Origin of the sequence: Parvibaculum sp., assembly GCF_035325945.1 — a bacterium.
Taxonomy (GTDB): Bacteria; Pseudomonadota; Alphaproteobacteria; order Parvibaculales; family Parvibaculaceae; genus Parvibaculum.
Genome location: NZ_DAOKYX010000020.1, coordinates 1 through 43,754 on the forward strand (window position 1 = coordinate 1; position 43,754 = coordinate 43,754).

Annotated in this window: 39 protein-coding genes and 1 riboswitch; of the genes, 17 read left to right on the forward strand and 22 right to left on the reverse strand. The window is 64.9% G+C overall.

Features of this window, described 5'->3' with window-relative positions; all coding sequences use genetic code 11:
* Positions 1-96 precede the first annotated feature (96 nt).
* Positions 97-1,116, reverse strand: coding sequence for a DUF2804 domain-containing protein (locus PKA57_RS10425; RefSeq protein ID WP_324300263.1), 1,020 nt, complete (start codon positions 1,114-1,116; stop codon positions 97-99).
* 100 nt (positions 1,117-1,216) lie between these two features.
* Here PKA57_RS10425 and PKA57_RS10430 point away from each other — a divergent pair, with 100 nt between their 5' ends.
* Together PKA57_RS10430 and PKA57_RS10435 are read left to right on the forward strand one after the other, a co-directional pair.
* The gene (locus PKA57_RS10430) at positions 1,217-2,164 is read left to right on the forward strand and encodes a radical SAM protein (protein WP_324300265.1); all 948 of its coding nucleotides are present in this window, start codon (positions 1,217-1,219) and stop codon (positions 2,162-2,164) included.
* Positions 2,165-2,293: 129 nt separating this feature from the next.
* Positions 2,294-2,710: a hypothetical protein gene (locus PKA57_RS10435; protein ID WP_324300267.1), complete on the forward strand. Its 417-nt coding sequence runs from the start codon at positions 2,294-2,296 to the stop codon at positions 2,708-2,710.
* 73 nt (positions 2,711-2,783) lie between these two features.
* On the opposite strand, the gene PKA57_RS10440 is transcribed toward PKA57_RS10435, so the two are convergent.
* Genes PKA57_RS10440 through PKA57_RS10450 form a run of 3 tightly spaced genes read right to left on the reverse strand, consistent with a single transcriptional unit; the run spans position 2,784 to position 5,039 of the window.
* On the reverse strand, positions 2,784-3,494 hold the full coding sequence (locus PKA57_RS10440; protein ID WP_324300270.1) for an LrgB family protein: 711 nt from the start codon (positions 3,492-3,494) through the stop codon (positions 2,784-2,786).
* The gene (locus PKA57_RS10445; RefSeq protein ID WP_324300272.1) at positions 3,491-3,874 is read right to left on the reverse strand and encodes a CidA/LrgA family protein; all 384 of its coding nucleotides are present in this window, start codon (positions 3,872-3,874) and stop codon (positions 3,491-3,493) included. The genes PKA57_RS10440 and PKA57_RS10445 overlap by 4 nt, the downstream gene beginning before the upstream one ends.
* 4 nt (positions 3,875-3,878) lie before the next feature.
* Positions 3,879-5,039: a 2'-deoxycytidine 5'-triphosphate deaminase gene (locus tag PKA57_RS10450; protein ID WP_324300274.1), complete on the reverse strand. Its 1,161-nt coding sequence runs from the start codon at positions 5,037-5,039 to the stop codon at positions 3,879-3,881.
* Positions 5,040-5,299: 260 nt separating this feature from the next.
* Positions 5,300-5,379, forward strand: a riboswitch (SAM riboswitch).
* Positions 5,380-5,454: 75 nt separating this feature from the next.
* Here PKA57_RS10450 and metZ point away from each other — a divergent pair.
* From metZ to argE, 4 genes are all read left to right on the forward strand, one after another.
* The gene (gene metZ / locus PKA57_RS10455; protein WP_324300276.1) at positions 5,455-6,633 is read left to right on the forward strand and encodes an O-succinylhomoserine sulfhydrylase; all 1,179 of its coding nucleotides are present in this window, start codon (positions 5,455-5,457) and stop codon (positions 6,631-6,633) included.
* A gap of 200 nt (positions 6,634-6,833) precedes the next feature.
* Positions 6,834-7,226 (forward strand): Co2+/Mg2+ efflux protein ApaG, encoded by a 393-nt coding sequence (gene apaG, locus PKA57_RS10460; RefSeq protein WP_324300278.1) that lies wholly within the window; start codon positions 6,834-6,836, stop codon positions 7,224-7,226.
* 152 nt (positions 7,227-7,378) lie between these two features.
* The gene (locus PKA57_RS10465) at positions 7,379-9,370 is read left to right on the forward strand and encodes an SDR family oxidoreductase (RefSeq protein WP_324300280.1); all 1,992 of its coding nucleotides are present in this window, start codon (positions 7,379-7,381) and stop codon (positions 9,368-9,370) included.
* 69 nt (positions 9,371-9,439) lie between these two features.
* Complete coding sequence (gene argE, locus PKA57_RS10470; protein WP_324300282.1) at positions 9,440-10,609, forward strand: acetylornithine deacetylase; 1,170 nt, start codon at positions 9,440-9,442, stop codon at positions 10,607-10,609.
* 21 nt (positions 10,610-10,630) lie between these two features.
* Here the strand turns inward: argE and PKA57_RS10475 are convergent, their stop codons facing one another.
* The 5 genes from PKA57_RS10475 to PKA57_RS10495 form a co-directional block, all read right to left on the reverse strand.
* Positions 10,631-11,245, reverse strand: coding sequence for a hypothetical protein (locus PKA57_RS10475; RefSeq protein WP_324300284.1), 615 nt, complete (start codon positions 11,243-11,245; stop codon positions 10,631-10,633).
* Entirely contained in the window at positions 11,242-12,243 is a 1,002-nt protein-coding gene (locus tag PKA57_RS10480; RefSeq protein WP_324300286.1) for an Hsp33 family molecular chaperone, read from the reverse strand. The genes PKA57_RS10475 and PKA57_RS10480 overlap by 4 nt, the downstream gene beginning before the upstream one ends.
* A gap of 9 nt (positions 12,244-12,252) precedes the next feature.
* Positions 12,253-13,212, reverse strand: coding sequence for an ornithine carbamoyltransferase (gene argF / locus PKA57_RS10485; protein ID WP_324300288.1), 960 nt, complete (start codon positions 13,210-13,212; stop codon positions 12,253-12,255).
* Entirely contained in the window at positions 13,209-14,420 is a 1,212-nt protein-coding gene (locus tag PKA57_RS10490; protein WP_324300290.1) for an aspartate aminotransferase family protein, read from the reverse strand. The genes argF and PKA57_RS10490 overlap by 4 nt, the downstream gene beginning before the upstream one ends.
* Positions 14,421-14,773: 353 nt before the next feature.
* Entirely contained in the window at positions 14,774-15,604 is an 831-nt protein-coding gene (locus tag PKA57_RS10495; RefSeq protein WP_324300292.1) for an ABC transporter permease, read from the reverse strand.
* A 320-nt stretch (positions 15,605-15,924) separates the two neighbouring features.
* Here PKA57_RS10495 and PKA57_RS10500 point away from each other — a divergent pair, with 320 nt between their 5' ends.
* Both PKA57_RS10500 and PKA57_RS10505 read left to right on the forward strand, forming a co-directional pair.
* A complete protein-coding gene (locus PKA57_RS10500; RefSeq protein WP_324300294.1) occupies positions 15,925-16,446 on the forward strand; it encodes a GcrA family cell cycle regulator in 522 nt (173 codons plus the stop codon).
* A 143-nt stretch (positions 16,447-16,589) separates the two neighbouring features.
* Positions 16,590-17,693 (forward strand): NADH:flavin oxidoreductase/NADH oxidase, encoded by a 1,104-nt coding sequence (locus tag PKA57_RS10505; RefSeq protein ID WP_324300296.1) that lies wholly within the window; start codon positions 16,590-16,592, stop codon positions 17,691-17,693.
* Between the two features lie 7 nt (positions 17,694-17,700).
* Here PKA57_RS10505 and phoB read toward each other — a convergent pair whose 3' ends face one another.
* The 4 genes from phoB to PKA57_RS10525 form a co-directional block, all read right to left on the reverse strand.
* Positions 17,701-18,396 (reverse strand): phosphate regulon transcriptional regulator PhoB, encoded by a 696-nt coding sequence (gene phoB / locus PKA57_RS10510; protein WP_324300355.1) that lies wholly within the window; start codon positions 18,394-18,396, stop codon positions 17,701-17,703.
* Between the two features lie 86 nt (positions 18,397-18,482).
* The gene (gene phoU, locus PKA57_RS10515; protein ID WP_324300298.1) at positions 18,483-19,193 is read right to left on the reverse strand and encodes a phosphate signaling complex protein PhoU; all 711 of its coding nucleotides are present in this window, start codon (positions 19,191-19,193) and stop codon (positions 18,483-18,485) included.
* 250 nt (positions 19,194-19,443) lie between these two features.
* Complete coding sequence (locus PKA57_RS10520) at positions 19,444-20,751, reverse strand: ATP-binding protein (protein WP_324300300.1); 1,308 nt, start codon at positions 20,749-20,751, stop codon at positions 19,444-19,446.
* An 88-nt stretch (positions 20,752-20,839) separates the two neighbouring features.
* Entirely contained in the window at positions 20,840-22,057 is a 1,218-nt protein-coding gene (locus PKA57_RS10525) for an acyl-CoA dehydrogenase family protein (RefSeq protein ID WP_324300302.1), read from the reverse strand.
* Between the two features lie 190 nt (positions 22,058-22,247).
* Here PKA57_RS10525 and PKA57_RS10530 point away from each other — a divergent pair, with 190 nt between their 5' ends.
* The 4 genes from PKA57_RS10530 to PKA57_RS10545 all read left to right on the forward strand — a co-directional run bounded on the left by PKA57_RS10530 (position 22,248) and on the right by PKA57_RS10545 (position 26,991).
* A complete protein-coding gene (locus tag PKA57_RS10530; RefSeq protein WP_324300304.1) occupies positions 22,248-23,096 on the forward strand; it encodes an SDR family NAD(P)-dependent oxidoreductase in 849 nt (282 codons plus the stop codon).
* A 177-nt stretch (positions 23,097-23,273) separates the two neighbouring features.
* A complete protein-coding gene (locus PKA57_RS10535) occupies positions 23,274-24,164 on the forward strand; it encodes an alpha/beta hydrolase (protein WP_324300306.1) in 891 nt (296 codons plus the stop codon).
* A 135-nt stretch (positions 24,165-24,299) separates the two neighbouring features.
* Positions 24,300-25,970, forward strand: a complete 1,671-nt coding sequence (locus tag PKA57_RS10540; RefSeq protein ID WP_324300308.1) for a sulfatase-like hydrolase/transferase — start codon at positions 24,300-24,302, stop codon at positions 25,968-25,970.
* A gap of 34 nt (positions 25,971-26,004) precedes the next feature.
* Complete coding sequence (locus tag PKA57_RS10545; protein ID WP_324300310.1) at positions 26,005-26,991, forward strand: formylglycine-generating enzyme family protein; 987 nt, start codon at positions 26,005-26,007, stop codon at positions 26,989-26,991.
* A 9-nt stretch (positions 26,992-27,000) separates the two neighbouring features.
* On the opposite strand, the gene PKA57_RS10550 is transcribed toward PKA57_RS10545, so the two are convergent.
* The gene (locus tag PKA57_RS10550) at positions 27,001-27,702 is read right to left on the reverse strand and encodes a helix-turn-helix domain-containing protein (protein ID WP_324300312.1); all 702 of its coding nucleotides are present in this window, start codon (positions 27,700-27,702) and stop codon (positions 27,001-27,003) included.
* A 142-nt stretch (positions 27,703-27,844) separates the two neighbouring features.
* Here PKA57_RS10550 and PKA57_RS10555 point away from each other — a divergent pair, with 142 nt between their 5' ends.
* Entirely contained in the window at positions 27,845-29,749 is a 1,905-nt protein-coding gene (locus PKA57_RS10555; protein ID WP_324300314.1) for an autotransporter assembly complex family protein, read from the forward strand.
* A complete protein-coding gene (locus PKA57_RS10560) occupies positions 29,749-33,954 on the forward strand; it encodes a translocation/assembly module TamB domain-containing protein (RefSeq protein ID WP_324300316.1) in 4,206 nt (1,401 codons plus the stop codon). The genes PKA57_RS10555 and PKA57_RS10560 overlap by 1 nt, the downstream gene beginning before the upstream one ends.
* Positions 33,955-34,015: 61 nt before the next feature.
* Here the strand turns inward: PKA57_RS10560 and PKA57_RS10565 are convergent, their stop codons facing one another.
* Positions 34,016-34,387, reverse strand: coding sequence for a hypothetical protein (locus PKA57_RS10565; RefSeq protein WP_324300318.1), 372 nt, complete (start codon positions 34,385-34,387; stop codon positions 34,016-34,018).
* A 483-nt stretch (positions 34,388-34,870) separates the two neighbouring features.
* On the opposite strand from PKA57_RS10565, the gene PKA57_RS10570 reads away from it, so the two are divergent.
* From PKA57_RS10570 to PKA57_RS10580, 3 genes are all read left to right on the forward strand, one after another.
* Entirely contained in the window at positions 34,871-35,191 is a 321-nt protein-coding gene (locus tag PKA57_RS10570; RefSeq protein ID WP_324300320.1) for a 2Fe-2S iron-sulfur cluster-binding protein, read from the forward strand.
* 92 nt (positions 35,192-35,283) lie between these two features.
* Positions 35,284-36,387 (forward strand): ferritin-like domain-containing protein, encoded by a 1,104-nt coding sequence (locus PKA57_RS10575; RefSeq protein ID WP_324300322.1) that lies wholly within the window; start codon positions 35,284-35,286, stop codon positions 36,385-36,387.
* Positions 36,388-36,452: 65 nt separating this feature from the next.
* The gene (locus tag PKA57_RS10580; protein ID WP_324300324.1) at positions 36,453-37,640 is read left to right on the forward strand and encodes a PAS domain S-box protein; all 1,188 of its coding nucleotides are present in this window, start codon (positions 36,453-36,455) and stop codon (positions 37,638-37,640) included.
* A 21-nt stretch (positions 37,641-37,661) separates the two neighbouring features.
* On the opposite strand, the gene PKA57_RS10585 is transcribed toward PKA57_RS10580, so the two are convergent.
* The 7 genes from PKA57_RS10585 to PKA57_RS10615 form a co-directional block, all read right to left on the reverse strand.
* Positions 37,662-38,687: an NADP-dependent oxidoreductase gene (locus tag PKA57_RS10585; protein ID WP_324300326.1), complete on the reverse strand. Its 1,026-nt coding sequence runs from the start codon at positions 38,685-38,687 to the stop codon at positions 37,662-37,664.
* Between the two features lie 14 nt (positions 38,688-38,701).
* Complete coding sequence (locus PKA57_RS10590) at positions 38,702-40,603, reverse strand: alkyl sulfatase dimerization domain-containing protein (RefSeq protein ID WP_324300328.1); 1,902 nt, start codon at positions 40,601-40,603, stop codon at positions 38,702-38,704.
* A gap of 163 nt (positions 40,604-40,766) precedes the next feature.
* The gene (locus PKA57_RS10595) at positions 40,767-41,402 is read right to left on the reverse strand and encodes a peroxiredoxin (RefSeq protein WP_324300330.1); all 636 of its coding nucleotides are present in this window, start codon (positions 41,400-41,402) and stop codon (positions 40,767-40,769) included.
* Positions 41,403-41,545: 143 nt separating this feature from the next.
* On the reverse strand, positions 41,546-41,965 hold the full coding sequence (locus PKA57_RS10600; RefSeq protein WP_324300332.1) for a biopolymer transporter ExbD: 420 nt from the start codon (positions 41,963-41,965) through the stop codon (positions 41,546-41,548).
* Positions 41,965-42,408 (reverse strand): biopolymer transporter ExbD, encoded by a 444-nt coding sequence (locus PKA57_RS10605; RefSeq protein WP_324300334.1) that lies wholly within the window; start codon positions 42,406-42,408, stop codon positions 41,965-41,967. Before PKA57_RS10605 ends, PKA57_RS10600 begins: the two co-directional genes overlap by 1 nt.
* Positions 42,409-42,435: 27 nt before the next feature.
* Positions 42,436-43,236, reverse strand: coding sequence for a MotA/TolQ/ExbB proton channel family protein (locus PKA57_RS10610; RefSeq protein WP_324300336.1), 801 nt, complete (start codon positions 43,234-43,236; stop codon positions 42,436-42,438).
* 116 nt (positions 43,237-43,352) lie between these two features.
* On the reverse strand, positions 43,353-43,754 hold a 402-nt coding region (locus tag PKA57_RS10615), incomplete at its 5' end, for an energy transducer TonB (RefSeq protein ID WP_324300339.1).

Sequence of the window (43,754 nt, forward strand, 5' to 3'; positions counted from 1 at the left end):
GAACCCTCGTCGTAAGCTTGGGAAGCTTCTGCTCTACCATTGAGCTACACCCGCGTTCGCCTTTAGTAGCGCGGGGCCAGCGCCCGGCGCAAGAGGCTACCAGCGGTTCCGCACCTCCTCGGCAAAGCCGAGGAGCCGGTTCACCTCGAGCCTGCTGCCATCGTCCAGCACCACCTGCCCCGTGAAGCGGCCGAAGACCTGATGCTGGATGGAGCGCAGGAGCTTCAGGTCGAAATTCGCGCTGCGGTCGATGATGGGCTCGAACTCCATTTCGAAGCGCCCGTCGCTGCTCGTGAAGCGCCAGGGCGCGCCGTCATAGGTTCCTTGCGGGATGTGGAAGGCCACATCGGCGAGCTTGTGCGCGCGCCCGTCGACGAAGAGCATGTTCTCGCTCGCCGCCGAGGTGTCGCCGAAACCATAGCCGATGTTGAAACCGAAAGGCCGCCCGCCGACGAGCCCCGAGGCCGAACCCCAATACCAGGTGTTGTCATAGGTCCAGACGCCGCGCCCCCAATCGAGCACGCCGAAGGCCGAGCGCGGCTCGAAGGCAAAGCGCCGGCCGTCGAAAACGATCTCGCCCTCGGCCGGCAGGCAATTGATCTTCTGGTTGTAATAGAAAGCGCGCGGCGCTCCGGCGAAAGGCGTCGCGATGACCATGCGGTCCATGGGAGGCTGGGCGAGCCACAACTCCCCCTCTAGCCCCCTGCCGCCCGCAAAGCCTGGATAATCGATGCTGAGCCGCCTCCCGCCCGGCTCGTGGCGGAAGGCGAGCGACACCTTCGAGTGGCGCTGAACGATGTCGCCCGTATCGGCGCTTTCGGGAAGCCCCATTCGCCCGCGCGGGAAGGCGAGCATGACGCTGTCGTTGAGCGCCACGGGCGCGCTGAAGTCGAGCCATGAAGCCGCGAGCAGGCCCATATAGGAATTGTCCGCGACGGTAAGGGCGAGGCCGTAATCCCCGGCGAGGATGCAGTAATAGTCCCATTCCTTGATGCGGTACCAGGGCGCGCGAATGGCGCCGCGGCGATAGCGCTTCACCTCGGCGCGCACCCAGCCGCGTTCGGCGAGCATGCCCGCCCCGTCCAGAAGATCGCCGCCCGTCAATTCATGCTGCATGCCCCTGCCCCCCTCGCGCTATGCCGGCAGTCTAGCGGGCCTCGCCGTTTTGTGAACAGCGCCCCTCCCCCGAAATGCTATACCTGCCGGCATGACCGACATGTCCCGAACCATCCTGCCGCTCGAAAAATTCTCCGACCCAGACATCACGGCGAAGGGGGAACGACGCGCATCGGTCGCTTTCCGCTCTCTCGAAACGCTCTGGATCAATACCGGCACGCTCTGCAACATCGAGTGCGCGAACTGCTACATCCATTCAAGCCCGACCGAGGACCGACTGTCCTACATCACGGCCGCGGAGGTCGGGTTCTTCCTCGACGAGATCGAGCGCGAACAGCTCGGGACCCGCGAGATCGGCTTCACGGGCGGCGAGCCTTTCATGAACCCCGACCTCATCGCCATGGCCGGAGATGCGCTGGGGCGCGGCCATGAGGTGCTGATCCTCACCAATGCGATGCAGCCCATGATGCGGCCTGCGCCGCGCGCGGGGCTCCTCCGCCTCAAGGACGCCCATGGCACAAGGCTCCGGCTCAGGGTCAGCCTCGATCATTATACGGATGAACTGCACGACCGGGAGCGGGGACCGGACAGTTTCGCGCGGACGATGGCGGGCTTGCGCTTTCTCGCGCGGGAGGGGTTCGCGCTCGCGGTGGCGGGCCGCACCATATCTGGCGAGAACGAGGCGGCGGAGCGCGCGGGCTTCGCGGCGCTCTTTGCGCGCGAGAACATCCCCGTCGATGCGAACGACCCCGGCGCTCTCGTGCTCTTCCCGGAGATGGACGAGAAGGCGGATGTGCCGGAGATCACGACCGCCTGCTGGGGCATCCTCCATGTCGACCCCGCGACCATCATGTGCGCGACGAGCCGCATGGTGGTGAAGCGGAAGGGCGCGGCCCGCCCCCGCGTCGTCGCCTGCACGCTCATTCCCGACGATCCGCAATTCGATCTCGGAGAGACGCTTGCCGAAAGTTTCCGACCCGTGAAGCTCAATCACCGGCATTGCGCGAAATTCTGCGTTCTGGGCGGCGGGAGCTGCTCCGCCGGCTGACATCCCCGGGCGGGGGTGCCCCCCGCTTTGACCTCGATCAATGAACGCCCGCAGCGCCTGATCCAAGCTTGCCTCCTGTCGAGGGTGGCGCGCCGCATGGGCGCGCCCTCGAAGCGAGGAGAACGGACAATGACAGCGAAATCTCTGATTTTGGCGGGTGTTGCAGTGGCCGGACTCTTCGCCGGCGCGGCATTCGCCGATGTGTACATGAAGGGCGAAGACGTGGCCAAACTCATCGTCGGCAAGACGATCGAGGGGCAGTACCGGGAGTGCGGCGCGGGCCGAAACGACTTTCAGGAGTACTACGAGAAGAACGGCACCATTCGCGGCCGCGAGCGCCCCTGCAACATTCAGGGCTCATGGACCAAGTATGGCGGCACATGGGCGGTCAAGGAAGGCAAGTTCTGCATCACGCTCGGGCCCAATCGTCCGAACGGCTGCTACGACTACCAGATCGACAAGTCCGGCACGCTGCGCCGCGTGAACGAGGCCGGCGTCACGGACCTCACCTTCAAGATCTATGACGGAAACCCGGATCATCTCTGATTTCCGTCGGACGTTGCGCGGCCGGCCTGTTTTCCCCTGACCCCCCGGGGCCGGCCGTCGCAACCCTCCACACTCAATGCGCAAAGGCGATCCAGAGAAGCGGCAGCACGATCGCCGTGACGATGCCGTTCAGCGCCATGGCGACGCCCGAGAATGTGCCCGCCCGCCAGCTCACCTGAAAGGCGCGCGCCGTGCCCATGCCATGCGCGGCTATGCCCATGGCAAAGCCGCGGGCACGCTCGTCGCGGACGCGAACCATGTTGAAAAGCGCGCTGCCGAAGATCGCCCCGATGCCGCCCGTGATGATGACGAAGGCCGCCGTGAGCGCCGGTATGCCGCCGATCTCGGAGGCGATGCCCATGGCGATCGGCGTCGTCACCGATTTGGGCGCAAGGGAGCGGATCGTCTCGATATCGGCGCCCATCGCATAGCCGATGAGGACGGCGGAGAGCACCGCCGCCGACGAGCCGATGACGAGCGCCACCACCATCGGCACGAGCGCGCTCCTGACCTCGGCGAAGTTGAGATAGAGCGGAACGGCAAGCCCAACAGTCGCCGGCCCGAGCAGCCAGAGCAGGATCGCCCCGCCGCGCGAATAATCCGCATAAGACACATCGGAAAAGACGAGCAGGGCGATGATGGGAGCGGCGGCGATGAAGACCGGGTTGGCGGCCGGGTGCCCTTTGAGCTTCTCCTGCACCCAGCGCGCGCCCAGATAGGCCGCGAGCGTCACGCAGAGCCACAGCATTCCCTCTCCGGCGAACCAGACATGCTGCGCCGTCATTCGTCGCTTCTCCCTTGCCCGGTGAGCCGCGCGGTCCAGTGAAAGGCAAGCACGCCCGCGATGAGGGCGATGAAGGTGCCGCCCGTCAGCGCCGCGACGATCGGAAGGAGATCCTGGCGCACCAGCGCCGCATAGGCCATCACGCCCACACCCGCCGGAATATAAAAAAGATTGAGATGCCGGAGCAGGAATTCGGCCATGCGGCGCAAGGGCTGCGGTACGCGGCCAAGAAAGGCGAACACGCCAAGAAGGATCAATATGCCGATCACCGTTCCCGGCACGGGAAGATGCAGCAGGGCGGCCACGCGCCCGCCCGCCCAGTTGCAGAGCACGAGCACGAGAAAGGCCGCCGCATAGGGAATGACGCCGCGCGCCCGCATGTCGTCAGAGCGGCTTGAAGTGTTTCGAGAGCTTCAGCCCCTGACGCTGATAGTTCGAGCCCATGCGCTCGCCGTAAAGCACGGCTGGCCGATCCGTCAGGCGCTCATAGACGAGGCGGCCGATGGTCTGGCCATGCTCCAGGATGAAGGGCACATCATGGCTGCGCACCTCGAGAACGGCACGGCTTCCGAGGCCGCCTGCCTCCTTCGCGCCGAAACCCGGATCGAAGAAACCGGCATAGTGCACGCGGAACTCGCCCACCAGCGGATTGTAGGGCACCATTTCGGCGGCATGGCTCGCCGGCACATGGACCGCCTCGCGGGAGGCGAGAATGTAGAATTCATCCGGGTCGAGAATGAGCCCCTTGCCCGGGCGCACATGAAGCGGATCCCAGAAATCGAGAACGTCATAGGCCGCGCGGCGGTCCACATCGATCACGCCGGAATGACGCTTGGCGCGAAAGCCGATGATGCCCCCTTCCCGCTCGGGCTGAAGATTGACGGTGAGGCCGAGGCCGCCATCGATATCGGCGTCGCCATCCACAAGCCCGACCTCCTCGTGGAGGCGGCGCATCTCCGCGTCTGAATGCGTCGCCGTTCCGCGGCGGAAGCGGATCTGCGCGAGGCGCGAACCCGGGCGCACGAGAATGGGAAAGCTGCGCGGCGAGATTTCGAGATAGAGATGCCCCTTGTAGCCCGCCGCCACCTGATCGAACTCGGTCGAGAAATCCGTGATGACGCGCGTGAAGACATCGAGCCGGCCGGTCGAGCTTTTCGGGTTGGCGGCGGCCGAGGTGCGCTCGGAAAGCGCCAGCGCCTCGACGAGCGGCACGAGATAGACGCAGCCCGTCTCGAGCACCGCCCCTTCGGAAAGGTCGATCCTGTGCAGCGTCAGTTCCTCGACCCGCTCCATCACACCGCGATCGGGGCCGGGGAGGAAACTCGCACGCAGCCGGTAGGCTTGCGTTCCGAGCCGCAGGTCGAGACTTGCCGGCTGAATCTGCTCGCGCTCGATCTCGCGCGTTGCCCAGATCTCGCGTTCACGGATCATCGCCTGAATGGCGTGTGCCGGCAGAATGCCGGTCGCAAATGCCTGACCCGGCCCGACGCGACGGGGCTCGGCATCTTCATAGTTCGGAAAAAGATCGTCCACCGCACTGGTCATCGACATACCCTGCCTCAGGATCGGCCATCGGGCCGCCCGCTGTTATAGGTCGAGGCGCCGCCAGCGGGAAGCACCGAGGCAGATGTGCAGGCCGAACGACGATTGTTCCCCGTTTGTACCAATTTTCCATGATACTCAGCAGGCGCAGCGCCGTTTCGGGCCTCGCCTCACGCGCTCGCTGTTCCCGCCCGCAGCCGCAGGAAACGCGCAGACGCGGCGAGTGCCGCGCTTGACGCATCCCGGCAATGGGAATTAAATGCGCGCCGATCCGTGGTGATTTTAGCCGACCGGCTTGCGGCCACGTAAAACAACCCGCTAAACAGGTCGGGTTCCGCGAAGCCCCGACCCCCTGCCGGTCGGGTTTTTCGTTTCCGGCGACCCTCGGGCCGGCCGACATTCAGGCAGGCAAGTCATCATGACCAAAACCTATCGTCCCCGTACCGCCCTCGTTCATGGCGGTGCGCGCAGGAGCCAGTTCGGCGAGACCAGCGAAGCGCTCTTCCTCACCTCCGGCTACACCTACGAATCCATGGAAGCGGCAGAGAAGCGCTTCACCGGCGAGGAGCCGGGCTTCGTCTATAGCCGCTTCGCGAACCCGACGGTCCGCATGTTCGAGGAACGCATGGCGCTGCTGGAAGGGGCGGAGGATGCGCGGGCAACGGCGAGCGGCATGGCGGCCGTCACCGCGGCGATCCTTTGTTCGCTCAAGGCGGGCGATCACATCCTTTCGTCGCAGGCGGTTTTCGGCTCCTGCCGCTTCATCGTCGAGACGCTGGCCCCGCGCTTCGGCATTTCCTCCACGCTCGTCGACGGGCGAGATCTCGACCAGTGGAAGAAGGCCATCAGGCCCAACACGCGGATCGTCTTCCTCGAATCGCCCTCCAACCCGACGCTCGAAGTGATCGACATCAGGGCCGTCGCCGAGATCGCGCATGCGGCCGGGGCACTGCTCATCGTGGACAATGTGTTCGCGACGCCCGTTCTGCAGCGTCCGCTCGAACTCGGCGCCGATATCGTCGTCTATTCGGCGACCAAGCATATTGACGGACAGGGACGCTGTCTCGGCGGCGTGGTGCTCTCCTCCAAACAGTGGATCGCCGACCATCTGGCCAATTTCCTGCGTCAGACTGGCCCCGCCATCAGCCCCTTCAATGCCTGGGTGATGCTCAAGAGCCTCGAGACGCTCGATCTGCGCGTGCGCGAACATGCGCGCAATGGCGAGGCGGTCGCCCGCTTCCTCGAAGACCATCCCAAGGTCACGCGCGTTCTCCATCCCGCGCTCAAGAGCCATCCGCAGCACGAGCTGGCCATGAGCCAGATGGAGATGGGCGGCAACGTCATGGCCTTCGACGTGAAGGGTGGAAAGGAAGGCGCTTTCCGCTTCGCCAATGCGCTCGACATCATCAAGATTTCGAACAATCTCGGCGACGCCAAAAGCCTCATCACCCATCCCGCGACGACCACGCATCAGCGCCTTACGCCCGAGCAGCGGGCGGCGAGCGGCATCAGCGAGGGCATGTTGCGGCTTTCCATCGGGCTCGAAGATCCGCAGGACCTGATGGAAGACCTCGACGCGGCGCTGGCGGGGATCTGAGATCCCTGCTGCTGCGCGATGCTGGCGCCCGGACACACGGCGTTAATGCAACCTTAGCGGATTGTCTTTAATGTGAACGATCGGAGGCCCATGGCGGGCGAGTCCAGGTTTTCGCAAGTAGAGGCCGCATTTCCTGTAGCGCCCGCAAGGTCGCCTTCGCTCAACGTCAGCGGATGATGCATTCGCGCAAGGACAGCACGATGTACAGTTCCCAGACCAACTCCATCCACATCAAGGTCGAGCCGACCTATCTCGAGGATCAGTCCGAGCCCGACCAGGACTACTATGTCTGGGCCTATCACGTCGTGATCGAGAACCGGGGCGAGAAGACCGTGCAGCTTCGCTCGCGCTACTGGAAGATCACCGATGCGAGCGGCCATGTGCACGAAGTGCGCGGTCCGGGCGTCGTCGGCGAACAGCCCGTTCTGAAGCCGGGCGAACGCTTCGAATATACGAGCGGCACCCCCCTCGCCACGCCCTTCGGCATCATGTTCGGCAACTACCAGATGGAAACGGACAGGGGCGAAACCTTCATCGTCGACATTCCGGCCTTCTCGCTCGACTGCCCGCATGTGACGGCCCTGCCGAACTGACGTAGCGTCCCCCTTCACCAAACTGGCGTTTTTTCCCCGATCTCGCGTAGCATGACTGCGGGAGGCGGGGGGGCCTTCCTGTCTCCTGGGCCGGACTTTGTCCTCCCGCAGAAAACGCCCGGAACCGCAAGGGTCCGGCGAGGGGAGGAGCCATGAACTATCTTGTGACCGGGGGGACCGGCTTTCTCGGCCGTCATCTCATCGACGAACTCGTGAAGCGCAAGGGCACGATCTATGTGCTTGTGCGGCCGGGCTCGAAGGAAAAGCTGAAGCGCCTGAGCGAGCGCTGGGGCGCCGAGGCCGCGCGCGTCGTGGCCGTGACGGGCGATATCGAGAAGAAGCGCATGGGCGTCGCCCCTGCCGAGATCGCAAAGCTCAAGGGCAAGGTCGATCACGTCTTCCACCTCGCCGCGATCTACGACATCGCCAATGAGGACGAAGCCGCGCAGATGGCCGCCAATGTGGACGGCACGCGGCATGCACTCGAACTCGCCGAGGCGGTCGGCGCCAAATGCTTCCATCACGTCAGCTCGATCGCGGCGGCGGGGCTTTTCTCCGGCTGGTGGCGCGAAGACATGTTCGAGGAATGGGAGAACGGCAGGCACCCCTATTTCTCGACCAAGCATGCCTCCGAAGCCGTGGTGCGGAACGAGGCGAAGATGCCCTGGCGCATCTACCGGCCCGGGATCGTCGTGGGGCACTCGAAGACGGGCGAGATCGACAAGATCGACGGGCCTTACGTCTTCTTCCGCATGCTCAAGAAACTGCGCCGCATGCTGCCGCCCTGGGTGCCGCTCGTCGGCATAGAAGGCGGCTACATCAACATCGTGCCGGTCGATTTCGTGACCCGGGCGCTCGATCACATCGCGCACAAGCCGAAGCTCGACGGACACACATTCCACCTCACGAACCCGGAACATCTGCGCGTCGGCCAGGTGCTCAACATGTTCGCGCGGGCGGCGAACGCGCCACAATTCACGGTGCGCGTCGATGCGCGCATGTTCGCCTTCATCCCGAAGGGCCTGCGCGACAGCCTTATGCGGCTGCCGCCGGTGAAGTCGATCGTCGAAAGCGTTCTCGGCGATCTCGGCATCCCGCGCGCGACGCTCAAATTCTTCAACTACCCGACGCGCTTCGACAGCCGCGATGCCGAAAAAGCGCTCAAGGGCTCAGGCATCGCCTGTCCGCCGCTCGAATCCTATGCGGGCTTTCTCTGGGATTACTGGGAGCGCAATCTCGATCCCGACCTCTTCCGCGACCGCTCGCTCTCGGGCGCGGTCAGAGGGAAGACGGTGCTCATCACCGGCGCCTCGTCCGGCATCGGACACGCCACAGCGCTCAAGGTCGCGGCGGCGGGCGGCCGGGTGCTCATCGTCGCGCGCGATGTCGAAAAACTCGCGGCGACGAAGGCCGAGATCGAGGCCGCCGGTGGAGAGGCGCATACCTACAGCGCCGACATCGCCGACATGGCCTCCAGCGACAAGCTCATCCAGCAGGTGCTGAAGGATCACGGCGGCGTGGACATTCTCGTCAACAATGCGGGCCGCTCGATCCGCCGCTCCGTGCATCTCTCCTATGATCGCTTCCATGATTTCGAGCGCACGATGCAGCTCAATTATTTCGGCGCGCTCAGGCTCATCATGGGGTTCCTGCCCTCGATGGTGGAGCGCAACCGCGGCCAGATCATCAACATTCTCTCCATCGGCGTGCAGGTGAACCAGCCGCGCTTCTCGGCCTATGTCGCGTCCAAGGCCGCGCTCGGCGCCTTTGCCCGCTGCGCCCAGCCCGAGTTCCATCACAACAATATCGCCTTCACCAACATTTACATGCCGCTGGTGAAAACGCCGATGATCGCGCCGACCAAGATCTATGACAGCGTGCCGACGCTGGCACCCGACGATGCCGCCGATCTCATCTGCGAAGGGATCATCGAACGGCCGAAGCGGATCGCGACGCGCCTCGGCACGTTCGGCGAGGTGCTGTGGGCGCTGGCGCCCAACATCACCAACATTCTCTTCAACACCACCTTCCGCCTCTTCCCGGATTCGGCGGCGGCAAAGGGCGAGAAGCCCGCGCCAAGCGAGGCGCAGGCCTCGAACGAGGCGGTGGCGCTCGCGGCGCTCACCCGCGGCCTGCACTGGTAGCGTTCGTTCGGCTCTCCCCCTCGAGGGGGAGGCAGGCTATGTTGGGCATCCTTCAGCAGAGGATGCCCAATGCCCGCCAAACGCCTCAGCACGCGCGAGATGCTCGAAAGGCTCGTCAGCTTCGATACGACGAGCCGCAATTCCAATCTCGAACTCATTGCCTTCGTCGAGACCTATCTTTCGGCTCATGGCGTCTCCTGCCGGCTCATCGCCAATGAAGACGACACCAAGGCCAATCTCTTCGCGACGATCGGCCCGGCCGACCGGGCGGGCGGCATCGTGCTATCGGGCCATACGGATGTCGTACCCGTCGACGGGCAGGACTGGACGAGCGATCCCTTCGCCGTCGTCGAGCGCGAGGGCAGGCTCGTCGGCCGCGGAACGAGCGACATGAAGGGCTTCATCGCCTCGGCGCTCGCCCATGTGCCGGAATTTCTCGCGCGCGGGCCGCAGATCCCCGTTCATCTCGCGCTTTCCTATGACGAGGAGGTCGGCTGTCTCGGCGTCAGGCCGATGATCGACGCGGTCATCCGTACACTGCCGAAGCCGCAGGTCGTGATCGTCGGCGAGCCTTCGAGCATGAAGGTCGTCAATGCGCATAAGGGCATCCAGTCCTATGTGACGAAGGTGACGGGCCTCGAATTCCATTCGAGCCAGACACACCAGGGCGTGAGCGCCATCCAGTATGCGGCGGAACTCATCACCTTCCTCATGAAGCTGGCGGACGAGATGCGCGAGAGGGGCGATGCGACGGGCCGTTTCCGTCCGCCCTACACGACGATCAGCGTCGGCACCATCAAGGGCGGCAGCGCGGTCAACATCATTCCCCGCTCCTGCACCTTCGGATGGGAGTGCCGGCCGCTTCCCGATCTCGATCCGGAGGAGATCATCACCCGCTTCACGGCCTTCGCCGAGCGGGAGGTTCTGCCGCGCATGAGAGCCATCTATCCGCAGGCGGGCATCGAAACGTCGGTACGCGCCCGCTCGCCGGGGCTTGCGCCCGAGGAAGGCTCACCCGCCGAAACGCTGGTGATGAAGCTCGCCCAATGCAATTCGGCCGAGGCGGTCTCCTACAATACGGAGGCCGGGCTCTTTCAGCTTGCCGACATTCCGACCGTCGTGTGCGGCCCCGGCTCGATCGATCAGGCGCACAAGCCCGACGAATTCATCGAGCTTTCACAGCTTGCCGAATGCGACCGCTTCATGATGCGGCTTGCCGAATTTGCCGGGGGCGCTTAGCAGCGCCTCCGGCAGCCCCCATCAGGGCACCATCACCGGCGACATGGTGCGATTGACCTCGGCGGTGAGCGCCGTATCGAATTTCTGCGCGATGATGTTCATCAGCTCGAAATAGGCGCGATCTCGCTCGTTGAGATTGGCACTCTGGAGGATCGTCTTCTCGCCCGTCGCGACGACATTCGCGGAGTAATTCGCGTAGTTGCCCGGCTGGTCGCCCTGGATCGCGACGCTGAGCTTCGCCTTGAGCGTCGCTGTGAGCTTCGTGTCGACCTGATCGCCGAAGAAGCCCTCGACGCCGCCTTTGACCGGAAGCTTCGTCTCGACGACGCTGCCATCGAGAATGGTCAGTGTCGCGATGCCGCGCTGGCCGACGGCGACGAGGCGCGTATCGGCCCAGCGATGGGCGATGCCCGCGGGCGTCACCGTATGGAGCTGCTCCACATTCGGCGCGCGGCCGGGCGGGTTGTAGCGATCGTCGATCGCGACCGAGGAGACGGAGAGCTTGATCGGCTTGCCGACAAAGCCGATCTCGGCCTTGGGCGCCGGCGCCGGTTCGTTGGCGCAGGCGCCAAGCAGCGCCGCCGAAGCGACAAGCATGGCGGCTGCAACTCCGCGCATCGACACTCGCCAGATCATTCCATTCCCTCCTTCAGTTCATCCTCCGCAAAGCGGTAGACCTCGCTGCAGAATTCGCATGTCGCCTCGATGACGCCTTCGGTCGCCAGTTCCTCGATTTCGTCGCGCCCGAAGGAACGGATCACCGAGCCCATCCGCTCGCGCGAACAGCGGCAGCCAAAAGCAATGTCGGCGGGATCGTAGGCGCGAACGCCATCCTCATGAAAGAGCCGGTAGAGAAGCCGGGTCGGCGCAAGCTCGGGATCGAGAAGCTCGTGATCCTCGACAGTGTCGATCAGGATCGACGCGCGGTTCCAGTTCTCTTCCTCGTCGCTCGGCGGGCTTTGGTCCTCGGCCTCGCGATGGCCGGTGAGACCGCCATCGCGGGCGATGTGCTGGATCATGATCGCGCCGGCGCGCCAGGACGTCGCCGCATGGCCGGACGCATCGCGCCGGTAGAGCGGACCGGCGGCAAGGCGGATGCGCGTCGCCACCTGCTCGGAACTTGCGAAATACTCATGCGCCGCGTGGGAGAGCCCCTCGGTGTCGAGCGCGACGATGCCCTGATAGCGCTCCATGTCCTCGCCCTGATCGATGGTCATGGCGAGATAGCCTTCGCCGAGCAGATCCGCCGTCGAGACGTGACCGGCGGCGAGGTTCGCGGCGAGGCGCTCGTCATCCAGTTGCGCATAGCCGCGCACATGGCCCGCCTCGCCCTCCTCGCCCGTCTCGTAATCCGCGACAAGCATGCGGACGGGGCCCTTGCCCTGTGTCTGGAGCGTGAAGCGTCCCTTGAATTTCAGCGCCGAGCCGATCATCGCGGTGAGCGCGATCGCCTCGCCGAGAAGGCGCGAAACGGGCTCGGGATAGGCGTGGCGCGTCAGCACGCGATCGACGAGCGGCCCGAGGCGCACGACGCGGCCGCGAATGCCCAGCCCCTCGATCTGGAAGGGCTGGACGAGATCGTCGGCACTGAATTCGAAATGGCCGGTCAGGGAGCGCGGCTCCGTGTCACTCATGAAAGGCACTCATCGGGAAAAGCACCAGGCAAGCACGCTCTTCTGCGCATGGAGGCGATTTTCCGCTTCATCCCAGACCACCGATTGCGGCCCGTCGATCACTTCCGCCGTCATTTCCTCGTCGCGATGCGCGGGAAGGCAATGCATGAAGATCGCATCCTTCTTCGCAGCCGCCATGAGGCGGGAGTTGACCTGATAGGGCGCGAGCAGGTTGTGCCGGTGGCGCGCCTTCTCCGCCGGCGTTCCCATCGACACCCAGGTGTCGGTGGTCACGCAGTCGGCGTTCTTCACCGCCTCGAAAGGATCGGCGGTGAGCACGATATTCGCGCCCTTGTTCCTCGCCCAGGCGAGCACCTCGGCATCGGGCGCAAGTTCGGGCGGGCAGGCAAGGCGCAGCTCGAAATCGAGCTGGGCCGCCGCGTGAATCCAGGACGTGACCATGTTGTTGCCGTCGCCCACCCAGGCGATGCGGCGGCCCTTGATCGGCCCCTTGTGCTCCTCGAAGGTCATCACATCGGCCATGAGCTGGCAGGGATGAGACTTGTCGGTGAGCCCGTTGATCACCGGAACGCTCGCATATTTCGCGAGATCGAGAAGATGCTTGTGATCGGTCGTGCGGATCATGATCGCATCGACATAGCGCGAGAGAACGCGGGCCGTGTCGGCGATGGTTTCGCCGCGGCCGAGCTGGGTGTCGTTGCCGTTGAGCAGCAGCGTCTCGCCGCCGAGCTGGCGCATGGCGACATCGAAGGAGACGCGGGTACGGGTCGAGGGCTTCTCGAAGATCATGGCGAGGAGCTTGCCCTTGAGGGGGCTGTCCTCATCGGGCTCGGCATGAGGCCGCCCCTCGCGCGAAGCCTTGCGCTGGGTGGCATTGTCGAGCATGGCGCGAATTTCGCCGGGCCGGACCTCGCTCAGATCGAGGAAATGCCTCGGCTGGAGCCGTTCCATCGTGCTGGCGGCGCTCATTGGGCCCCCTGTGCGGCGGTTGCCGCCTGTGCAAGTTGCGCTTCGAGCGTCATGCAGGCCCGCTCGATCTTTTCCACCGCCTCGTCGAGGTGGCTCTCGTCGATGATGAGCGGCGGGAGAAGGCGCACCACATTGTCGCCCGCGCCGACCGTCAGGAGGTGCTCGTCGCGCAACGCCTGAACGAGATCGGTATTGGGCACATGGGTCCTGATGCCGAGCATCAGCGCCTCGCCGCGCACGCTCTCGATGATCGCCGGATGGCGGTCGGCGAGCATGGCGAGCTTCTGGCGCAGCTTGAGGCCGATCGCGCGCACATGGGCGAGGAATTCGGGCGCCGCCATCATGCCGACGGCGGCCTCCGCCACGGCCATGGCAAGCGGATTGCCGCCATAGGTCGAGCCATGCGTGCCGACCGTCATGCCGCGCGCGGCCGTTTCGGTCGCGAGGCAGGCGCCGACGGGAAAGCCGCCGCCCAGCGCCTTTGCGACCGCCATGATGTCGGGCGTGACGCCGGAAAGCTCGTGCGCGAAGAGCCGTCCCGTGCGGCCGAAGCCCGTCTGCACCTCGTCGAGCACGAGAAGGATGCCCGCCTCGTCGCAGAGCGCGCGGATGCGCCGCAACTGCTCGCCCGGAAGCACGCGGATGCCGCCCTCGCCCTGAATGGGCTCGATGAGGATGCCGGCCGTCTTGGGGCCGATCGCCGCCTCGAGCGCCTTCATGTCGCCGAAAGGCAGGTGCTGGAAGCCCGGCATGTCGGGGCCGAAGCCTTCCATGTATTTCCTGTTGCCGCCCGCCGAGATGGTGGCGAGCGTGCGGCCATGGAAGGCGCCCTCGAAGGTGATGAGCTCGTTCCGTTCGGGATTGCCGCCCGCGTAGTGATAGCGCCGCGCCATCTTGATCGCGCATTCGAGCGCCTCGGCGCCGGAATTGGTGAAAAAGACGGTGTCGGCGAAGGTCAGGTCCACGAGCTTGCGGGCGAGCTTCTCCTGACCCGGAATCCTGTAGATGTTGGAGACGTGCCAGACCTTCTGCGCCTGCTCGGTCAGTGCGCTCACCAGCACCGGATGGGCATGGCCGAGCGCATTGACGGCGATGCCGGCGCCGAAATCGAGATAGCGCTCACCTTTCACGGTGAAGAGATAGGGCCCTTCGCCCTTCTCGAATTCGAGATCGGCCCGCGCATAGGTCGGCAAAACTGGGGTAATCACGATAAATCCTTCTCTTTTCTTCCTGGGCCGCTTTGCTCTGACCTCCGGTTCCAAAATCCGGGAGAGCATCGCTAGCCGGGCGACGGTGGGGAATTGCGAACGACAAAAAGTGGCTTCCCGCGCACCTCGCCGGTGCCCGGGTTCTCTCTGTCAGCTTCGTCGTTTCCCGTTCAGGATCATTCGATCACTCCGTCCCCTCGCCGGGCGGCCGGGCCTTCCTTGCGCCCGATGGCATGCGCCCAATAGAAAAAGCCGCCTTATGCGGGCGGCGATCCGAGAAGCATTGGAGTATTACGGAGCGAGGCGGGGGCTGTCAATCCGCCCGCCGCCATCATGTTCCATAATTTAAAGCCCTACCCCTTCAGCCGGTAGCCGCGCCGGAAGAGCCGGTCGCTCACGATCCAGAGCACGGCATTGATGGCGATGGTGAGGACGACGCCGGTCTCGATGGAGCTGTCCGCCTGCCCGGTGAAGCCATAGCGGAAGCCGTCGATCAGATAGAAGACCGGGTTCCAATGCGTGATCGTGTGGGCAAAGCCCGGCAACTGCTCGACCGAATAGAAAGTGCCCGACAGGAAGGTGAGCGGCAGGACGATGAAATTCGTCACCGCCTGGAGATGATCGAACTTCTCCGACCAGATGCCGCCGATCATGCCGAGAAGCGAAAGCATCAGCGAGGCCCCCACCGCGAAGAAGACCACCGCCCATAGATGCGCCACCTGAAGCCCCACGAAAGGGAGCATGCTCGCCGCGGTGACGAGGCCGACGACCACGCCACGCGTGACGCCTGCCATCGCGATCCCGAAATTGAGTTCGCCGGGCGAAAGAGGCGGCATGAGCAGATCGACGATATTGCCCTGCACCTTGGAAATCAGGATCGACGAAGACGTATTGGCGAAGGCGTTCTGGATCATCGTCATCATGATGAGGCCCGGCGCCAGAAACTCGATGAAGGGAACGCCATGAACGGCGGGGCGCAGATGCCCGACCGCGAGCGCGAAAATCGCAAGATAGAGAAGCGTCGTGATGACGGGCGCGACAATCGTCTGCACAAGGACTTTCCAGAAGCGCCGCACTTCCTTCACGTAGAGCGTCCAGGTGCCGAGCCAGTTGACCGCGCCGAAGCGGCGCGCGCCGCGCGTGGGGAAGCGCGGGATCGAAGGCTCGTCCGAAGCAGTGGTCATCGCGTTCTCCGTCTTCCTTTATCTCGTCGGGCTCTTTCTCGCCGGGCCGTGAGCTTTACGCCGTCGGCATGGCGGAGGCAATTGTCTGGAAAAGCCTGAATTCCTGTGGATAAGGGGTAGCACGCCCGCACGGCATGGTTGCGGAAATATGCCCTCATCTTGTATATTTACCTTCACGGCCTACGAAATCTAGTGCTGCAAAATGGCCTTTGCGACGTCCCGTCCTCACTCGCTTCCGGGCGTCGCCTTATCGGCCTCGATCGGCATCCCGCGAGTCACGCGGGCCGGCATGAGCATCGAGGCGAGGGGAAGGTGATTCAATGTGGACCGATGAACGCGTTGAAATGTTGAAGAAGCTCTGGGCGGACGGGCTGAGCGCAAGCCAGGTGGCCAAGCAGCTTGGCGGGGTGACGCGTAACGCCGTGATCGGCAAGGTGCACCGTCTGGGCCTTTCCGGCCGCGCGACGCCGAGCCGCCCGGCACGGCCCCGGACGCAGACCACGCGGACCATGCCGCCCCTGCGCGGGCGCCCCGATCCGCTGGTCGCGGAGCGCAGGGTGGAAGATGTCCGCAGCGCGGCGCCGATCATCGAACGGGCCGAGATCGCCCGTGTCGAGGCAGAGGAAGTGATCGACCCGGCCAAGAGGGCGACCGTTCTGACACTCACCGAGCACACCTGCAAGTGGCCGATCGGCGATCCGGGCCGGCCGGGCTTCCACTTCTGCGGGCGCGGCGCGGACTCCAATTCGCCCTATTGCGCGGAACACGCACGGCTCGCCTACCAGCCCGTGCAGCCGCGGCGCAATCGCGACCGTCTGCGCAAGGACAGCTACGCGATCTGACAATCGCGAGGGCCTGAACAAAAACCGGCAACCCGATTTTCGGGGAGGCCGGTTTTTTGTTGCTCGGGTGGCGGTTCGACTTTCGCGGTCCCGGCATTAATCTCGCCACCATACGCAATGACCTGCCGACGAGAGGATTGCCGATGAGCCATCTCTTCCAGCCCGTCAGCCTCGACGGGCTCACCCTCGAAAACCGCATCGTCATCGCGCCCATGTGCCAGTATTCGGCCGATGAGGGCGCGGCGACCGACTGGCACCTCATTCACCTCGGCAATCTGGCGCTTTCGGGCGCGGGCCTCCTCATCGTCGAGGCGACCGCGGTGGAGCCCGAGGGACGTATTTCACCGGCCGATCTCGGCCTCTGGTCCGACCGGACGGAAGAAGCCCTTGGCCGCGTCCTTCGCGCCGTCCGCAAGTGGTCGCCCATTCCCGTCGCGATCCAGCTCGCCCATGCGGGCCGCAAGGCGTCGACCCGCGCGCCGTGGGAAGGCGGCAAGCAGATCGCTGCCGGCGATGGCGGCTGGCGGACAGTCGCGCCGAGCGCCCTTCCCTTCGCCGCCACGGACAACGCGCCCATGGCGCTCGACCGTGCGGGGCTTCAGCGGGTGAAGGAGGCTTTCGCGGCTTCGGCCGTCCGCGCGCACCGTCTCGGCTTTTGCGCGATCGAGCTTCATGCCGCCCATGGCTATCTGCTGCACGAGTTTCTCTCGCCGCTCTCCAATCGGCGCGACGACAGCTATGGCGGCTCGCTTGAAAACCGGATGCGCTTTCCGTTGGAAGTCTTCGAGGCGATACGCGCGGCCGTCCCGGCCGGGATACCGGTCGGCATTCGCGTGTCGGCGACGGATTGGGCGGAGGGCGGATGGGACCTCGACCAGACCGCCGCCCTGGCCCACAAGCTCGAGGAACGGGGCGCGGCCTATATCCATGTGTCGAGCGGCGGCCTCACGCCCGCACAGAAGATCGCCGCCGGGCCCGGCTATCAGGTGCCCTTCGCCGAAAGGCTGAAGCGCGAAACGAAGCTCCCCGTCATCGCGGTCGGCCTCATCACCGAAGCCCGGCAGGCCGAGGAGATCGTCGCTTCGGGGAAAGCCGATCTCGTCGCGCTCGCCCGCGGTGTGCTCTACGATCCGCGCTGGCCGTGGCATGCGGCGGCGGAACTCGGCGCGCAGGCGCATGCGCCGAACCAGTATCTGCGTTCGCAGCCGCCCACTCTCAAAGCACTGCTGAAGCCCTACGGGACCTGAGGCAGCCTCAGGCCGTGAACTGCTCGTCGAGCGAATAGCCGGCGGAGCGGACGGTGCGGATCGGGTCCCTCTCGCCCTTGTCGTTGAGCGCCTTGCGAAGGCGGCCGACATGCACGTCCACGGTGCGGGCCTCGACATAGACATCCGAGCCCCAGACGGCATCGAGAAGCTGTTCGCGGCTGAAGACGCGGCCGGGATGCTGGATCAGGTGATCGAGCAGGCGGTATTCGGTGGGGCCGAGATGCACCTCGCGCGCGCCGCGCCGGACGCGGTGGGCGGCGCGGTCGATCACGATGTCGCCGAAAGTGACGAGATCCTCCGTGAGCGCCGGACGGATGCGGCGCATCACGGCGCGGATACGCGCGAGAAGCTCGGTCATCGAAAAGGGTTTCGTCACATAATCGTCGGCGCCGGTATCGAGGCCGCGGATGCGATCGGCCTCCTCGCCCCGGGCCGTGATCATGATGATCGGAAGGTTGCGGGTTTCGGAGCGGCCGCGCAGGCGACGGCAAAGCTCGATGCCGGAAATGCCGGGCAGCATCCAGTCGAGAAGCACGAGGTCGGGGGTTTCCTCGCGGATCAGCATCGCGGCCTCATCGCCATCAGCGGCGGCAAGGACACGGTAGCCCTCCTTTTCGAGGTTGTACTGGAGGAGCGTCAGAAGAGCCTCCTCGTCCTCGACGATCATCACCGTCGGCTTCATGCGGCGCTCGAAGACCGCACCGGCCTGCTCGCGCCCTTCAGTCATCGCCATCCGAACCTCACACTCATCCTTCCATGTGCCGGCTTCTACGCGCCTACCGGCGTCGAACTCGTCTTGTCGCCCTTCGGCCTGTCGTCGACGACACGTTCGCCAGTCACGAAATAGGTCACCGTCTCGGCGACGTTGGTCGCATGGTCGCCGATGCGTTCGATATTCTTGGCAATGAAGAGAAGATGCGTGCAGACGCCGATCATGCGCGGATCTTCCATCATGTAGGTCAGCAGCTCGCGGAAGACCGAGTTGTACATCTCGTCGATCTCCTCATCGCCGCGCCAGACCTCCATCGCCGCATGGGCATCGCGGTTCGAAGTGGCGTCGAGCACGAGCTTGAGCTGGTTCTGCGCGAGCCGGCCCATGCGGACGATGCCCTGAATGAGGCGGACGGGCGTGTCGAAATCGCCCTGAATGACGAGGGCGCGCTTCGCGATGTTCTTCGCAAGATCGCCGATACGCTCGAGATCGGTCGAAATCTTGATCGCCGAAATGGCTTCGCGCAGGTCGGACGCCATGGGCTGGCGCAGCGCGATGATGCGGATGGCGCGCGCCTCGATCTCGGCTTCGAGCGCGTCGATCCGGCGGTCCTCCTGGACCGTGCGCTCGGCAAGCTGGCTATCGCGGCGCGACACGGCCTCGATCGCATTGGTGAGCTGGGCTTCGGTCATCCCGCCCATCTGGGCGATGCTCGCCGCAATGGAGTCGAGTTCTTCCTGGAAGGACTTAACTGTATGGTCGGTCACGCCTGGTCTCCTCTTGGCCTTGATTGAGCCTCTGCGGTGCCGCTGATCTCGGCGGCGCCCGCCAAGCCTCGCCATTCCGGGGCGTCGTCGGCCACTTCCGTAACACGCGCGGAAGCTAATGCCCGGGTGCGAATTGTTCGTGACGTTTTTGTGTCACTTTTCTGACAGTCGCCATAGTAACCCGGAAACCAGCAATCCGCTCAATCCCGAGGTGCGGCTATGGCCGGGCATGGCGAGGGCACGCCTGCGCTCAGGCGATGGCGGGGAGCGTAACCGTGAAGACCGAGCCCACGCCAAGCTCGCTGTCGATGGCGAGCGTCCCTTCATGGCGGTTCACGATGTGCTTCACGATGGCAAGTCCGAGCCCGGTGCCTCCGCTGACGCGGCCCGCTGTCGCCTCGACGCGATAGAAACGCTCGGTCAGGCGCGGCAGGTCCTCGCGCGCGATGCCAGGGCCGAAATCGCGCACCGAGAGCCTGACGGCGGGCTTGCCGGCCCGGCTGTCCGCGGCCAGCGCGATTTCTATGCGCTTGCCGCTCCGGCCATAGCGGAGCGCATTGTCGACAAGGTTCTGGACCACCTGGACAAGCTCGTCGCGATCGCCCCTGACGCTCGGCAATTCCTCGGGCGCCGAGACGGTGATTTCAACGCCGCTCTTCTCGGCAAGGGGCGTCAGCCCATCGACCACATCGTTCACCACGCCGTGCAGATCGACCACGTTGACCGGACGCATATGCTCGCGCAGCTCGATGCGCGAGAGCGAAAGCAGGCCCTCGATCAGACGGCGCATCCGGCCGGCCTGATCGGCCATGATGTCGAGGAAGCGCGCCTGCGCCTCCGGATCATCCTTGGCGTGGCCCTTCAGCGTCTCGATGAAGCCGGACAGCGAAGCGAGCGGCGTCTTCAATTCATGGCTGGCATTGGCGATGAAATCGACGCGCATCGCCTCCACGCGCCGCATTTCGGTGATGTCGCGCAGGAGCAGAAGCACGGGGCTGCCCTTGCGGCGGCGGAGGGGGTCGCCCGCAGGGCCCGTGCCGGGGGGCTCGATCTCGATCGGGCGGATGATCGCGTTGTAATGCCGCTCGACGGGAACGGGAACGCTGTATTCGACCGCGACGCCTTCCCCTCCCCTCGACACGCCCTGGAGCGCTGTCATGAGCGGGGCTATGCGCAGCACGGTGGCGACATGCTTGCCGAGCGCGGCCTCGCCGATGAGCGCGTTCGCAGCCCGGTTCGTCAGAATGACGCGGCCCGTGCCGTCGAGCACGACAACGGGGTCGGGCAACTGGTTGAGAATGGCCTGGCCCGCGCCAGCGCCGAGGATCGCTGCGGCGGAAACGGGCTCGGCCATCGGCGCACGGGCGACGACCTTCGTCTCGCCGGTCAGCGTGCCCCGCAGCACGGCGATGCCCGCAAGCGCGAGAAAGGCAAGCATGGCAGGCAGGGCGCCGATCGCGCCCGTGAACACCAGAACGAGAAAGACGAGGGCAGACGCGACAATGAAAGTTCGCGTCCCCGTCCAGCGATCGACGAGACCAAGGGCACGTTGCCTCATGAGACCGCTCCCTCCATCCGTCGCCGTCATTGTTCTGTCACCCTCCTCCGGGCGCGGGAGCAGTCCCCGCGCCGCAATCCGGTTCAGCCTAGACGCCAAAATCCCAGTTTGCGCCTTCGTGGTAGCATTTAAGTATGTTCTTCGCGATGACAATACGATGAACCTCGTCCGGCCCGTCGGCGATCCTGAGCGTGCGCGCGCCCATATACATGCCCGCAAGCGGCGTATCGCCGGAAACGCCGAGCGCGCCATGCACCTGGATCGCGCGATCGACGACGCGCTCGAAGGCCGCCGGCACGAAGACCTTGATCGCCGAAATATCGACCCGCGCGTCCTGGCCCTCTTCCATCTTGTGGGCGCAGTGAATGGTCATCAGCCGCGCCGACTGAATGTCCATATAGCTGTCGGCGATGAAGCCCTGCACGAACTGCTTCGTCTCGAGCTTGCCGCCATGCACCTCGCGCGTGATGGCGCGCCTGCACATGAGATCGAAGGCCCGCCACATCTGGCCGATCGAGTTCATGCAGTGGAAGACCCGGCCCTCGCCCAGCCGGTCCTGCGCTGCCTGATGGCCTGAGCCGGTGCGGCCGAGCTGGTTTTCGAGCGGCACACGGACATTCTCGTATCGGATCTCGCAGTGGTCGCCGCCCGTATGGCCCCAGACGGGCACCGAACGAATGATGTTCACGCCCGGCGTGTCCATGGGCACGATGATCTGGGTCATCTTGTCCTTGGTGCCGCCCTTGCCGTCCGGGGCCTCGGTGCGGCACATGACGATGGCGAAATTGGCCGCGCGCGCATTCGACGTGAACCATTTGTGCCCGTTGATGACCCAATGGTCGCCATCCTGCACGGCGCGGGTCTGGATCGCATAGGGATCGGACCCGGGCTGGTTCGGCTCTGTCATCGAGAAGCAGCTTTCGATCTCGCCGCGAATGAGCGGCTCGAGCCATTTCCGTTTCTGGTCGGGCGTGCCGTATTTGAGCAGGATCTTCTGATTGCCGGAGTTGGGCGCGACGACGCCGAAAAGCCGCGCCGAAAAGGGCGACCAGGCGAGGATCTCGTTCATATAGGCATGCTTCAGAAAGCCGATGCCCATGCCGCCATATTCTTCCGGGAGATGCGGCGCCCAGAGCCCGTCCTCCTTCACAAGGGCGGCGATGCGGCGGCGCGTTTCCTTCGCCTCCTCGCCACCCCTGAAGAGCACCGGCTCGGCCGGAATGATCTCCTCCGACACGATCCTCGCGGTCCGAAGCCTGATCTCGTTGATGTCCTCGCCAAGCCCCGGTATCGGCTGCACCTGCATTTCGTCCTCCTCCCTCATTTCCCTGTTCGCCAACTATCCCCGAGGCGGGAGCGCCGGGCCAGCCCCAAAGGTTTGCAAGCCTTGCGCCCCAAGGGGCGGTTGATGACTTTCCTCCGATTTGCCTTAGTTTATGCGGCCTGAGCCGGAGCCCGGCGGACCGGCGGCATGCGTGTTGGCAAAGGGTCGAACAATGACGGAAATCAGGGGCAAGACCGCGGTGATCACGGGGGCTGCAAGCGGCATCGGCCGGGCAACGGCGCTCGCGCTGGCGCGGGAAGGCGCTCGCGTCGCCGCCGTGGATGTCGACCGCGAGGGGCTTGCCGAGACGGCGGCGCAGATCGCCAGGGCGGGCGGACAGGTTTCGACCTATCTCGTCGATGTCGCCTCGCGCGACGCCGTCCATGCCTTCGCCCAGGAGATCGAAAGCGCCTTTGGCGGCGCCGACATCGTCATCAACAATGCCGGCGTGGCGCAGGTGGCCCGGGTCGAGGAACTCTCGTTCGAGGATTTCGAGTGGGTGATGAACATCGACTTCTGGGGCGTCGTCTACGGCACCAAGGCGTTCCTGCCTCAGCTCCGCGCCAAGGGCGAAGGACACATCGTCAATGTGTCGAGCGTTTTCGGCCTTTTCGCCGTGCCGACGCAGGCTGCCTATAATTCCGCCAAATTCGCGGTACGCGGCTTCACCGAGGCGCTGCGCCACGAAATGCGCGGCTCCGGCATCGTCGTCTCCTGCGTCCATCCGGGCGGCATCAAGACCAACATCATGCGCAATGCGCGCTTCCTGCAGAGCGTGCAGAAGACAGTGCGCGAGGAAGCGGCGACCGGCTTCGACCGGCTCGCCCGGACCACACCCGAGCGCGCGGCAGAGGTCATCATTTCCGGCATCAGGAAGAACAAGGGCCGCATACTGATCGGCACCGATGCGAAGATCCTCGACATCATCCAGCGGCTGCTGCCCGCCTCCTACGGCAGCATCCTCTTTCGCGGGCGGACCGGCATCGGCGCCCTCACGGAGAACGAAGCGGCCGAGAAATAAATCCAGCCCGAAAAGCCCGCCACGCACCCACCGGAAGATGGAGCCCGATCAAGCCCGGCATGAAGGCTCCCTTTCCATCACGGCCGGGATGACCGCCGGCGATGCGGACGGATTTGGGCCCCGTAATGCGATGCGTTAGTCTGGCGAACACAGCAACTCAAACCTGCCGGACCATATATGTCGCCATCAGATCCCCGCGCGATCGGGCCCTCGTCGCAATTCTACTTCTCGCAGCGCCTCAGGCTTCACTATGTCGATTGGGGCAATGAAGGCGCGCCGCCGCTGCTCCTCATCCATGGCGGGCGCGACCATTGCCGCAACTGGGACTGGGTCGCCTCCGAACTCAAGGACCGCTATCACGTCATCGCACCCGACCTGCGCGGCCATGGCGACAGCGCATGGTCACTGGGCGGCACATACGACATCAACGATTTTCTCTACGACATCGCCCAGCTCATCCATCAGCGGGGCCTTGCGCCGCTCACCATCATCGCCCATTCCATGGGCGGCGCGATCGCGCTGCGCTATGCCGGGCTCTATCCGGAAACGGTGAAGAAGATCATCGCCATCGAAGGCCTCGGCCCGTCGCCCAAGATGATCGCCGAGCGGATGAAGGGCAGCGTCGAGGAGCGTCTGGACAAATGGGTTCAGGAGATGCGGGGCCTCGCCGCCCGCCAGCCGCGCCGCTATGCCTCGGTGGCGGAGGCGCTGAAGCGCATGCAGGAAGAAAACCCGCATCTCTCGCCCGAGCGGGCGCGCCATCTCACCGTCCACGGCATCAACCAGAACGAGGACGGCAGCTATAGCTGGAAGTTCGACAATTACGTCCGCGCCTTCTCGCCCGCAGGCTTCGACGAGAAGACGACGACGCATCTCTGGTCGCGCATCACCTGCCCGACGCTGCTCATTCGCGGCACGGAGAGCTGGGCGAGCGACCCCATCGCCGACGGGCGGGCCAGCCATTTCCGCAATGCGCGCGTCGTCGCGGTGGAAGGAGCCGGGCACTGGGTCCACCACGACAAGCTCGAGGAATTCATGGCTCTCACCAACGAATTCCTTGCCGCCTGAGAAGGCCGCACCCGGAGCGCCTCACCCCTCGCGACGGCTTTTCAGCGGTCATGGATTAATGTATACCATTAATCCATGACCGGCGAGCTGCGACCCCGCAGCCCATCGGGCCGCCATCGGGAAACGGGGGGAACCGTGAAGCTCAGAAATCTCGCCATCGGCATTGCCGCCGCGGCCGTCATCGTCGCGGCGGGCGCCTATATCGCCATAAAGTCCAACCCGCTGCTGGTGGTTCGCGTCATCGCGACGCTGCGCGACTTCCGCCTCATGCCGAACCAGCCCGTGGTCTGGCAGCAAGGCCCGGCGACGGCCGAGGTGGCGGCGAGCGAGCGCAAGCCAAACGTCATCGTCATTCTCGCTGACGATCTCGGCTTCAACGATCTCACCTTCAATGGCGGCGGCGTCGCGGGCGGCGCCGTGCCGACGCCCTATATCGACTCCATCGCTCATGACGGCGTGGTGCTGAGCCAGGGCTATGCGGGCAACGCGACCTGCGCGCCCTCGCGCGCGGCCATCATGACCGGGCGCTATGCGACGCGCTTCGGCTATGAGTTCACGCCTGCCCATCCCGCCTTCGAGAAGCTCGTCGGCACCTTCCGCTCGCCCGGCCAACCGCGCGCGCCGATCTACCATGCCGAACTGGAGAAGGACGTGCCGCCGATCGACAGGATCGGCCTTCCCTCGAGCGAGATCACCGTCGCCAAACTGCTGCAGGGACAGGGCTATCACACGACGATGCTCGGCAAGTGGCATCTGGGCGAGACGCCGGGCAAGACGCCCAACGATGTCGGCTTCGACGAGTGGCTCGGCTTCCTCATCGGCGCGCAGAAATATATCCGCGACGGCGATCCGAGCGTGGTGAACTCCAAGCAGGATTTCGATCCGATCGACATCTTCCTCTGGACGGCGCTGCCCTTCTCGGTGACCTACAATAACGGCCCGAGCTTCCGGCCCTCGCACTACATGACCGATTATCTCGGCGACGAAGCCGTGCGCGTCATCGACGCGAACAGGAACCGGCCGTTCTTCATGTATCTCTCCTTCAACGCGCCGCACACGCCGCTTCAGGCGCTGAAATCCGACTATGACGCGCTGCCGCAGATCAAGGATCACAGGCTGCGCGTCTATGCGGCGATGATCCGCTCGCTCGACCGCAATGTCGGCAAGGTACTGGAGGCGTTGAAGGCGAACGGCCTCGACGAGAACACGCTCGTCATCTTCACCAGCGACAATGGCGGCGCGCATTACATCGGCCTGCCCGACATCAACAAGCCCTATCGCGGCTGGAAGGCGACCTTCTTCGAAGGCGGCATCCATGTGCCCTATTTCATCAAGTGGCCGGCCCGCCTGCCGCGCGGCGCGCGCTACGAGCAGCCAGCTGCCCATGTCGACATCTTCTCGACCGTCGCGGCGGCCGCAGGCGCGGCGACGCCCACCGACCGCGTGCTCGATGGCGTCGATCTTCTCCCCTTCATCGAAGGCAAGACCGAAGGACGGCCGCACAAGACGCTCTTCTGGCGCTCCGGCGACTACAAGGTGCTGCTCGATGGCGACTGGAAACTCCAGGTCTCGGCGCGGCCAGACAAGATGTGGCTCTTCGACCTCAAGAGCGATCCGACCGAGCAGGCCAATCTCGCGGAAAGCCAACCCGAAAAAGTGGCGGAACTGAAGAAGATTCTCGACGGCATCGACAGCGAGCAGGCAAAGCCCATCTGGCCCGCGCTCCTCGAAGGTCCGATCGCCATCGACCATCCGCTCGGCGTGCCCGCGAAGCCCGACGACGAATATATCTACTGGGCGAACTGATGCCGCGCGACAATGCAATGGGGACAAGTCTCGAATGACGCGGCGTCGCCTCATCATCGCCGCGGTGGCGGCGGTCGCGGCCGCCGCCGCTCTCACCGCGATATGGAGCGTGGGCGGCAGGGAAGCGGCGCGGCTCGCCGAAGCCGCCCCGCGCGCCTGTCTCGATCCGTCCACGGATCGTGCCGGCCCCCATCCCGGCATGGTCTGGGTGCCGGGCGGAAGTTTCGAGATGGGCGACAATGTCTATCCCGAGGAGGGGCCAGCGCGCCATGCGGAGGTTTCCGGCTTCTGGATGGACCGCCACGAAGTCACCAATGGCGAGTTCGCAGCCTTCGTCGCGGCGACGGGCTATGTCACGGCTGCCGAGCGGCCGGTCGATCCGGCGAAGCATCCCGGCCTGCCACCGGAAATGCGCGAGCCGGGCGCGGTCGTCTTCATCATGCCGAACGACATAGACGGCAAAGGCGATATCAGCCAGTGGTGGCGATATGTTCCGGGCGCGAACTGGCGCCATCCGGCGGGGCCCGGCAGCTCCATCGAGGCTTACGAAAACTTCCCCGTCGTCGCGCTCGCCTATGAAGACATCGAAGCCTATGCGCGCTGGAAGGGCCGCAGCATCCCGAGCGAGGCGCAATGGGAATGGGCGGCGCGCGGCGGCAGGACGGGCACGCCCGATCACGAGCAGCCGAGACAGGCCAATACCTGGCAGGGGCTTTTCCCGATCATCAACACGGGCGATGACGGCTTTGTCGGCCTTGCGCCCGCCGGATGTTTCGAGCCCAATGCCTATGGGCTCTACGACATGATCGGCAATGTCTGGGAGTGGACGTCGGACCCCTACCGCGAGAATCATGCGAGCGAAAAAGCCGACACAAGCCGCCGCGTCATCAAGGGCGGCTCCTATCTCTGCGCGCCCAATTACTGCATGCGCTACCGCAGCGGTTCACGCCAGGGCCAGGAGGCGGATCTGGCGACGAGCCATCTGGGCTTCAGGACGGTGCTCGCGGCACCGGGGCCCTGAGCCCGCCGGCTATTTCCGTTCGCGCTTGCGCGGCGTGTTCGCCATGCGCTTCAAGGCATCGAGCGTTTCGGGCGAGACGGGGGCGGTCAGGAAGCCGACGATCGAATCGAAGAGATTGGCGATGAAGAGGTCGCGCGCCGCCACCTCATGGGCCGCATCGTGATGCCGCGTCCAGATGGCAAGCGAACTCAGCGCCATTTCGACCATGAAGCGCTGACGCTGGATAGCGATCTCCGGCGCGAGATCGCCGAGGGCGGCGACGATGAGCGCGTTCGCGCGCGTAATTCCCGGAAACTCGCTGCGAAGTGCGACGGTCGGCAAGTCGAAATCGGACGAATGAAGGATTTCGGCCATGAAGCGGATGAAGCGCACGCCCTCCGCGCTGCCGAGCAGCTCGAGCAGCGGCATGAAGGTCGCGCGCAACAGGGCGCGCAGATCGGCCTCCTGCCCCGCCTTCACGAGTTCGTCGAGCATCTCCTGCCGGCGCAGATCGACGTCCGCCACGCGGTGACGCATGATGGCCTCGACCAGCGCGCGCTTCGATCCGAAATGATAGTGAAGCGCGGATTCGTTCCGCTGCCCGGCCGCGGCGTTGATCTCCTTCAGGGTCACGCCGTGGATGCCGCGCTCGCCGAAGAGCTTCTCGGCAGCGACGATGAGGCGCGTTCGCGTATCGCCGCGCCGGGTGGCCACATTGTCCTTTGTCGTCATGCAACGAACCTAATGAACGCCATTAAACCGGTCAAGATAGCTTCGGCATATCCCCGAAGCACCTTATGATCTCCTTATGCTTCGTACGAACTTTTCCCGGCTGTTCCAACCGGGTTTTTCCCGTGCACAACGTCATCCGCTCGTGGAGGCCGCAGCGCGCTTCCAGCGCATCGCGAGCACGTCCGATGCGCGGGTGGACGCATCGCCTTTTGCGCCCTTGCGGGGCGCCGCCGCGCCGCTGAGTCTCGCCCTCCTCGCCGCGCTCGGCGTTGCCGCAGTGCCTTCGCATGCCGGTTCGCAACCCGTGGCTGCAAAGGGGCAGGCGGAGAAGCCTTCCGGCCAGCTCGAATTCACGACGCGGATCGAAGGCAGGAAAATTCCGGACGAGCTGCGCACGCTTCTCGAAGATGCCGTCACGCTCGGCAAGGGGAAGGCGCCGCCACCGCCGACGCTCGGCCAGCTGCGGCGGCGGGCAACGGACGATGCCGATCGCATGATCCAGGTTCTGCGATCCGAGGGCTATTACAACGGCACCGCCGAGCCCGTGATTCAGGAAGCAGCCGGCGGGCGCTTCGATGTCGTCTATCGCGTCGCGCTGGGCCCGCGCACCATGATCCGCAGCTTCGTCATCACCTATCCCGATCACCCGTCGGACGAGGCTTTGCTGCCGCATGACGGAGCGGCGCTCGGGCTGAAACCCGGCAGAGCCGCGCGCGCGCAGCGTGTGATCGACCTCACCAATGCGGCGCTGACGCATCTGGAAAATCGCGGCCATCCGCGCCCGAAACTCGCGGAACGCAAGGTCGTGGTCGATCTTGCCGCGAACGAGGCAGACGTCACGCTCGCCATCGAGGCGGGGGAGCCGCGCCGCTTCGGCGAAATCGAGATCGAGAACAAGGGCCGGACGAAGCCGGACTATGTCCGCTCGCTCGCCAAATTCAAACCCGGCGACGCCTACGATCGCGGCAAGGCCGACGAGACGGTCGCGGCGCTGCGCAAGACCGGCCTTTTCGATCAGGTTTCGCTCGAATCCGAGGAAGCGGAAGGTGACACCGTGCCCCAGAAGCTCACGCTCAGCGAGCGCGCCCACCGCTCGGTCGGTGTCGGCGCGACCTGGTCGTCGAATGAGGGGCCGGGCGTGCGCAGTTTCTGGGAGCACCGGAACGTCCTCGGCGCGGGCGAGAAGCTGCATCTCGATCTCAACATCGCCGAGATCGAGCAGCTTGCAGGCGCGCATTTCAACAAGCCGCATTTCCTGCGCGACGATCAGAACCTTCTCGCCGATTTCGAGATCGCGCATGAGGACACCGACGCCTATCGCGAGAACAGGGTGAAAGCCGCCATCGGCCTTGCGCGCAAACTGCGCCCCAATCTCGATGCGAGCGCGGGCGTCTCCTTCGAGATCGAACGCACCGACGACAGTACCGGCTACCACGCCTACGAACTATTCGGCCTTCCGCTCACCATGCGATATGACGGCAGCAACAATCTTCTCGACCCGACCGAGGGAACGCGCCTCACCCTTGCGCTGACGCCCTATGCCGGGCGGAGCGGCACGCCCGTCACCTTCACCAAGATCGAGACGACGGGCACGGCCTATTGGAGCTTCGGCACGCGGCCCGATCTCACGCTCGCAGTCCGTGGGCGCTACGGCACCATGCTGGCGCAGAAGACGCTCGACGTGCCGGGATCGGTGCGCTTCTATGCAGGCGGCGGCGGCTCCATCCGCGGCTATGCCTACCAGCTCGTCGGCCCGCTCGACGCCAACAACAAGCCGCTCGGCGCAAGGTCCGTTTTCGAGGCGAGCACCGAGGCGCGCTATCGCATCACCCGCGATATCGGCATCGTCGCCTTTCTCGATGGCGGCAATGCCTATTCGACGCTGACGCCGAAGTTCAACCAGCAGCTTCAATGGGGCGCTGGACTGGGCCTGCGCTATTACACGCCGATCGGCCCCATCCGGGCCGATGTCGGCGTGCCGCTGAACCGGCGGCACGGCATCGACGACGCCTTTCAGGTCTATTTCTCGCTCGGGCAGGCTTTCTGATGGTGGAGCGCACATCACCCGATCTCCGCGAGACGACCGGCATTGCGCGCGCCGCGGGCGCCGTCTTCTTCGGCACGGGCGCGCTGGCGCTCATTCTCGTGGCGCTCGTTCTTTCCGCGCTCAACATCGCGCCGCTCCGCCACGCCGCGCTCGAACGCGCACTGGCGGAGATCAATCGCGGCGGCACCACAATCTCGATCGGCGACATGGAAGGCCGCTGGCCGACCACGCTCGTCGTGAAGCGGCTCACGGTGAGCGACGCCGAGGGGCAGTGGCTTTCGCTCGGCAGCGCGGAGCTTCGCTGGCGGCCGTCGGCGCTCCTTGCGGGCAAATTCAGCATCGAGCGGCTTGCCGTCAGCGGGCTCGATATTTCGCGCGCGCCCCGGAGCACGGAACCGGCGCCCGCGGGCGAGACGAGCGGCTTCAGCCTGCCGGTGCTTCCCATCGCCATCGAGATCGACGAGGCGAAGTTCGAGAACCTCTCTCTCGGCAAGGCGCTCGCCGACCCGCAGGCGCAAGGGACGCTCGCAACGCTCGAAGCCGAGGCGCGGTTCCTCCTCGCGCCGAGCCAGATCGATCTTTCGCTAGCCGCCGCGAGAACGGACCGCACGCCCGGAAGGATCGACGCGCGGGTGTTCTTCGACCGGCGCAACAGCGGGCTCGATCTTCGTGTGCAGGGCGAGGACGGCGCGGCGGGAAAGCCCGGCCTCGTCGCAACGCTCGCGAAACTCGAAGGCGTCGAGCGCCTGAGCATCGATGCCGCCGCGCGGAACGAGAACGGCCATGTCGCGGGGCACGCGCGGATTGACGGCGGCAAGGTCATTGCCATCGAGGCGCGCGCCGAAGGCCGCTGGGACAGCGCCCTCGATATCGACGCGAGCGCCAGGGCGGAGGGCGACATGGCGGCGCGGCTTCTCGCCGATCTCGGACGGCCGCGCGTCATCGAAGCCGCCTCGAAGATCGGCTGGGGCCGCGATGACACGCTGAAGCTCGACAATATCGCCCTTGCCGCAGGCGAGCTTCGGCTCGAAGGATCGGCAGCCATTGCGAACGCCTCATCCGCCGTGCCGCATGACCTCAAAGCGCAAGGCACGCTCGCCGGTCTCGACCGGCTTCTCGATGCGCCGGGCAATGCCGCGCTTACCCCTCTCGCATGGCGCATCGGCGCGAAGCTCGACATGCGCGCCAACATCGCCCGCATCGCCGAAGCCGCGATAAGCACGCCGGCGGGCGAGATCCGCCTCTCCGGCGAGGCCGCGCTCGATGGCAGCACCGCCAAAGGCAAGGCCGAGGCGGCAATCTCCGATCTCGCCCCCCTCGGCGCGCTTGCCGGGCAGAAGCTCGCAGGCGAAGCGAAGATCACGCTCTCTCCCTTCGCGCTCGATCCCGCAGGCGAATTCGCTGGCGACTTCACCATGGAGGGGCGCTCGCTCGACTTCGCCGACGAGGCGCTCAACCGGCTGGCGGGCAACGCGCTCAGCGCCGATGGTTCGATCATTCTGCCGAAGGATGGCGGGTTCGCCCTCCCCTCCTTCACGGTCACACCGGCCTCCGGCCATTTCCACCTCCGGGGCAATCTCGCCAGCGGGCCGACCGATCTGCTTTCAGGCGAGGCGCATTTTGAAACCGGCGACGCCACGAAGCTTCCCGGCGGCGACGAGATTTCCGGCGCGCTCACGGCCGATGCGACGATAGGCGGAACGCTGGTCGCGCCCTCACTCGCCCTCAAGGCCGAATTGTCGAAGGGCAGCATTGCGGGCTTCGATGCGAGGCTCGCCACGCTCGACGCGACGGCGACTATCGCCGGTTCGGGACCGCTCGCCTTTCGCCTCGACGGCGCGGACGGCAAGGCGGCGCTCGACGCAACGCTCGCACTTCCTGCCGAGGGCGGAGCGCGGCTCGACGCGCTCAGGGGCGATCTCTTCGGGGTTCCGCTCGCGGGCGATGTCGCCATGACTGCGGACGGGCTCGTCACCGGCAAGCTCAAGGGTGAGAACGCACCTCTGGCGGCACTTTCCCGCTTCGCGGGCATCGACCTCGGAGGCACGGGCACGCTGGCGCTCGAAGCGGAGGCGAGCGGGGGACGGCAGAATATTGCGTTCAGCCTCGATACGCCGCGAATGACGATCGAGGAAGACATGCTGACGCTTGATCGCGTCAGCCTGAATGCGACGGCGAACGACATAGGCGGCAAGGCGGAGATTAACGGCAAGCTTTCGGCCGCATCGGGACAGGCAGGGGTGACGCGGATCGCCTCCTTCGGCGCGACGGCTCAGGGGCCGCTCTCGGCGCTCGCACTCACGGCCAATGTTTCCGGTACGCGGGAGAGCTTCAAATCGGAAGCCGTGTCGCTCGAAGCGGCGGCGCTTTACGCGTCAGCCAGGGACCGGCTCACTGTCTCCGCGCTCGCCTTCTCGATCGGCCAAAGCTCGATGGCACTGGCCGAGCCCGCCACACTCGATGTGAGCAAGGGACTTTCGATCAGCGGCGCGAGCTTCGACATGAAAGGCCCTGGCGGCGCGGGGCGCACTCGTGCCGATTTCGTGCTCGGCGCGCGGGCCGTTCGGCTTCATCTTGATACGGAACATCTGCCGCTCGAACTGGTGACGCCGCTCTTCCTCTCGCAGGCCGCCCATGGCACGGCGGCCGGGAAAGTGGACCTCGACAGCGCCAAGGGCACAGGCGCAGCGAGTCTGCGCTTCGAGGGCGTGCGGCTTGCAAGTGCCGACGAACGCGAACAGCCCGCCTTCAACGCGACCCTCGACGGGAGCTGGGCGAAGGAGCGCCTCGACCTTGCCGCGCGTGCCGAAGGTGTTTCGACATCGCCCTTCGACCTCAAGGCGTCGCTGCCGCTCATTCGCGATCCCGAAGGCGCATGGCCCATGCTCGCGCAGAAAGGCCCTGTCTCGGCCAGCCTCGATTGGGAGGGCCCCCTCGCCTCGCTCGTCGCGCTTGCCGATGTGCAGGGCCAGCAACTGAGCGGCAATGCGAAGATCGCGCTCAGCGCGGGCGGCGACATTTCCGCGCCGCGCGTCAGCGGCCGCGCCACCATCGCCAATGGCGTCTATGAGAATTTCGACAGCGGCACGATGCTCAGGAACCTTTCGGTCAATCTGGAAGGCCGCGAGGACGAAAGCCTCCATTTCACGCTGGAAGCGAGCGACGGCGGCAAGGGCCGCGTTTCAGCCGCGGGCGATGTGCGCCTCGCCCGGAGCGCCTTCCCGGCCATCTCCATCAACGCCACATTCGCCAAGGCGCGGCTCGTGCAGACGGCGGAGGCCGACATCTCGTTCGACGGCAAGCTCGAACTCATGGGGCCCTCCTTTCCGCCAACGGAAGAGACGCCCCTCACGCTCAATGGCGCGCTGACGACCACACAGGCGGAAATCCACATTCCCGACCGCCTGCCCGGCAGCGTCGCCGAGATCGACGTCATCGAGATCAATGGCGCGCCCGCGCGGCGCGCAGCGGCCGAGAAATCGTCGCCACTACCGCTCATGCTCGATCTCGGCGTGAAGATCGGAAGCCCGGCGCGGGTCAGCGGCCGCAATCTCGACTCGCTCTGGACGGGCGATCTCACCATAAGCGGGCGCGCCGACAATCCCCGCATCGGCGGCACGCTCACGAGCCTGCGCGGCAGCTTCGACCTTGCGGGCAAGAGCTTCGCGCTCAAGAAGGGCGCCGTGCGCTTTCTCGATCGCACGCCCATCGATCCCGACATCGACGTGAACCTCGCCTATGCGCGCAGCGACCTCACTGCGACAATCGCCGTCAGCGGGCGAAGCTCGGCGCCGGAAATCGCGTTTACCTCGACGCCCGATCTGCCGCGCGACGAAATCCTCTCCCGAATTCTTTTCGACAAGGGGGCGGGCGAGCTGACAGCCATGGAAGCCGCGCAGCTTGCCAACACGCTCGCGCAGCTCTCGGGCAAAGGGGGGCTCGGCGGGGTGGGCGTGCTCGATGCGATCCAGAAATCGCTCGGCCTCGACGTGCTTCAGGTCGGCACGGCCCAGTCGGGCGCGACGACCGTCGCCGCAGGCAAATATATCCAGAAGGGGGTCTATGTCGGCGTCGAGCAGGGCACGCTCGCCAGCGATTCCTCGGTCAAGGTCGAGATCGAGATCACGCCACAGATCAGCGTCGACACCCGTATCGGGCAGGACGCCTCCGGCGATGTCGGCGTCAACTGGAAGTGGGATTACTGAACGGCCTCAGCGCCTTTCCATGCGCCGAAGCCGCCCGGCCTATCCATGCCGACCTTCGGCCTCAGAAGGGCGAACGGGACGGATAGGTTTCGTCGCGGCCACCGCTGGTGCCGTCGAGCCGGCCGCCACGGGGCTGAATCCGGTTCATATTGTCCAGCAGCTTCTTCTGCCGAAGCGCCTCCTCGCGGCGCTTCTGCTCATACTGTTCCGCATACATCTCCGCATCGTGCTGCTGCGGCGTGGCGTAGCGCTTGTCCTCGTTCGAGCGGTAGTTGACGGGGGGCGAATCCGGCGCGTCGTGGATCTCATAGCTCTGATCGCCGCTCTGCTGCGGTGCGGCATTTTCCGGGGCCTGGCTCGACCCGCCGGCATCCGCCGCCATGGCCGCCGCGCCCATCGCAGCCGCCAGAAGCGCCGCCGCGCCGATGGCCATCAAGGGCCTCGTTACCCGATATGTCATGTGTCAGCGCCCTTTCCTGGCAACCTGTTGCCTTCAATATAGGAATGCCCGCCGCGCCCGTATAGTTGCATTTCGACCACTTTTCGGGCCATCCGGCCGCTCCCCGGAGGAGCCCTCCCGGCGCCAGCAACCTCCCCCGCCCCCATGGCTTCCCCGCCCTCGCGGCCGGAAGCGGGACCGCCCCCGATTGCTCCGCTTACGAATTAAAAAGGATACCGGCGCGGGCGCGAGACATCTACCCGACTGCGAATGAAATTCAATCCGAGCAGCGCCCGCGCATGTCGCGGACCATCTGTCGCACCCCGCCGAACCGCTTTGGACACCTTGCCGCAGAGGCAGGCTCTCCGGAATAGATACAGTTTTTTCATGGGTATCCGCCTCGCCGGGATCCGGTCAACCGGACAGAACGGTCGCGAAAAAGAGGCGGCAAGGAACGAGACGGGAAGACGGCGCCCCATGACGAAGATCAAGTATATCGAGTTCGACGGCACCGAACATTCGGTCGATGTACCGAACGGCCTTTCCGTGATGGAAGGCGCCGTGCGCTACACCATTCCGGGAATCGATGGCGATTGCGGCGGCGCCTGTGCCTGCGCCACATGCCATGTCTATGTCGAAGGCGAATGGGCCGGAAAAATTCCACCCATGGAAGAACTCGAACGCGACATGCTCGATTTCGCCTTCGACGTGAAAGAGAACAGCCGCCTGTCCTGCCAGATCAAGGTGGACGACACGCTCGACGGCCTCGTCGTGCGCACGCCTGCCCGCCAGTACTGAGTTGCGCTCCGCGCGGACGCCCAGGCTCCGCGCATCCGAGAAGGCTTCACCGGCCGCGCGTCAACGAGCGGCCCCACAGCGGAGGAAAGGCAATGAACGCGAAGACAGAGAAGGTCGTCCGGAAGGGCGACTGGAAAGTCACGATGACGCCGGACGACATCTACCGCCACCCCATGGATATCGCCTGGCACTTCGACTACATCTTCGGCGAGGAGAAGGTCGCCGATCTCTACAAGCGCGCGAAGCAGAACCAGTGGGACGCGGACGATCTTCTGCCCTGGGACACGCCGGTTGATCCCTCGAAGCCCCTCATCAACAATGAGCAGGACATCTATCACAAGATGTCCTTCTTCAAGAAGCTGTCGAAGTCGCAGCAGGAAACCTTCACCGCGCATTCGACGGCGCAGCTCCTTTCGCAATTCCTGCATGGCGAGCAGGGCGCGCTGATGACGGCGGCCTGCGTCACCCATTCGGTGCCCGATGCTGGCGCGAAGCTCTATGCGGCGACGCAAACCATGGACGAGGCCCGCCACGTCGAGGTCTATTCCAAATATTGCGACAAGATCGCCATGGTCTATCCGATGTCGCCCTGGCTCAAGGCGCTGATCGACGCCACGCTGCAGTCGGATCGCTACGAGAAGGTGATGATCGGCATGAACATGGTCGTCGAGGGGCTTGCGCTCGGCGCCTTCAACAACATGTACCGCTCGACCACCTGCCCGCTTCTGAAGCAGCTCACCTTCAACGTGATGCGCGACGAGTCGCGGCACGTATCCTTCGGCCATGTGTTCCTCGGGCCAGTGATCAAGAACCTCCACAAGGACGATGTGGAGGACCTCGCGGAGTTCGCCTTCAACGCCGTCAACATTCTCGTTCAGGCGCAGACGGCGGGCACGATCGCCAATCGCGTCGACCCCGGCTTCATGCAGGTGCTGGAGAATAGCGGCATCGACGCCAACGATTTCTTCAAGGGCCTGCAGGAAGCGGCCGACGAAGGCGTCGCCCAGACGCTCCCGCCCGGACAGGTTCACGCGCTCAAGGATCTGATGATGCCGGCCATCGCGCGTGTCGGCCTGCTCACGCCGACCGTGCTCAAGAAATATGAGGAAGCGGGCATTCCCGTCTTCGACGATCCCCGCGTCCTCGTCGCCATGGAAGGCGGTCACCCGACCGGCGAGGCGGCCGCGGCCGAGTGACGGCACGGTTCCCGCCCCGGTGGGGCGCCGGGGCGGGAACTCCCTTCTGCCGGGCAGAAAGGCTCATGACCGATATGAACGATACCAGCATGGACGATACGCGGGGCGGCGCATTCTTCCGCGCCATCGTCGCGAATGTGCCGGAGGCGATCATCATCGCCACTCCCGAGGGCGAGATCACCTATTTCAATCCGGCGTCGGAGAAGCTTCTCGGCTATCGCGCGGACGAGGTCGTCGGCCGCTCCATCACCATGCTCGTGCCGCAGCAGCCCGGCCGCCGCGCCGATCCCGTGAAGTGGCTCGCGCGCTGGGCGGCAGAGCCCGACCATATGCAATCGCGCTTTCTCGACCTCATCGGCAAGACGAAGGCCGGCCATGAAATGCCCGTCGATGTGCGCGTGGCCGAGACCGAAATTGGCGGCGAGCGACGCTTTCTCATCACATTCCGCGACAATACCGCCCGGCGGCAGGAACAGATCGCCTTCAAGGAAGCGCATCTCAAGGCTTCGCGCATCCTCATGATCGCCGAAGACGCGATCGTTTCCGTCGATGCGGAACAGAAGATCACCTTCTTCAACCTCAAGGCCGAGCAGACATTCGGCTACAAGGCCGAGGAGGTTCTGGACAAGCCCCTCGAAATGCTGCTGCCCGAGCGCTTTCGCCAGCGACACGCCGAGCAGGTCGAAACCTTCGGCGCTGGAAAGATCTCGTCGCGGCTGATGAACCAGCGCGGCGAAATCACGGGGCTTCGCAAGAGCGGCGAGGAATTTCCCCTCGAAGCCACGATCACCAAGGTCACGGTCGGCGGCAACATCACCTATACGGCGCATCTGCGCGACATCACCGAGCGCAAGAGGGCACAGGAAAGGCTGCGGGAAAGCGAGCGGCGCTTCCGCGCGATCTTCGATCACGCCTTCGAGGCCATCGGCCTTCTCAGCCCCGACGGCACGGTTCTCGAAATCAATCGCGCGGGCCGCGCGCTCACGGAAGGCACGGCAAGGCTCGAGGGGCTGGCGCTCTGGGATCTGCCATGGGCGGGCGGCGAGTTCACGACCGACGACTTCGCCCGCCAGCGGCTCAAGGCGGCGATCGCCGCCTGCGCACGCGGCGAGACGGTGCGCTACACGACGGAGATCAGGACGGGCGGCGAAACGCACAAGATCGACCTCTCGCTCGTGCCGGTGAAGGATGCGAACGGAAAGGTCGTCTATATCGTGCCCGAGGGGCGCGACGTCACCGGCCAGGTCTTCTGATCAGGTGACGCCGCCGCCTCGTCAAAGGCTTGCCGGGTCGGCCACCCTGACGATGAGCTTGCCGATGTTCTCGCCGTCGAAAAGCTTGTTGACGGCGGTGGGCGCCGCTTCCAGGCCTTCGACAATGGTTTCGCGATGCCGGATCTTGCCTTCGGCGACCCATTGGGCGAGCTGCATCGCGCCTTCGGCGAATTTCTCCATGAAGTCGACGACGATGAAGCCGCGAACGGTGATGCGCCGCATCAGGATCGGCGAGCAATCGGCGCGCATCGGCTGGTCGGTGTTGTAGCCAGAGATCATTCCGCAAAGCGGCATGCGGCTGAAGAGATTCATCCGTGCCATGACGGCTTCCATGATCTCGCCGCCGACATTCTCGAAATTGACATCGATGCCGTTGGGCGTCGCCTCGGCGAGCCGTTCCTTCCAGTCCGGCCGCTTGTAGTCGATCGCCGCATCGAAGCCCAGCTCCTCGGTGATGAAGCGGCACTTCTCCGGCCCGCCGGCAATGCCGACCGCGCGGCAGCCCTTGATCTTCGCGATCTGGCCGACGACCGAACCGACCGCGCCCGCCGCCGCCGAGACGACGACCGTTTCGCCCGGCTTGGGCTTGCCAAGCTCGAGCAGGCCGAAATAGGCGGTGAGGCCTGTCATGCCGCAGGCGCCGAGCATCGCCGTCAGCGGCACAGGCAAGCCTTGCGGCAGAACGCTCATGGCGCGCGCGCCTTCATCCGCGATGCAGTAGTCCTGCCAGCCGGTGAGGCCCGACACATGATCGCCAGCCTTGTAGCGCGGCGAATTCGACTTCACGACGACGCCGATGCCGCCGCCGCGCATGACCTCGCCAAGCTCGACCGGCGGCATGTACTGATCCATGTCGCTCATCCAGATCCGGTTCGTCGGATCGAGGCTCAGATAGACGACCCGCACCAGCGCCTCGCCCGCCCCCGGCTCGGGCACCGGCTCGCGCACGAGATCGAAATCCGAAGTCTTGATCCTGCCTGAAGGACGCGACTTCAAGCGGAACTGGCGGTTCACATCGTTCTTCATGTTCGGTCTTTCCGTTACGGCATTACGATTTCAAACCAGAAGTCGAAGATGTCGAGCAACTCGACAAAATCGACGAGCGCCGCCGCATCGCCATCGACGCTTGCGAGCTTCGCCGCGATCAGCGCATCGAGCTTCTTTTCGTGGAGCACGAGTTCGGCGAAAGCAGGCTTCGTGATTGTGAGGCTCGCATCGGGCTTCGCGCTTTTCTTGCCCCTGGCGTGATGGAGGACGGCATTTTCGAGCGAGAGCAGATAAGTCTCGCCGGTATCGGTGAAACTCACATTGAAGGTATAGCGCTTCGCCCCCGCCGTCGGCCCGTTGAGGCGGACGGAAAGCGAGTCGAGAAGCTGTTCGGCGGGCAGCGCGCGCACCTGCCCGCTTGCGCCCGGGCGTGGCGTCGGCGAGGGCGGACGCGGATTGCGAAGCTCCATCGCGGCTGTGAGATAGAAGCCACGCCAGGGGCCCGATTCCGCCTGATAGCCAAGCTGTTCCAGCGCGTCGGCCTGCAGATGCCGCGCCTCGGCATTGGCGGGATCTGCGAAGACGAGATGGTTCACGACTTCCGCGACCCAGCGATAGTCGCCCTTGTCGTAAGAGGCCCGCGCCTTGCCGAGAAGCGCATCCGCGCCGCCCATGAACTCGACATAGCGCTTTGCCGCCTCGACAGGCGGCAGGGGACGGAGATGGGCCGGGTTGCCATCGAACCATCCGAGATAGCGCTGATAGACGGCCTTGGCATTGTGGCTCAGCGTTCCGTAATAGTCGCGCGTGTACCACTCGCTCGCGAGCGTGGGCGGCAGAGCGATTTCCTCGGCGATCTCGAGCGGCGTCAGGCCGTGATTGGCGAGGCGCAGCGTCTGGTCGTGAATGTATTTGTAGAGGTCGCGTTGCTTTTCGAGATAGGTGATGACGTCGCCTCGGCCCCAGCGCGGCCAGTGATGGCTGGCGAAGAGCACATCCGTGTCGCCGCCGAAAAGCTCGATCGCCTCGTTGATGTAGTAGCTCCAGCTTTTCGCATCGCGCACCTGCGCGCCGCGCGGCGTGTAGATGTTGTGCAGGTGGCAGGAGCAGTTCTCCGCCATGCAGAGCGCCTTCATGCCCGGAAAATAGAAATTCATTTCCGCCGGCGCTTCGGTGTCGGGCGTCATCTGGAAGACGATTTCGACGCCATCGACGACGAGCTTCTCGCCTGTGCGCTTGATGATCTCGTTCGGCGGCACGAGGCTCACCTGACCGAGAGAGACGGTCTTGCCGAGACCCGCATCGACATGCCCCTTCGGCCCGCGCGGCAGGAGCGCGCCATACATATAGGTCGCGCGGCGGCCCATCGCGTTGCCCGCGAGCACGTTCTCGCTCACCGCATGCTCGAGAAAGCCCTCCGGGGCGATGATGCGCACATCTCCTCGCGCAAGGTCATCGTCGGTGAGCACGCCCTTCACGCCGCCATAATGATCCACATGGGAATGCGTGTAGATGACGGCGGTGACGGGCCTCTCGCCCCTGTGCTTGCGATAGAGATCGAGACTCGAGCGCGCCGTCTCGGACGAGATCAGCGGGTCGATGACGATGATGCCCTTCTCGCCCTCGATGAAGGTGATGTTCGATAGATCGAAATTCCTGACCTGATAGATGCCGTCCGTCACCTTGAAAAGGCCGTGGATCGAATTGAGCTGCGCCTGTCGCCAAAGGCTCGGATTGACGGTATCGGGCGCTTCGCTTCCTTCCACCTCGAAGGCGAACTGCCCCATGTCCCACACCGGAAAGCCCGCCTCGTTGAGCGACTTCGCATCGGGAATGGTGTCGATGAAACCACGCCTCGAATTTTCGAAATCGGCGCCCGTGTCAGCGGGCAGCGATGCGCGCACATGCGCATGCGCGCGACAGGTGGCTTCTGTGGCATCCTTGGGTGTCGGCATCGCCCCTCTCCAACGGTTTCTTCGCTCGGGTTCGTCCCTTTCGCGGCAGACTAGAGCATTATCGCAGCTCGCTGAATCGATAATGACGCGGAGCGTGCCGGAACGGGGAACGAAAAGGGCCGGCGCGAGCGGCCGGCCCTTGTCGATCGCCAATGAGGCGGGATCAGCGGCGCGGATCCGGCGTCAGCCTGAGATAGGGCTTCAGCGCCTTCCAGCCTTTCGGAAATTTCGTCTTGGCCGCTTCATCTGTCACCGAGTTGACGATGATGACGTCATCGCCCGGTTTCCAGTTCACCGGCGTCGCAACCGCATAACCGTCCGTCATCTGCAGGCTGTCGATCACGCGGAGGATTTCATCGAAATTCCTTCCCGTCGTCTGCGGATAGGTGATGGTCAGGCGGATCTTCTTTGCCGGATCGATCACGAAGACGGTGCGGACAGTGTAAACCTCGTCATGCTTCGGATGCATCATGCCATAGAGCCCGGCGACCTTGCGGTCGGGGTCGGCGATGATGGGGAAGTTGAGCGCGGAGCCCTGCGTCTCGCGAATATCCTCCGACCACTTCTTGTGCGAGTCGACCGGATCGATGGAAAGACCGATCGCCTTCACGTTGCGCTTGTCGAATTCCGGCTTCAGCCGCGCCACATAGCCAAGCTCGGTCGTGCAGACCGGCGTGAAGTCACGCGGATGGGAAAACAGGATTGCCCATTTGTCGCCGATCCAGTCGTGAAATTTGATGTGGCCTTCGGTCGTGTCGGCCTCGAAATCGGGGGCGGTGTCGCCCAGCTGAACGGACATGGAAGGTTCTCCTTCTGCTATTGCCGTCGAGGCCAACACGGTAATTCGCCGCCGGATTGACAGGAAGAAGAATATTTAACGGCATAGTGTCGCATGAATCTGTATTTACATTTTTATGCTGCATAACCAAGATCGCGTCGGCTTTAATCCGAATAGCGCTCGATGCCCACGAAGCCGAGGCGCTCGACGCCCACCCTCTGCGCCGCGGCAAGCACCTTCGCGACAGGCTCGTATCTCGCGAGCGGGTCGGCCTTGATATGCAGTTCGGGCTGAGGCTCCCGGCGCGAGGCCGCGCGAAGAAGATCGTCGAGCGCGCTCTCTGTTGGCACGGCCGCACCGTTCCATGACACGGCACCGTCGGCCGCGATAACGAGATCGACCACCTTCGGCCTTTCCGGCGATGCCGCGGCTTGCGGCTCGGGCAGATCGAGCCTCACGGCATGGGTCTGAACGGGGATCGTGATGATGAGCATGATGAGAAGAACCAGCATGACGTCGATGAGCGGCGTCGTGTTGATCTCGACCATGAAGTCTTCATCGTCGCGGCGGGGCAGGATCGCCATCAGCGCGCCTCCTCTCCGGCGCCCGCTTCGGGCTCGGTGATGAAGGCGACCTTGCCGATGCCCGCGCGCGCGCAGGCCGCCATGACGCGGCCCATGAACTCGAAGCGCGTGTCCCTGTCGCCGCGAACATGAATCTCGGGTTGCGGCTTTCGAGCCGCAACTTCGTCAAGCCGCCGCAGAAGCATGGCGCGGTCGGCCATCTTCTCGCTGTTCCAGAAGATGCTCCCGTCGCGATCGACGGCGAGAATGACGTTCTCCGGCTTTGTCTGCGTCGCGACGTTGGACGCTCTGGGCAGCCTCACCGGCACGGTTTCAATCGCGACAGGAATTGCGATCAGAAAGACGATGAGGAGCACAAGCATGACATCGACGAGCGGCGTCGTGTTGATCGCCGACATGAGTTCGTCTTCGTCCGCGCCGTCAGAACCGATCCCGAGAGCCATCAGCCGGCCTCCGCTCCCGCTTCCCCGTCAATGCCCGATGAGAATGCGCGTCTGGATTTCAGCCGCAAAGCGGCGCAGTTCGTCGAGCGCGGCCTTGTTGCGGCGGATGAGCCAGTTATAGGCAAGCACCGCAGGCACGGCCACGGCAAGGCCGATCGCCGTCATGATGAGCGCCTCGCCGACGGGCCCCGCCACCTTGTCGATCGACGCCTGCCCCGCAATGCCGATCGCGATCAGTGCGTGATAGATGCCCCATACAGTGCCGAAGAGGCCGACGAAAGGCGCGGTGGAACCGACGGTTGCGAGAAAGGCGAGCCCGCTCTGAAGCTCCGCCTGCACACTATCGACCGCGCGGCCGAGCGCGGAGGCGGTCCAGTCGATCAGGCTCACCTCGGCGGTGAGCCCGCGGGCGTGCTGCTCCGCGGCGGCAATGCCCGCCTGCGTAACCGCACGGAAGGCGCCCTCTTCAGGCAGACCTTGCAACGTCTCTGTCATGTTGGCGGATTGCGCGAGGCGCTTCATGGCCTTGCGCGCCTCGGCGAAAAGGGCGCGCTGCTCGGCGAGCTTCACGAAAAGAATGTACCAGCTTCCGGCCGACATGATGGCGAGGATGAGAAGCGTCACCCGCGCGATGAGATCGCCCTGCTGCCACAGGGAGCGAAGTCCGTAAGGATTTTCGGCCGAGGGGGTGGCGGGTTCGCCGATCGCCGCGGCAGGAGCCGATGTGGCGAAGGCTGGCGGTGCTTCATCCGTGGCCGAAGCGCCGCTGCCCGCCATGATGAAGAAAGCCAAAGCGGCCATGAGGAGCAGCGCTTGCGCCTTCACCATGGCGCGCCCCGTTCGGGCGCATGCCGCTTTCATCCGGCGCTTCAAGGCTCCGCTCGTCATCGCTCTTCCCCCGCTTCTCTTCACCACAGCTTCGGCGCACGCGAGACGGGCGCCTCTCATTCCTCATCCAGCCGGAAAGTTACCAGATAGCGGTGCCACACCGCGATTGGCGATCCGCCCTTCATCGCGGGCGTGAAGCGCCAGGACTTCGTCGCCTCGCTCGCCGCTGCCTTGTCGAGCCGCGCATAGCCGCTCGACTTCTCGATCCGCGCCTCATCGACATCGCCTGACGCCGTCACATGGAGGAGGAGGGCGACCGTGCCCTCCTCGCCGAGGCGGCGCGACATGGCGGGATAAGGCGGCCTGCGGTTCGGCTGCGTCGCATCGCCCTGGGGCGGCGTAATTTCGGGAACGGACATGGAAGCGGAGGGCGCGCTGGTCGCGGCCGCCTTCGCCGGAGGCGCAACCGTAGTTATCGTGGCGCGGGGCGCTTCCATCTTCGGCGCGCGGGCCACGGG

What these genes read in the sequence shown, in the direction of transcription:
- PKA57_RS10425 (WP_324300263.1), bottom strand. Translation starts at nt 1,116, where the DNA reads ATGCAGCATGAATTGACGGGCGGCGATCTTCTGGACGGGGCGGGCATG.
- PKA57_RS10430 (WP_324300265.1), top strand. Translation starts at nt 1,217, where the DNA reads ATGTCCCGAACCATCCTGCCGCTCGAAAAATTCTCCGACCCAGACATC.
- PKA57_RS10435 (WP_324300267.1), top strand. Translation starts at nt 2,294, where the DNA reads ATGACAGCGAAATCTCTGATTTTGGCGGGTGTTGCAGTGGCCGGACTC.
- PKA57_RS10440 (WP_324300270.1), bottom strand. Translation starts at nt 3,494, where the DNA reads ATGACGGCGCAGCATGTCTGGTTCGCCGGAGAGGGAATGCTGTGGCTC.
- PKA57_RS10445 (WP_324300272.1), bottom strand. Translation starts at nt 3,874, where the DNA reads ATGCGGGCGCGCGGCGTCATTCCCTATGCGGCGGCCTTTCTCGTGCTC.
- PKA57_RS10450 (WP_324300274.1), bottom strand. Translation starts at nt 5,039, where the DNA reads ATGACCAGTGCGGTGGACGATCTTTTTCCGAACTATGAAGATGCCGAG.
- metZ (WP_324300276.1), top strand. Translation starts at nt 5,455, where the DNA reads ATGACCAAAACCTATCGTCCCCGTACCGCCCTCGTTCATGGCGGTGCG.
- apaG (WP_324300278.1), top strand. Translation starts at nt 6,834, where the DNA reads ATGTACAGTTCCCAGACCAACTCCATCCACATCAAGGTCGAGCCGACC.
- PKA57_RS10465 (WP_324300280.1), top strand. Translation starts at nt 7,379, where the DNA reads ATGAACTATCTTGTGACCGGGGGGACCGGCTTTCTCGGCCGTCATCTC.
- argE (WP_324300282.1), top strand. Translation starts at nt 9,440, where the DNA reads ATGCCCGCCAAACGCCTCAGCACGCGCGAGATGCTCGAAAGGCTCGTC.
- PKA57_RS10475 (WP_324300284.1), bottom strand. Translation starts at nt 11,245, where the DNA reads ATGATCTGGCGAGTGTCGATGCGCGGAGTTGCAGCCGCCATGCTTGTC.
- PKA57_RS10480 (WP_324300286.1), bottom strand. Translation starts at nt 12,243, where the DNA reads ATGAGTGACACGGAGCCGCGCTCCCTGACCGGCCATTTCGAATTCAGT.
- argF (WP_324300288.1), bottom strand. Translation starts at nt 13,212, where the DNA reads ATGAGCGCCGCCAGCACGATGGAACGGCTCCAGCCGAGGCATTTCCTC.
- PKA57_RS10495 (WP_324300292.1), bottom strand. Translation starts at nt 15,604, where the DNA reads ATGACCACTGCTTCGGACGAGCCTTCGATCCCGCGCTTCCCCACGCGC.
- PKA57_RS10500 (WP_324300294.1), top strand. Translation starts at nt 15,925, where the DNA reads ATGTGGACCGATGAACGCGTTGAAATGTTGAAGAAGCTCTGGGCGGAC.
- PKA57_RS10505 (WP_324300296.1), top strand. Translation starts at nt 16,590, where the DNA reads ATGAGCCATCTCTTCCAGCCCGTCAGCCTCGACGGGCTCACCCTCGAA.
- phoB (WP_324300355.1), bottom strand. Translation starts at nt 18,396, where the DNA reads ATGAAGCCGACGGTGATGATCGTCGAGGACGAGGAGGCTCTTCTGACG.
- PKA57_RS10520 (WP_324300300.1), bottom strand. Translation starts at nt 20,751, where the DNA reads ATGAGGCAACGTGCCCTTGGTCTCGTCGATCGCTGGACGGGGACGCGA.
- PKA57_RS10525 (WP_324300302.1), bottom strand. Translation starts at nt 22,057, where the DNA reads ATGCAGGTGCAGCCGATACCGGGGCTTGGCGAGGACATCAACGAGATC.
- PKA57_RS10530 (WP_324300304.1), top strand. Translation starts at nt 22,248, where the DNA reads ATGACGGAAATCAGGGGCAAGACCGCGGTGATCACGGGGGCTGCAAGC.
- PKA57_RS10535 (WP_324300306.1), top strand. Translation starts at nt 23,274, where the DNA reads ATGTCGCCATCAGATCCCCGCGCGATCGGGCCCTCGTCGCAATTCTAC.
- PKA57_RS10545 (WP_324300310.1), top strand. Translation starts at nt 26,005, where the DNA reads ATGACGCGGCGTCGCCTCATCATCGCCGCGGTGGCGGCGGTCGCGGCC.
- PKA57_RS10550 (WP_324300312.1), bottom strand. Translation starts at nt 27,702, where the DNA reads ATGACGACAAAGGACAATGTGGCCACCCGGCGCGGCGATACGCGAACG.
- PKA57_RS10560 (WP_324300316.1), top strand. Translation starts at nt 29,749, where the DNA reads ATGGTGGAGCGCACATCACCCGATCTCCGCGAGACGACCGGCATTGCG.
- PKA57_RS10565 (WP_324300318.1), bottom strand. Translation starts at nt 34,387, where the DNA reads ATGGCCATCGGCGCGGCGGCGCTTCTGGCGGCTGCGATGGGCGCGGCG.
- PKA57_RS10570 (WP_324300320.1), top strand. Translation starts at nt 34,871, where the DNA reads ATGACGAAGATCAAGTATATCGAGTTCGACGGCACCGAACATTCGGTC.
- PKA57_RS10575 (WP_324300322.1), top strand. Translation starts at nt 35,284, where the DNA reads ATGAACGCGAAGACAGAGAAGGTCGTCCGGAAGGGCGACTGGAAAGTC.
- PKA57_RS10580 (WP_324300324.1), top strand. Translation starts at nt 36,453, where the DNA reads ATGACCGATATGAACGATACCAGCATGGACGATACGCGGGGCGGCGCA.
- PKA57_RS10585 (WP_324300326.1), bottom strand. Translation starts at nt 38,687, where the DNA reads ATGAAGAACGATGTGAACCGCCAGTTCCGCTTGAAGTCGCGTCCTTCA.
- PKA57_RS10590 (WP_324300328.1), bottom strand. Translation starts at nt 40,603, where the DNA reads ATGCCGACACCCAAGGATGCCACAGAAGCCACCTGTCGCGCGCATGCG.
- PKA57_RS10595 (WP_324300330.1), bottom strand. Translation starts at nt 41,402, where the DNA reads ATGTCCGTTCAGCTGGGCGACACCGCCCCCGATTTCGAGGCCGACACG.
- PKA57_RS10600 (WP_324300332.1), bottom strand. Translation starts at nt 41,965, where the DNA reads ATGGCGATCCTGCCCCGCCGCGACGATGAAGACTTCATGGTCGAGATC.
- PKA57_RS10605 (WP_324300334.1), bottom strand. Translation starts at nt 42,408, where the DNA reads ATGGCTCTCGGGATCGGTTCTGACGGCGCGGACGAAGACGAACTCATG.
- PKA57_RS10610 (WP_324300336.1), bottom strand. Translation starts at nt 43,236, where the DNA reads ATGGTGAAGGCGCAAGCGCTGCTCCTCATGGCCGCTTTGGCTTTCTTC.